Here is a 57,671-nt window from a genome sequence, read left to right on the forward strand (position 1 = left end):
ACGGGATCAGTTTGAGAAGATCATGAGCTACCTGGATATCGGCAAACAGGAAGGGGCCAAGGTGCTGACTGGTGGTCAGGCTTTTAAAAACGAACAATATCCGGATGGGTTTTATGTGCAGCCCACCGTTTTCGAAGGAAACAATAAAATGCGGATCTTCCAGGAAGAAATCTTCGGACCGGTGGTTTCGGTCACCACCTTTAAAGATGAGAAGGAGCTTTTGGAGATCGCCAACGACACCCTGTACGGGCTGGGTGCTGGGCTCTGGTCTCGGGATACGCACCAAGCCTACCAGATCGCTCGTCAAATCGAGGCCGGCCGGGTCTGGGTCAACTGCTACCACCAGTACCCCGCCCACGCCGCTTTCGGCGGATACAAGCAATCGGGTATCGGCCGGGAGACCCACAAGATGATGCTGGAACACTATCAGCAGACGAAAAACCTCCTCATCTCCTACGATCAAAACCCCACCGGGTTGTTCTGATCCGAAAAAGGAGGGGATGTTATGGCGCGGGTGCCCCGCGTGCTTGTCACCGAAGAGGCGAAACAGGTGATCGATCGACTCCGGGAGGAGCATGGGGAGTTGATGTTTCACCAGAGCGGCGGTTGCTGTGATGGCTCTTCCCCCATGTGTTACCGAAAGGGGCAGTTCCGTACCGGCACGAGTGACTTGTTGCTGGGTGAGATCCACGGGTGTGAGTTTTATATGTCCCGTTCCCAGTTTGAATATTGGCAGCACACCCAGTTGACAGTGGACATCACCGAGGGGAGAGGCGCCTCCTTTTCTTTGGAGATTCCCCTGGGCCTCCGGTTTCTGATCCGCTCCCGTCCCTTTACGAAGGAAGAAGCGGAAAATTTGGAGCCGGTGGAAGCGTAGATCCAGTCCTGGATTATCACCGATCCATGAAGCAGGCCGGCTGTCCGGCCTGCTTTTGTTATGCCTGCAAGGTTTTATGATGGAGTGGGAGCTGGGTGGCGCGTCTCCTCGAACCCGAGGATCCGTTTCAAATATGGGTTAAGAAAGCGTCCCTCGGGATCGAGCTGTTGACGGACCCGAAGGAAATCGTCCCAGCGGGGATACCGACGAGCTAGATCCTTACCTTCCAGACTGTGCATTTTTCCCCAGTGGGGGCGCCCTCCGTAGCGCAAAAAAATTTGTTCCATGGCAGAAAAATACGCCTGATACGGCATCCCTTTATACATGTGAACAGCGACAAAGGCGGAATCTTGCTGATAGGCGGGGCTGAGCCAGATGTCATCTCCTTTGACAAAACGGATCTCCACTGGAAAATGAACGGGAAACCGATGAGACTCAATGGTTGCTTTCATCTCCTCCAACACCGGAGGGAGGGCGTTGGCAGGGATCGCATACTCCATCTCCTGAAAGCGGACGAGACGGGGAGTGACGAAGAGGGATTGTGCGGCTCCTTTTTCCTCAAACCGGGGGATCCCCCGGGCCGACATTCGGCTCACTCGCGGTGAGAGGGAGGGAAAGAGTCGGGCCGCCTCCGACAACAGCCAAAAGACTCCGTTTTCCAGAACCAGCTTGTTGAAAATGGACTTCCATCTCTGTTTCGACGGGAGCAAATCAGTCGGATTGAGAAATTTGGCCTGTACCGTGTCCGTATAGGGGAACCAGTAACATTCGAAATGGCGGTGGTTTTCCTTATATGCATCCAGGTTGTTCAATACCTCCTTTAGCGGCAGCGGTTGGCTCACATAATGCAGCTGGTACAACGGTTTGACTCGAAGTTGTACCCGAGTCAAGATGCCCAGGCTGCCCAGTGAGAGACGTGCGGCTTGAAAAAGGTCCCCGTTTTGTTTTGCTGAACAATGGAGAGTCTCTCCATCCGCCGTGACCAAGGTCAGGGAAACCACCTGCTCCGACAGACTGCCCAGATGAATACCGGTTCCATGGGTACCGGTGCTGATGGCTCCAGCGATGGATTGGGCGTTGATATCCCCTAGATTTTCAAAGGACCACCCTTTTTCAAGAAAGGACTGGCTCAAGCTTTTGAGCGTCGAGCCGGCCCGAACCGTAGCCAGCTGTTTGGTGGCATCGACTGCTTCCACCCCTTGGAGCCGTTCCAAGGAAATCAAGGTGGCATCGGTTTCCACCAAGGGGGTGAAGGAATGGCCGGAGCCGATCAATCGAATCTTTCGCCTATGGGTCCGGGTACGGCGGAGGAGCTCGACGATTTCCGCTTCGGTTTCGGGTTGGGCGATATCTCCAGGGGTAAAGCGGACCGAACCGGACCAATTGCTCAGCGGTCGCTTCATAAAAAGCACCTTCCCTCTCCGCGATAGGTGGGGTAACGATCCACCATCTTTCCGTCTGCGATGACAATCAGCTCCGGGAAATGTTCGCATAGCTCCCCCGCTTTGGCGTGGCGAAAAAAGATAGGGTCACCCAACTCCAATTCCGGGGATCCATCCCACCGGATGGGTGTTTGCACCTCACCGGCCCCTTCCAGGGATGTGAGACGGGCCCCTTTGGGCAGGGTGGGTTGAGGCAGCCGCTCGGGTCCCGGTGTACCCGAGGCGATGTAGCCCCCGCCGGCGCAGGTGTAGAGACCGGGTTTTGGTTTGCGGGTCACCTCCAGGACGAAGCCAGCAGCGGGTCGATAGCGGAAGGAACGGTAATGATCAAACAGTGCTGGCGAGTAGAAGCCGGACCCTACCGTCACCTCGGTCACCGTTTCCTCTCGCGCCGTTTCGCGAAGGCTTCCGGTGCCTCCGCCGTTGACGAAGCGAAGGGAATGTCCCTGGCTGCGGAGAGCGGCGATCCATTCTTGGCGTCGTCGGGCTGCCCGTTGGATGGAGCGGCCTTTTAACAGGCGAATGAGTCCGTTTCTCATGGGTTGTCCCGGTGTTCGATCTCCTACACCAGCCACCTGTGCCTCATAACCCATCACCCCGTCCAGCTGAACGGAATGGGATTGCCGGATGTGCTCTGCCAGTGCCAAAAAAGCATCCAGGCTTGAGAGGGGAGAGCGGTAGACGCCAAAATGGAGTCCGGGCAAAGAGAGGGCGAGGTCGATGTCGAGACAGAGGGGAAGCACGGTCTGTTCCTCCCGGGCGATGGCGTCGATGCGATCCACATGCTCCTTGCAATCCACCATCAGCGTAAGAGAGACGCCCTTTTTTACCGCGACGGCGATGGCTCGGATCGTATCCGCATTCCAGACGGGGTAAGCGACCAACAGATCATCCAGCCCCTTCTCGGCCAAAAAGAGAGCTTCCTCTCCTGTGTAGCACATCACGCCATGAAAGGGATCGCCTGAATTCAGGATATGTCGGAGCACAGGAACACTGCGCAAGGATTTGCTGGCGAGACGGATTCGTTTACCGCCGGCTGCCTCGCGGATGCTTTGAATGTTTTCATGGAAGAGATTCAGATCGAGGAAGGCAAAGGGCTTGGACAGTGATGCCGCCCAACGTTTGTAAGCTGCATAATGGGGTAGGGACACGTTCACACCTCCATAAATACAGGGGATGGAAAATTAGGTACTTTCAAATAGTTATTAATAAACTTAGAATAATAGATGCAGGGCGAAACAATCAATAGCGAAGGGAGAGGGAAAGGTTGAGGGTTGGAAAGATGGTGGTGTGGGTGATGGTTCTGGTGTTGATCGTGATCGGGTTTACCACCCCGGCGGGAGCGGTCAACGAGGGGAAAGGGCCAAAAGTCAACGTGAACAAAATCTTAAAGGGAATGACCCTGGAGGAAAAAGTGGGTCAGATGATGATGGTAGGTTTTGAGGGATCAGAGCCGACGGAAGATATTCGGCGGTTGTTGACGGAAGCCCAGGCAGGCAACGTCATCCTTTTTTCCTACTCGGATAATGTGGTGACACCGGAGCAGACGGCCCGGCTGACCAACGGTCTGCAAAAAATCGCTTCCACCACCCGACTCGGACTGCCCTTGATCATCTCCACCGATCAGGAGGGGGGCGTGGTCGCCCGGATGACAACGGGAGCTACGGAATTGCCGGGGAATATGGCCCTCGGGGCGGGCCGAAAATCAGCCGATGCCCAAAGGGCGGCGCAGCTGACAGCGAAAGAATTGAAGGCTGTGGGGATCAATATGAACCTGGCTCCGGTACTCGATGTCAACGTCAATCCGGACAATCCAGTGATCGGCGTCCGGTCCTATGGGGAGAATCCCAAATTGGTGGCGGATCTAGGTGCCAAAGCGGTGAAAGGGTATCAGAAAAGCAGAGTGATCGCCACTGCCAAACACTTTCCAGGTCACGGTGACACGGATGTGGACTCCCATCTGGGACTGCCGGTTATCGACAAAAGCAAGGAAGAGATGCAAGAAGTGGAACTGCTTCCTTTCCAACGGGTGATTGATGAGGGGATCGATGCCATCATGACCGCTCATATTCACGTGCCCGCCCTGGATGACACGCCCGAATTGCCGGCGACGTTGTCCAAGCCGATCCTGACTGGGCTGTTGCGGGAAGAGATGGGTTACGAAGGCTTGATCATCACCGATTCCATGACCATGGCCGGTGTGGCTGACTATTTCGGCGGCGTTCCCCAGGCGGCAGTGAAAGCAGTGGATGCAGGTACGGATATCATCCTTTTGACCCCGTCTTTAACTGCGGACGAGCAGATCGAAGTGGCAGATACAGTCGTGGAAGCGGTTCGTTCCGGGGAATTGTCTGAAAAACGGATCGATCGTTCGGTACGACGCATTTTGAAGCTGAAGAAAAAATACGGTTTGTTTACCGACAGACAGGTGGATGTCGATCAGGTGAAAGAACGGGTGGGGACGCCGGAACACCAACAGATCGCCCAGAAATTAGCAGATTGCTCCATCACCCTGGTAAAAAATAAAAATAATCTGTTGCCCCTACAGCTGGAGAAAGAACAGAAGCTGGGGATCATCAGTCCATATTCCATCCAGGACCACGTCCAAAAATATCATGCCAACACATCGGAGATGCACATCCAACCGGCCAACCCTTCAGATGAACAAATTCAGGAAGCGGTGGAGATGGCCAAGCAACAGGATGTCCTATTGGTGGGCACCCAATCTGCCAGCCAGTATTCCGGACAGGTAAAACTGGTCCGAGCCTTGGAGAAACTGGGTAAACCCATAGTGGTGGTCGCCTTCCGCAACCCCTATGATATCCAGGACTTTCCCCAGGTGGACGCCTACCTCAACGCCTACGGATTCCGCTCCGTCTCCCTCAAGTCGGCGGTGGATACCCTGTTCGGCGGCAATCCTCCCCAGGGAAAGCTTCCGGTGACGATCCCTGGTCAGTACGAATACGGTCATGGACTCACCTATTAAAAGTGATGCTTTGACTGGCCCCCTTAAACGGGGTCTTTTTTTTTTCGTCTGTTTCCAAATGAGGATCGACAGGGAGGAATTCCTTCGATACGCTGAAATGAAGGGATGATCCATACAGGGAAGGTGGAAGCAGGATGCGTGTGTTGGTTACTGGAGGAACCGGCTTTGTGGGACGCCATCTGGTTTGTCAGCTGCTGGATCAGGGACATGAAGTGACGGTTTTGTATCGACGGGAAAGCAGACGGGAGCGTCTGTCCGAACAGATAAGAAAAGAGGTCCGTTTTGTCAAAGGGGATATCATGGAACCGGAAAGCTTGCAGGGCTGTACCCGGGGCATGGACTGGGTGTTTCACACCGCGGGGGAAGTGGCCTGGGCCCGCTCCCTTCGCCAGCGAATGACCCGGGGTCATGTGAAGGGGACGGAGCATATGGTGGCGGAGGCGAGCCGCTCCGACGTTTCTCGGTTTGTGTTGACAAGTTCCGCCGCCGCCATCGGTTTCTCCATGAGCACCCAACCAGCGATCGAAAGTTTTCCCTTTAACGGTTATCATCTCAACATCGGTTATGCGATCGCCAAATGGGAAGCGGAACAGCGGGTGCTTCAAGCCACCGATGACGGCCGGTTGCCGGGGATCGTGGTCAATCCCACCGTTATCGTGGGGGAATCCCACCCCGGCTTTGTCCGGCAAGTGGCCAAAGGTCAATTAAATATCGCCCCGGATGGCGGAGTCAACTTTGTAGATGTGATCGATGCGGCGGAAGGTCATCTGTTGGCTGCGGCCAAGGGGCGGATCAGAGAGCGATATATTCTCGGCGGAGCCAACCTCCCTCTGCGGGAGTTTTTCCAGATGGTGGCGGATCAGGCTGGAACCGGGCAACGGATCCGTTCGATTCCCCGTTGGGCCGCCTTAGGTGCAGCGGCAGTAGGCGAGGTCACGGCCCGATGGAAAGGGAAGGAAGCCCCCTTGGCCTGGGATCTCGCTCGGTTGTCAGGACGAGATATCTACTATGATTCAGGCAAGGCCGAACGGGAGTTGGGATACCGTTGGAGGCCGCTGAAAGAAACCATCCGTGACAGCATTCGCTGGATGCGGGAACGGGGCCGCCTCTAAACAATGGTTTGTCTAGTTGATTCCAACGGGGTAAAATGATTCTGTATTTGATTGAAGAGGGGCTGTTGAAGATGAAAGAAACCTGGCGGCTGCTACATACCGGTTGGCGAAGCAGCGCTGAAAATATGGCGATCGATGAAGCGATTCTGATCGCCCACAGTGAAGGAAAAACACCGCCTACGATCCGGTTTTACGGATGGGACCCGGCTACGTTATCCATCGGATACTTTCAAAAGGTGGATAAAGAATTGGACATGGATCGATTGCGAAAGCGGAAACTGGGATTTGTGCGACGCCCCACCGGCGGTCGGGCCGTTCTCCACGATCAGGAGGTGACTTACAGCGTGATCGTCGGGGAAGATTATCCCGGCATGCCTACCTCTGTCACCGATTCCTACCGGGTGATCAGTCAAGGATTGTTGGAAGGGTTTCGGAAGCTGGATCTTTCGGCAGAGATGGTTCCGCTGGAAACGGAAGAAGAGAAAGAGAAATACGCTTCCATGGGGTCTGCGGCCTGTTTTGATTCCCCGTCCAATTATGAATTGGTGGTAGAGGGACGAAAAGTGGCAGGCAGTGCCCAAACCCGTCAACGGGGCGTCATCCTGCAACACGGTTCCATTCTCTTGGATATGGATGTCGATCTCCTGTTCGATGTTCTCCGTTTTCCATCGGAGAGGGTGAAACAACGGTTGAAAGAGGGATTTTTTCAGAAAGCAGTGGCGATTAACGAAGTGAGCACTACTCCGATCAGTGTGGAGCAAGCGGTGCAGGCCTTTACCGAGGGATTTGCCATCGGTATGGATATCCACCTGGAACCCGGAGAGCTGACCCCCTATGAGGAAACCTTGGCCCAAGACCTGGTGCGTACCCGTTATGGGACGGAGGCCTGGAATCTGAAAAGGTAGTCTGAGAAAAAGATACCAGCGTGATTCGATGCGCTCCTATCACACCGCGGCAGCCGCCCACATAGAGTGAATGACGACATTCCATTGTCATTCCTCGGGAAAGGCGGTGCCCGTTATGGAGTTGTCAGCGGCTCATGGGTGGTATGCAGCAGGGACCTTGATCATTATCCTGACCATGTTGTTGCGGCGGGTGGTGGTGCTGCCCGCTCTAGCGGGTACATTTTTGGTCACCTCGATCTATAGTGGAAGTTTAGTGACCGGCTTCCAAGCGATATTTAATGCCAATTTGGTGGCGGCCGGGGAACTGTTCAACATCTTCCTGATCATCGCTTTTATGGTGGCCCTGCTCCGTTCCTTACGGGATCTGGGGGCGGACCGGAGCATGATGAGGCCTATGGGCCGAATGATGGTGAACGGCCATCTCTCTTTTTTCCTCTTGGCGGGGATGACCTATGTACTCTCTTTGTTTTTCTGGCCGACTCCGGCTGTCCCTCTGATTGGAGCATTGCTGCTGCCATCGGCGGTACGAGCTGGACTGCCTCCGATCGGTGGAGCGGTTGCGATCGCTATCGCCGGTCAGGGAATGGCCCTCTCCTCAGATTATGTGATGCGGGTGGCGCCCACACTGAGTGCTAAATCCGGCGGGCTGGATCCTGCTCAGGTGGCGGATCAAGCGCTGATTCTCTCCTTGGTGACCGGAGCGGTGGCCCTTCTCATCGCTTACGGGATGTTGCATAAACGGATCGGAAAGCGTGAAGGTTTGCCTGAATCGGTTTTTTCATGGGAGGAGCCCGACCGTAACCGGAAAGCGGATGGAAGTCCTTGGAGAAAACCCTTTGCTGTTTTGGTTCCATCGTCACTGTTGGCGGTGATGGCGTATATGGTTTACTCCAAAGTTTCCGGAACGGGAACCCTGGAAGGAGAGGGGGGTGCCGCCCTCATCGGTGGGGTGGCCGCCATGTTGCTTATGGCAGCTACCCTCGCCCACAATCGAAGGCAGGCAGTGAATCGAATCGCTGAACACCTGGTGGAAGGATTTTTGTTTGCCTTTCGGACGATGGGTCCCGTCATCCCTATCGCTGGTTACTTCTTTCTGGGGAGCGGCGATTTCTCCGGGGCGATTCTGAATATCGATCAAGGGCCACCCTTCCTATTTGATCTGGTTCGGGCGGGACAGACGCTGATTCCGGAAAGCGGGGTTTTAACCGTCTTCGGTGTGTTGGTGATCGGAATGATCACTGGCTTGGATGGCTCTGGCTTTTCCGGCCTTCCCCTCACTGGCGGACTGGCCGGTTCCTTGGTTGGTCCGGGGATCGATCCGACGACCCTGGCCGCGATCGGACAGATGGGCAGCATCTGGACCGGCGGCGGTACGATTGTCGCCTGGTCCTCCCTAGTGGCTGTCGCCGGCTTTGCAGGGGTATCGGTGACGGAGCTGGTCCGCAGAAACTTTTTTCCGGTAGTGGTCGGATTGCTCGTCTCTACCCTGGTTGCGCTGTTGATTTGGTGAATGGCTGATGCGTTACCCACCCTTACAGGGTGGTTTTTTTGCTTTGGACGGGAAGGTTGTCTTGATTCGCGAACGTCCTTTCGATATTCTTCGAATAGGGGAGGAGAAATGATGAACGTCCAACAATTGATTGATCATATGAAAAGTCGGGTCGATATCTGGAAACAGGTAACCCATTGGGAGACGATTCCGGCTAAACCGGCACGCTATGCCGATTTTCCCCGCCGGCTTCATCCCGATTTGAAGGGGTCGCTTCGCTCCCGGGGTATTGAAGCGCTTTATACTCATCAGGCAACGGCGGTAGAGAAGGTGTTGGCTGGCGAAAACGTCGTCACGGTTACTCCCACTGCTTCCGGGAAGACCCTTTGCTATAACCTACCGGTGGTGCAGCGGATATTGGAGGACTCGGCGGCACGCGCCCTTTACATATTTCCTACCAAAGCCCTAGCCCAAGATCAAATGACGGAGTTAAATGAACTGATGCGTGGATTGGGAAAGGATATCAAAGGGTATACATATGACGGAGACACGCCACCCGCTGCCCGACAAGCGACTCGACGGGCTGGACATATTGTGGTGACCAACCCCGACATGCTTCACCAAGCGATCCTTCCCCATCACACCAAGTGGGTGAAATTGTTTGAAAACCTGCGGTATATCGTGATCGATGAGCTTCATGCCTACCGCGGGGTGTTCGGCAGTCACTTCGCCAACGTGTTGCGTCGATTGCGGCGGATTTGCCGACACTACGGATCCGACCCGCAATTTATACTGTCCTCGGCGACGATTGCCAACCCGGGACCATTTGCGGAGAAATTGACGGGCGTCCCGGTCTCCGTCGTCGACAACAATGGAGCCCCCGCAGACGGCAAACACTTTGTCTTTTTCAATCCCCCGGTGGTCAACGAGTCTCTAGGAATCCGTCGGAGCAGTCTTTTGGAAGCGAGACGGCTGGCGGAAGAGCTGTTGCAAAACGATATACAGACGATCGTGTTTGCCCGCTCCCGGGTGCGGGTCGAGGTGTTGCTCACATACCTGCAACAGGCGTTGCCGGGGAAGGTGCGTGGGTATCGGGGTGGTTATTTACCCACCCAGCGACGAAAAATTGAAAAAGGGTTGCGCAGCGGAGAGATACGGGGGGTCGTCAGCACCAACGCGCTGGAACTGGGGATCGACATCGGGGAGCTGGAAGCCTGTGTGATCTGCGGATACCCCGGCAGCATCGCCAGTACGTGGCAACAGGCAGGCCGAGCTGGACGGAGACAGGGGGCTTCGGTCACCTTCCTGGTCGCTTCCAGCAACCCTTTGGATCAGTATGTGATTGAGCATCCGGAATATTTTCTGCAGCGGACCCCGGAGCACGCCCTGATCCAACCGGACAATCTGGTGATCTTGGTTAATCACATCAAATGTGCTGCCTATGAACTCCCCTTTGAACAAGGGGAGAAGTTTGGAGTGGCAACGACAGAGGAAGTGCTGGACTTTTTGGCCGAGGAGCGGATTTTGCATCGGGCCGGTGATCGCTGGTATTGGATGGATCAATCCTTTCCGGCGAAGGAGGTGAGTCTCCGCTCCGCCGCCGCGGAAAACTTTATCGTTATCGATATCTCCGAAACGGGAAACCATCGAGTGTTGGGGGAGGTCGATCGGTTTAGCGCGCCCACTTTGATTCACGAGGAGGCGATCTACCTTCACGAAGGGGTCCAATACCAGGTGGAGAAGCTGGACTACGAAGAAAAAAAGGCTTATGTTCGTCAGGTAAATGTCGATTATTACACGGACGCCAACCTTGCTGTCCAGTTGAAGGTGTTGGAAGTGGAACGGGAGGAGCTTGATACGGCCCATTGCAGCAAAAGCATGGGCGAGGTCACCGTCAATGCACTGGCTACCCTTTTTAAAAAAATCAAGTTCGGGACCCATGAGAATATTGGATCAGGTCCGATTCACCTGCCAGAAGAGGAGATGCATACCACCGCTTACTGGCTGACTTTGGAGGAGGCGATCGCCGACCGGTTGAGCCGCGATGAGCTCCAAGCGGGTTTGGTGGGACTGGCCAATGTCCTGGGTCATCTGGCTCCCCTTTACTTGATGTGTGATCCTCGGGATCTGGGGGTGGCGGCCCAAGTGAAAGCGGTCCATTCCGGAAAGCCGACGTTGTTTCTCTATGACAAATATCCGGGGGGAGTCGGTTTGAGTGAAAAGCTTTTTGAACTCTCCCGGGAGTTGCTCCAGACCGCTCGCGGCCACATTGAGAAATGTCCCTGTGAGGAGGGGTGTCCCTCTTGTGTTGGACCGGCGGTGGAAACCGGTAGTCGAGGAAAAGCATTAACCCTTGATCTGCTCCGACGAATACTGGACGAAGAGACCGTATTAAAATGAGGAGGGTGTTCATATGCAGTTAAAGGGAAAAACGGCATTGATTACAGGAGCCAGCAGTGGGATCGGGGAAGCGACCGCCCGGCATCTGGCTAAAGCGGGAGCTCATGTGGTGTTGGCCGCGCGGCGAAAAGAGCGGTTGGCTAGATTGGCGAAACGGATTCAGGATGAAACGGATGTGCAGGTGTTGACGGTCGCCACTGACGTGACCAAACGAGAACAGATGGAAGCTTTGGTCCGACAGGCAGAAGAAGAGCTGGGCTCCGTCGATATCCTGGTCAACAACGCAGGTGTGATGCTGCTTTCATTCTTGGAAAAAGACAAGGTGGATGAATGGGAGCAGATGGTGGACGTCAACATCAAAGGGGTCCTGTTTGGTCTTCATGCGGTGTTACCTGGGATGCTTAAGCGGCGTGACGGCCATATCATCAACATTTCTTCCGTCGCCGGACATGAGGTATTCCCGTCATCGTCGGTATATAGCGCCACCAAGTACGCGGTTCGAGCGTTGTCGATGGGGATGGAGAAGGAACTCGCCCGTTCTGGCGTCCGGGTGACCAACATTTCCCCTGGGGCGGTGGCCACCGAATTGACGCATCACATCACAGACACCGACGTGACGGATCGCTTTGCAAAACAGTCGCTGACACCGCTGGAGTCGGAAGATATCGCCCGTTCCATCGTTTATGCCGTAACCCAGCCGGAAAACGTCAATGTAAATGAAGTGATTGTACGCCCGACTAACCGGAGATCCTAACGGGAATATCCCTATTTCCTAAAAATCCGTCCGGCCGTCAGGTGGACGGATTCTTCTCCACTGGGAACAGAGGATCAGGAAAAATTTTTCTACAGGAGGCTTATCAGTTGGGAAGTATATCCGTAGAAACTTTCATCTTACTGCTGGCTCTCTTTCTTGTAGGAGGTGTAATGGCTACTAAGCTGACGGGGCGGTTAGGGGTGCCGGCATTGGTTCTGTTTCTTGTGTTCGGCATGTTGGCTGGGAGTGAAGGGTTGGATCTCATCTATTTCGACAATGCCATTGTTGCTCAATTGTTCGGGGTTCTCGCCTTGATCATCATCCTCTTTGAAGGGGGCTTACAGACGGAAGCTCCTCAGGTTTGGAAGGTGAAATGGGAAGCCATCACCCTGGCTACTCTCGGAGTTTTGTTAACCGCCGCGATCGTGGGGGCGTTCGCTTCCTACATCCTGGATGTTCCGCTTTTGGACGGGTTTCTTCTCGGTTCGATCGTCGGCTCCACCGATGCCGCTGCCGTGTTTATGGTGTTGGGAGCCAAAAATATCAAGAAAAAATTGTCCTCGATTTTGGAGGCAGAATCAGCTTCCAATGATCCGATGGCGATTTTCCTAACCCTATCTCTGCTCCAGATCCTCGTCAATGATGAGGCAAATATCTGGGTTTTCATCGGAAACTTCTTTTGGCAGATGGGGGCCGGGGTGTTCCTGGGTTATTTGATCGGAAAGATTTCCGTGAAGATGATCAATAAGATCGAATTTGATGCAGCGGCGCTCTATCCTGTTTTCTCGCTGGGCTTGGGGATTCTTACCTATAGTCTCGTCGATTGGGTGAACGGGAGCGGATTTCTCGCCGTCTATGTGGCTGCACTGGTGATCGGAAGCTCCGAGCTGGCGAACCGTTACTCGATCCTTCGCTTTAATGAAGGTGTCGCCTGGATGATGCAGATTCTGATGTTTGTCATGTTGGGACTCTTGGTCTTTCCCAGTCAAGTGATTCAAGTGGTGGTTCCCGGTACGATTTTATCTTTGCTATTGATGTTTGTGGCTCGTCCCATCGGGGTTTTACTCTGTATGCTCCCGTTCAAGATGAGCTGGCGGGGACGGCTCTTTCTCTCCTGGGCCGGACTTCGCGGGGCGGTGCCCATTGTGTTGGCGACGTTCCCTCTGATCGCCGAATATGAGTACAGTCAGCTGTTTTTCAATGCGGTGTTCTTTGTGGTGGTTACCTCTGCGCTGGTGCAAGGGTTAACCATCTCTCCTCTGGCGCGATGGCTCGGATTGGAGGAAGAAGAGAAGGAAAGCAGCTCTTACTCCTTGGAACTCGTCTCCCTCAAACGGACCCGTTCGGACATTATCGAATTATCCATCGCCGAAGATGCCCCGGTGGTGGGACATCAGCTGCAGGAGCTTGACCTCCCGACGGATACTTTGATCAATGCCATCGTACGGGATGACCGGATTATTATCCCCCACGGGGAAACCCGCATCGAAGCAGGGGATGTCTTGTTTGTCCTCGTCACCAAAAAGAACAGCCGGGCCGTGAAAAAATATCTCTTAGGCAGTTCCTGATCTAATTAAATGTTTCCTTACGTTTGAGGGTTCCTGTCGGCACAGGGTTGCCCATCTGGTACAATATTTAAAAGCAGGTTCTCTCGGACGGAGTGATCAGCCATGTCTTCTTCTCTGCGCGATCGGTTACAACGCCATTTTAAAAGATCCACCCCATCAGATACTCCAGTGGCAGAAAAACCGGAACCTCATCTAAAGCAATCGGCGGACCGTTTCGGTTTTACCTGGAGGGAAAACGAACGAGGAGGCTATCTACATCGCCGCCAGGTGTTTTCCGCAGAGATGCAGCATGGCCGATATGCTCTCGGAGAGATGTTGCAAGGTTCTTCCGAGTTCCTGATGAAGAACGGCACCGGTTTTGAGGAACTTCTCTTTTTCGATACGGAGACCACCGGTCTGGGTACAGGGGCTGGCAACCTCATCTTTTTGTACGGGATCGGCTATTTTCAGGAGGCATCCTTTGTTCTGGAACACTATTTTTTGCCCCAAGTGGGGGATGAAGCCGCCCTGTTGCAAGATTTTCTGGAGCAGGTGGCCTCCTTTTCCGTTGTGGTCACTTACAACGGAAAAGCCTTCGATTGGAATCAGCTGCGTACACGGACGACGCTTCACCGCTTGCCCTGGGCGGGGGAGAAGGAACAATGCGACCTTTTGTATCCCAGTCGCCGATTGTGGAGCCGATGGCTTCCTTCCTGCCGTTTGCAGGAGGTGGAGTCAGCTTGTCTCGGACTGATCCGGGAGGATGATACACCGGGAAATCTGGCCCCACTGCATTATTTCCAGTTTTTAAAGGACCGGGATCTATCCAGGATGAGTGGGGTGTTTGATCACAACGAACGGGATGTGCTCAGTTTAGCCACCCTTTTCACCCATCTCCAGCAATTGTTGGAAGGGCGCCAGCCTCCGGGAAACCCGGAGGAGGCCATCGCTTTGGGACAGTGGTGGGAACGATCGGGACGGGTCAGAGAGGCTTTTGCCCGGTACGAGGCGCTTCTTTCCGATCGAAAAACCCCCTTGCATATTCGCCGGCAGGCGTATCGGGCCGCTTCCCGAATTCGGAAAGGAGAAGGTCATTGGGCGGACGCGGTGCAGCTTTGGCAACGGTGGATGGACGAAGATTTGTGGAATCCGGAGCCGTGTGTGGAGTTGGCCAAGTTTTATGAGCACCGGACCCGGGAGGCGGAGCGGGCTCATCAGATGACCTTGGAGGCGATGCATCGCTTATCAAAGAGAGGCCGCCTCGGTTCACAGCCTCGAAAAAAGGAGATGGATGCGTTAAAATACCGTCTCCGCCGGTTGGAGCAAAAGCGGGAACAAACCTTATTCTAACGGTCACTTTGACAGTCTTTTTTGTTGTTGGTTTTTTACCATTTATGACATAATCAACCCTAGAAAAATATGCTGGACCCCTTATGTTCCGCATGTTGTATGGGAGGAAAGTACTATGAGGTCCACGGGTAAAGGAAGGGGCCGGTTTTACGAACACTACCAGGTGGAGGACGTCCTGACCTTTTTTTCCGGCCAACTCGTTTCCGCCAAATCGCCGGACGGGATGCAAGTGCTTCTCCAAGAAATCGCCCTGAAAGATTCATTACCCCCTGGCTCGAAGGAACTGCTTACCCATCTTGAAAATGAACATCTGGCTCCTGTACTGGATGTGATTGAAGAACAGGACCGGATTGTTTTGGTCCATCCCCCTTTGACCGGTGAACCGCTTTCCTTGATGATCCATCCCCGACAAGGAATGGAACCAGCCCAGGCTCTTTCGGTCTATCGACAGCTGTTAAGAACGGCGGTTCGATTGGCCAAACTCCCGATCCCGCTATTCACCACACTGGATCCTCGCAATATCATTATGGAGGGCAGCCGCCCCTTTGTCTTATTTGTCAGCTTTGAAAAGTTTTCTAAAACACCGGCAGACGAAAAATGGCGTTTTCTCCTTCATTTCCTGTTGACCGGTTTTCAATTGGAACGTCGTCCGGAAAACCCTGAGTCGGACCGGAGCATCCAAGAGCTTCCCCAGTCGATGAAAGAATTGGTGTTGCTCTCGATGGATCCGAACCAATCGATGGAACGCGTTCTGGAGGTTGCGGAGAAAACTGTGCCACCTCCCGCGAAAAATCGTCCGACCAAAAAAAAAGGGCGGACCATGAAAAGGATCCTTTACTCGACAGTGGTGGTTGTGGTGCTGATCGCCGGAGCGATTGCGGGAAATGAACTGTTCCTGAACAACCGAAATGCGGCCGCAGAAGTGGAGGATCAGGCGGAAAAACGATTAGATCAGGAGGGAATCCTCTCTTTTAGCGATGTATCCTTTGAAAGAGAAAAGATGAAAACACAATCCCTTCCTCCGTCAGTACAAGATTCGATCCATGTGACCGGAGAGCTGAGTCAGTCAGACAACCAACCTTTTGTTCTTTCCCTAGCTTCTGAAGAGGTGGAATCCGATTTTGGGATCCGGGTGGATCAAAAGGGACAGGTCCACGTCTTTCAGTATGTAAACGGCGAGACCTATGACGTGGTGCAAACGGAGAGCAATTTTACGGTACAGCCTGATCGCCGCTACAAGGTCGATATTTTTCATTTTCCCGGAAAGCCATTCCGCGTCGCTATTACGGAGAAAGAGTCTTCAAAAAAATGGGTGGCCGTTGGACAAGTCCCGATGAATTCTGTCTACAAGATTCAATTGAAAGGGAAGGAAGGGACCCAATTCGCCAATCCGAAGGTGTCGAAGCTGGAGCCCAATAGCGATACCCTGTCGAAGTGGATGGAGTGGCAGCCGTGGCTGTTGGTGAGCGGGGATGGAGTCCTGCATCGCAACCAATTCCACGTGGACTCCGAGGCCCGTATCCGGGTGAAAAAGGATAAGAGCTCTTTTGTGTTTAAGCGGAAGAAAGGATTTGATGAGGATCCCCTCCGGTTGGAGATGGAGAGTGTCGATGGAGATCGGTATTATTTCACATGGTCAAAAGAAGGCCGGCTGGAATTAAACCGTCTGGGATACGAGAACAAAAAGCTAGGGGATGCATACATAGGGACCAACTATACCCCCGAAGAGGAGTCCCGGATCACGATACAGAACACTTCCAAGGGCTTGTCGATTCAGGTGGAGCAGGGCTCGCAGCAGAGCGAGATACAAACCCGCCCGGCAAAACCGATCACGTTCCGCAATTATACAATCATTACCCAATCAGAACTTTCGCTGATCAATAAGTGATATCACGCGACCAAAAAAACGCCCTGCATGGACGGCAGGGCGTTTCCTATGGTTGAACGGTGACAGGTTATTTTTGTAGGCTGCCGACACCAATCCGTTCCGCGAAGGCTTTTTGCAGACGGCGGGTCATCGGTCCCGGCTTTCCGTCAGAGACGGTCCGGCCGTCGATTGAAATCACCGGCGTCACTTCCGTGGTGGTCGATGTGATAAACACTTCGTCGGCTCGAAAGAGTTCTTCGATGGAGGCCGCCCTTTCCTCAACGGGCCAGTTTAATTCAGCCGCCAGCTCCAATACCACCTGTCGAGTGATCCCGTGCAAGATGAGGTGATCGGCGGGATGGGTGATCAAGGTTCCGTCTTTCACTAGAAAGACATTGGTGGAGCTTCCCTCAGTCACCCGTCCGTCCCGATGAAGGATGGCTTCTTCACAGCCACGGTCGGCTGCTTTTTGTTTGGACATGACCGCCCCGAGCAGGTTAAGGGATTTGATATCGCAGCGGAGCCAACGGATGTCCGGATCCGTGATGGTGTGAATGCCTTCATCCAACATTTTTACTGGACGGGGTGCTTCCATGGTGTAAGCGACCACCATCGGGCGGGTGTTTTCGGGAAATTTGTGGTTACGGGGAGCTGTTCCCCGACTCACCTGCAGATACACATTACCATCTGTGAGATGGTTGTTTTGCACCAGCTCCTGTAGAAGCTGCTTCAGCCGCTCCAGTGAATAGGGAAGCTGCAGGCGAATTTCCGAGGTGCTTCGCTGTAATCGTTGCAGATGAGGCTCCAGGCAAAACATCTTCCCCCCGTACACCCGGATCACTTCGTAGATCCCGTCACCGAATTGGTAACCCCGATCTTCAATATCCACTTTGGCTTGATCTCTTGGAGTGAATGTTTCGTCAAATAAGATTTCCATCATGCTGGCCTCCCGATTAAAAGGATAGATTCAGTGTGCCTGATTCCCGTTTTATTGACAAGCCGTTTTTTAAGGAAACGGGAAAAAGCAAATCCTAAAAAAGACGGTTTGGACAACTCAGATCCTCAGGAACAATTTATATCGATCCACCTCGCCTCATATCGATGAAATTCAGATTTTGTTCCATATATAGTAGTGTTATAATGTATTAGAACCTACATATTGCGATTTGCACATCGTCAGATACAAACATAAGGACATCGCAAATGTACTGGAAAGTCATGAAAGAGGGGGAATACGGGTTTGAAAATCCAACGTTACTTTACCCGAAAAGGCCAAGATCCCTACGCGTCCGTTGAGTATACCCAACGGGACTGCCGGATCACCAATCCGGACGGATCCGTCGTCTTTGAGATGAAGGGAGCGGAGGTCCCGAAGTCCTGGTCCCAGGTGGCCTCGGATATCATGATCTCCAAGTACTTCCGCAAAGCGGGGGTCCCGCAGGTGGATGAAAAGGGAAATCCCATTCTGGATGAACAGGGGAACCCGGTCACCGGTCCCGAACGGAGTGTCCGTCAGGTGGTTCACCGTTTGGTCGGTTGCTGGCGCCAATGGGGAGAAGAAAACGGTTATTTCGATACAGCCGAAGATGCACAAGCCTTTTACGATGAACTGGTTTATATGATCCTGCATCAGATGGCTGCACCCAACTCGCCCCAATGGTTTAATACGGGGCTCGCCTATGCCTACGGCATCAAAGGAAAGCCTCAAGGTCATTATTACGTCGACCCTAAAACCGAAGAACTTCGCAAGGGGGAAGATGCCTACAGCCGCCCCCAACCCCACGCTTGCTTCATTCAATCGGTGGAAGATGACCTGGTGAATGAAGGAGGCATTATGGACCTTTGGGTTCGGGAAGCGCGCCTGTTCAAATACGGAAGCGGGACAGGCTCCAACTTTTCCAACATCCGTGGAAAAGGTGAACCCCTGTCTGGAGGCGGTACCTCCTCAGGACTGCTCTCCTTCCTCAAGATTGGGGATCGGGCAGCGGGAGCGATCAAATCCGGGGGTACCACCCGCCGAGCGGCCAAAATGGTCACCCTGGATCTAGACCATCCGGATGTGGAAGAGTTTATCAACTGGAAATCCAACGAGGAGAAGAAAGTGCGGGCTTTGATCGAAGCCGGTTACGATCCCTCCTTTAACGGGGAGGCTTACGAGACGGTCTCCGGTCAAAACTCCAACAACTCCGTCCGAGCTCCCCACCGGTTTTTCGAAGCCCTCGCAGAGGATGGAGAATGGGACTTAATCCGCCGCACCGACGGAAAAGTGAGCAAAACGGTTCCGGCTAAGGAACTGTGGCGTCAAATCGCGGAGGCGGCTTGGGAGTGCGCCGATCCCGGCCTGCAATACGATGGAACGATCAACGAATGGCATACGACACCTGCAGGCATGGATGGACAGCTGGGAGCTCGTCACAACCGGATCAATGCTTCCAACCCTTGCTCCGAATATATGTTTCTGGATAATACGGCTTGCAACCTGGCTTCGCTGAACCTGCTCAAGTTTTTCGATGTGGAAAACAACCAGTTTAACATTTCGGCGTTGAAACACGCCTCCCGCCTCTGGACCATCGTCCTGGAAATTTCGGTCTTGATGGCGCAATACCCGTCCCGGGAAATTGCCAAGCTTTCTTATGAATACCGGACCCTGGGGCTGGGATATGCCAATATCGGAACCGTCCTGATGGTGTCGGGGATCCCCTACGATTCCGACGAAGCCTTGGCCATCACCGGTGCTGTCACTGCCATCATGACCGGAACCGCCTATGCCACCTCCGCAGAAATGGCAAGAGAGCTGGGACCTTTCAAGGCTTACCCGATCAACCGGGAGTACATGCTCCGAGTGATCCGAAATCACCGACGGGCGGCTTATCATGTACCGGAAGCAGAATATGAAGGGCTGACGGTGAAGCCGATGGGGATCCATCCCACCCATTGCCCGCCGGAACTGTTGGAGGCGGCGCGCCAAAGCTGGGATGAGGCGTTGGAGTTGGGTGAGAAGTACGGATACCGCAACGCACAAACGACACTGTTAGCTCCGACAGGGACGATCGGTCTCTTGATGGACTGTGATACCACCGGTGTAGAGCCCGACTTTGCCTTGGTCAAATTTAAAAAGCTGGCCGGTGGCGGCTATTTCAAGATTGCCAATCAGTCGATCGAACCGGCGTTGAAAAATCTGGGTTATTCCGAAGAAGAGATCCGCGATATCCTGGCCTACGTCACCGGGACCCTGTCCTTGACCGGCGCTCCTCATATCAATCGGGAATCTTTAAAAGAAAAAGGGTTGACCGATGAAGAAGTGGACCGGGTAGAAGCCAGCCTGCCGATGGTTTTCGAGTTGTCCTTCGCCTTCAACAGTCAGACGCTGGGTGAAGACTGCCTGAAACGTCTTGGCTTTGAACCGGAAGTGTATCAGGCGCCGGACTTTAACTTCCTGCGTGCTCTCGGTTTCACTCCATCTCAGATCGATGAAGCTAATGATGTGATCTGTGGACGGATGACCACGGAAGGGGCGCCTCATCTGAAAGAGGAGCATTACCCTGTCTTTGATACGGCCAATCCCTGCGGTAAATACGGGAAACGGTTTATCCACTACATGGGGCACCTTCGCATGATGGCTGCGGCCCAACCCTTCCTGTCCGGAGCCATCTCCAAGACGATCAACATGCCGGAGAGCTCCGAGTTGGAAGATATCCAACACGCCTATTACGAAGGATGGTCTTTGGGTCTGAAGGCGGTAGCGCTCTACCGTGATGGTTCTAAGAGTTCGCAACCGCTCAATTCCAGGGGAGACGACAAAGAGGACGAGGAGGATACGTCGGAAATCAAGCCCGAAACCCCTGTGGAAACGGCGGAAGTTCTGACGGCGGCTGCTTCCCAGATCAAAGAGATTTACGCTAAAGGCCATGTGCCCAGTGTCCGTCGACGGCTGCCGCGGAAGCGGGGAGGAATTACCCAGGAAGCCCGGGTAGCGGGACAAAAAATCTTTGTCCGCACCGGCGAGTATGAAGACGGGACTCTGGGAGAGATCTTTATCGACATGCATAAGGCGGGAAGCACGATGCGGGGGATGTTGGACGCCTTCGCTGTCGCTGTCTCCCTCGGCCTGCAACACGGCGTGCCCCTGGAGAAATATATCAATTCCATGACCTTTACCCGCTTTGAACCAGCGGGAACGGTTAACCATCCCAACATCAAGATGGCCACCTCTGTCATCGATTATGTCTTCCGGCTTCTGGGTATGGAATATCTGGGACGGACGGATTTCGTTCAGGTTCCTCCGAAAAAAGAGGAGCTTCGGAGTTACCAAAATCAGTGGAGACAAGAAATGGCAAAAGCGGAACAACGACAAGAGGAGGTCGACACCTCCGCTCATGCCAATTCGGAAGTGCAACAAGCATACCAGGAAGTGACCGGCAGCCGAGAGCCTGCCCAGGATAACATCGAGGCAATTCGTGCCACCAGCGGTGCACCGCTGTGTATCGAATGCGGCGGAATGACCAAACGAAACGGTTCATGTTACGTCTGTCTCGACTGCGGTTCCACCACCGGTTGCTCCTGAGCGGTAGAAACACCAATCCCGCATCACTACAAGTGATGCGGGATTGTTTCATCATGCAGGACTTTCAGCAGGCGACGGGTGATCACCTGGTGTCCGCGCAGGTTGGGGTGGATCGGGTTGCCGCCGAACAGCCGGATGTCGGTCAGCCGTCCCGTCCGATAACCGTGAATCAATTCTGCTTCCCGGCCGCGAAAGGCGGAATAGATATCGACGATGGGGAGGTTTCGCCGGGCGCAGATCCTCATCAGAGAATGATTGATCGCCGAAACCCATCTAAGGGATAGCTGGGAGCGGGGAAATGGATTATACAAGTTACACACCACCAGCGGTGCCCTACTGAAGGATTGAATCCGAGAAAGGATACCATTCAGATGGGTCCGGTATCGGTATACCACCTGTTCATAGGAATCGGGAGTGTTTAAGAGATTTTTTCGGATGTAGGCGTATAGGAGGTCATTTCCTCCGATCCAGAGTGTGACTAGATGCGCCTGTCGAAGCGCCTGCTGCAAGGTGACTGAAAAACTGAGCCAAAAGAGGAGTCCTTCCGTGGTCAACCCCTTCTGGCCGGCATTCATGGTACGGACATCGGGATGGGTGGCAGCCAGCTTAGAACTCAACATCTTCACATAACCCCGCTTACCGGGAGCAGAGTATCCGCGTGTGATCGAATCTCCTAAGGCGGTGTACAGAAACACAGGGGTAGGTTTCATCAGTTGGGCTCCTGTCATGTATTCTCTTTTTTTATCGTATTCAGTCCATAGAAAAAACGGAAGGGCACCTCTCCTTTGCTGATCCGACTCTCTTTCCGTGGTATAATAAGTGCGTTCAATGAAGGTCCGGTATACGCAGAAAAAAGGAAGTGGACATGTTTTGTCTATTTACGCCATCAGCGATTTACATCTATCCTTTAACAAACCGGTGGGTCTCTACGATATCGATTTCGAATCGGATGTGGACAAACCGATGGATATATTCGGCTGGGAGCGGCATTATGATCAGGTTCGAGATCGGTGGCTGGATGTGGTGGGACCCGAAGATACGGTTTTGATTCCAGGGGATATCAGTTGGGCACTCAAGCTGAACCAGGCCCGCTACGATTTTGACTGGATCAATGCCTTGCCGGGCAAAAAAGTCCTCTCCCCCGGCAATCACTGTTATTATGCACAGAGTAAGAAAAAGGTGCGAGAAACGCTGCCACAGGGCATGGAATGGGTAGATGCCGATTACACTCTGGTGGAGGGAGTTGTCGTAGCTGGAACCCGGGGATGGAATCTGCCGGGAGACCGATTGTGGGATGAAGAGACTGATCGGAAAATTTACGAACGACAGGTGGGGCGGCTGCGGATCGCCTTGGAAACAGCGGCCAAAGAGCATCCCGACAAGGAACGGATCGCGATGCTTCATTTTCCGCCGGTCACCTCCCGTGTATCTTCGTCAGGGTTCATGGATCTGTTGAAGGAGTTTCAGGTGACCACCTGTGTCTATGGACACCTCCACGGCCGTGCCCATCAGGATGCGGTGGAAGGATTGGTCGACGGTGTCAGGCTGCAGCTGGTCTCATGCGACTACCTCCATTTCAAACCGGTTCCTGTCCAGTTGTAAGGATGACTCCGGTTGGTGGTGCCGGTTATAAGTGGGCTCGCCTGGATGATGTTCCAGGCGAGCCTGTTCATTTTGATTTTCTTTCTTTGAGCCAATAGTAGGATGTACTGAGACAAAAGATGGTGATCAAGAGCAAGGTCAAAAAGGGGGTCATATGCCACTGGTCTCCTTTCTCAAGTGAGGTTCTTCGGGTGTCGTGTTCGGTCTCCTGTTGAGAAGGAGCATCAACTTGCCGCGGTCCAACCAGAGCAAGATGACGCACATGATGGTCATGACCGTGCTCAGATTTTGTACTCCGATGTCATAGAAGTAGTTGACCATCGTGACGTTGATCACGATGGGAAAATAGCAGATCGCCCCTAACGTAGCCGTCCTGGGAAACATAATCAGCAGGGCGGACAAGGTTTCGCCTAGTCCGATCATGATTTCATAGGCGCGGGAATAGCCGAAAAAAGTCCATGCAACTACAAACCCTTCGCCGTTAATGGAGGCGACTTTCGGACTGGGTACTCCAAACTGACCCGGATATAACTTGGCCAGACCGTAGATGAGGAAGATCACCCCTAAGTACAAGCGCATCGTTGTGGGAACAGACTGTTTCAAGACACGAACCCATCGATCGCTATTCATCGACATCGTCCTCCTTTTCAATTTTCATCTCCTCTGACTCCGAGGAAGGGATCACGGTACAGAAAAACCTTAATATCACATTTAAAATATTGAAATCATATGGGGTCGGATCCTTCCCTTGTTGCCCATTCTTTGCTGACTTCATCCGTCAGCCAACCGCTTCGAATCAGTTCAGCTGCCTGTTCCACCTCGACGTAACCCGGCCGGTCCTCCGTCAAAGGGGGGACCGTTTGGCGCAGGAGATGGTGGGCGGCAGCGGTAGCGGGAGCGGTTCGGTACTCGGAATATTCCAAGGCCTGGGCCGCACATACATATTCCACCGCCAGGACACGGGTCACATTATCGATCACTTGTCTCAGTTTACGGGTGGAGATAGCCCCCATACTGACGTGATCCTCCTGGTTGGCGGATGATGGGATCGAATCGACGGAAGCCGGGTGGCATAAGGTTTTATTTTCCGATACCAGGGAAGCCGCCACATATTGCAGGATCATGTAGCCGGAATGAAGGCCTCCCTTTTTCGTCAGGAAAGGGGGAAGGCCGCTCAATTGAGGATTGACCAGACGTTCCGTCCGCCGTTCGGAGATGTTGGCCAGCTCGCTCAGAGCGATGGCAAGAAAGTCGGTGGCCAAAGCGAGAGGTTGCCCATGGAAGTTGCCTCCGGAGATCACTTCTCCCTCCTCGGGAAAGAGGAGGGGGTTGTCAGTGGCGGCGTTTAGTTCCCTTTCCACGACACGGCGGACATACCGGCAGGCATCCAGGGATGCGCCGTGTACCTGGGGAATACAGCGAAGGCTGTAAGCATCCTGGACCCGTTTTTCCCCGGGTCGGGTCAGCCCTTGGCTTCCCTTAAGGAGGGTTCGCATTCGGGATGCGGTCTCTGTTTGCCCGATTTGACCCCGTGCCTCGTGGAGGAGGGGGTGAAAGGCGTGAGCAATCCCTCCCAAGGCTTCCATGGTCATGGCGGCGATGATGTCCGCGGCCAATATGAGCCGATCTGCATCCAAGACCGAACGGGCCCCTAAGCTGGCCATCATCTGGGTGCCATTGATGAGGGCCAGCCCCTCCTTGGCCTGCAGGGAAAGGGGAGCCAGGCCGGCTTGTTGAAGGGCCTGCTTTCCTGAGAGGAGCTTCCCCTGCCAGCGGACTTCCCCTTCACCGAGAAGAGGAAGAATCATATGAGCCAGCGGTGCCAGATCTCCGCTGGCTCCCAGGGAGCCTTGGGAAGGGATGACCGGGTGAATGCCGAGGTTTAAAAAGTGAAGCAACATGGTGACGACAGAGGTGCGAACGCCGGAGTATCCCTTGGCCAATGCGTTGGCCCGAAGCAGCATCATCCCCCGCACCGTTTCATCCTCCAGGGGTTTGCCGATGCCGCAGGCATGACTGCGGATCAAATTTTTCTGCAACACGGATGTTTGGGAGGGATCGATGATCGTGTCACTAAATTTTCCGAAACCAGTGGTTACCCCGTAGACTGTTTTTTGATCTTGCAGCAAGGATTCCACCATGGCGCGGGATCGGTTCATCTTTTCCCGTGCCGTTGGAGCCAAATAGACAGAGGCCTGGCCGTGGACAATATTTTCAAAATCGCGGAGGGTCAAATGTTCTCCGTCAATGGCGATTTCTCGGTGATTCATAAGGACTTTCCTCCTTTATTTAAACAAAGATCAAATGAAAAAGACCGGGTCTCGATGGACCCGGCCCTTATGATAAAAGGCCTGTATTCGCGTTTTGGACGGTACCCGATCTGGGACCGGTAGTTGCAAAACATCGATCCCATACATATGATTCCCTCCCGTTGATAGCGGTTTGAAGGAAAAATAAAACGGGCGTTTACATGGTGAGAGCCGTCCGATCCAACCTGCACCTTTCCACGTAAGCTGTAACAGACTGGAAAGAGAGTGGGGATTTTATGAGTTGTTCCAGAAAAAATATTCTGTCCAACGGCAGTTTTCAAAAAGTTTTATCGCCGTGGCGGGGTCGCAAGATCCGGTTGATCGCTAATCCAGTCCGTCGTGGTGATACTTCCGTGGCTATGAAGGCTGGTAGTCTGCTCTACCAAAACGTCCAAAAACCTCTAAACACCGATTGTTCCTACTATCTCTTTTTCCGAATCTTTAACAACCGGCGCAAGTCGAATCCACCGCAGTTGTTTGCGACGGTTGCTTATCTGGATGGGAGGAATAGGTTGTTGCGGATAACACCGCTGTTGGTGGAACCTCCATATCCACGCACACCTCATTTTACTTCATATTTTGCCATTGTGTCACCCCCGCCCACTTATGCCCGAACTCTTTCAGTGATCTTTTCCCTCCGGCGCGGTTCGGTGTTGGTTGATTATATCTCCGTATCGGCTAGGGATTTGTCTCGTCGGGCCAGTCACATGTCCTGAGCGATCTTTCTCACCCCCCGTACATTGGAATATTCCAACGCCTTCTCGTATAATAAAAAAAGATGAACCGAGAAGGACCGATGATACGGGAAAAAAGCTGGATCGGGATCGGTCCCATGGATCCATCTTTTTGTGGTATACTTTCTGGTACAGAAAGGTGTGGAGCGATGTGACGGTTCCGATCCCGGGGAAATTAGATAGGGGGAGTGCCATGCCGACGCCCAGTATGGAGGATTATCTAGAAAATATATATAAGTTGATTGAACAAAAGGGTTATGCCCGGGTCTCAGATATCGCTGAGGCATTGGAAGTGCACCCCTCATCTGTCACCAAGATGGTGCAAAAGCTGGATCAGAGTAAGTACTTGGTCTACGAAAAATACCGGGGCTTGGTGCTCACTCCGAAGGGAAGGAAGATCGGCAAACGACTCCTGGATCGGCATACGTTACTGGAGGAGTTTTTGCGGATAATCGGGGTGGACGAAGAACGGATTTATGATGATGTGGAAGGAATTGAACACCACCTCAGCTGGGATTCGATCACCAACATCGAATATCTGGTGGAGTACTTTCAAAAAAACCCGGATCGGCTCGAGGAGTTCCTGGCTCTAAAAGAAGCTGAAGAAGTGGAGGATGTCAATTCCTGATCCCGGTCAGTCAGCGTTGGTATGGAAGTCCCCTGAGCAATTGCTTCAGGGGTTCCTCCTTTTTAAGGTTTTTTTATTCAATAACCGCATACAGATGTGGTAAACGAAGGGGAGGTTCCCTTCCTAGGGGGTGAGTCGGATCTTTGCCGATGCGGTGTTGGAAGGAGGGGGAGTGAAGGCTTTTGGTTTGGTAGGGGCTTTGAGTGTGGCGGAAGCCAAGGGATACGAATGGAGACGTTTGGCAGGAACCTCCGCCGGATCCCTCGTCGCCTCCCTGTTAGCCGCCGGCTACCGAAGCGAAGAGCTGTACCGTCTCCTCGAAACCTTTGACTTTACCCGATTTACACCGAGTTCATGGTATCACCGGATACCTGGTATCGGTCCCGGGGTCCGGTTGTTGATCAAAAAAGGGCTTTATTCAGGAAAACCCTTGGAACAATGGGTTGGAGAGCTTCTGGCAAAGAAAGGAGTTTATACTTTTTCCGACCTGAAAACGCGGAAACTTTCGATTATTGCCTCAGATATCAGCCGAGGAAACCTGATGGTATTGCCCGAGGATCTGAAGCATTATGGAATCCCGGCGGAAGATTTCAGTGTGGCCAGAGCGGTCCGCATGAGTTGCTCGATTCCGTTATTTTTCGATCCCGTCAAGGTGTCCCACCGTGCTTCCAAAAAGCCCAGCTACGTGGTGGATGGGGGCGTTCTCAGTAATTTTCCGATCTGGTTGTTTGACCAGAAACGTCCGCGCTGGCCCACTTTCGGTTTTCGGTTTGTCTCCGACGATCCCCAGCCCCGTTCGATTGAAGGCCCCGTCTCGCTTTTATGGGCCATGTTTACGACCATGATGGACGCTCATGACAACCGGCATATCAAAGAACAGGACCGGGTGCGAACGATCCAGGTGCCTACGTTAGATGTGAAAATGACCGATTTTGATCTCAGTCTGGAAAAGAGGGAGGCTCTCTATGAGTCGGGTGTGAACGCTGCGCAAAATTTCTTTAGAGACTGGACATTTAACCGTTATCTGACCTTGAGGGGTGTGGGAAAAGACGTCTCCCTTCGCTTCGGCAGTACACGGTCCGGTTAAGGGAGTGAAGATGTTCATGGGAGGGGAGCAGCAGAAAAAAGGGTTTTCATACCGGGTGTTATCTGTCAAAGAACAAAAAAAAATGCCGGGTTCGGTTCGGAAATGGATCAACAAAGTGAGAACAGAAAAGGGGGTGTACACCCGCCGTCATCGGGGGGGTTGCTATCTGGTGATTGCGGCGGGGATGAAGCCCAACCCCGGGTATCGCCTGGAAGTGTCCAAGTTGAGCAAAGAGGAGGATGGAAGACCCGCCATGTGGGTCAGAGAAACGATCCCTGAGTCCGGGCAAATGCAACCACAGGTGATCTCTTATCCCTGTTTGGTGATCCGGGTAAAAGGGGGGCTGCCCCATGTGTTTCGTGCCGAATCTGGCAATCCGATCCAGTATCGGGATTCTGACATCTAAAAGACCCGGTTCATCAAAACCGGGTCTTTTTGTTCCCATTTCCTTCGATGACGCGAAAGCGCCTTTTTTTGCGGGCTGAGCGTCTTTTCTCTGCTTTGCTGTTCTTTTGCGGCGGGGGAGTATAACGGGGACCGGTCATTTGAATCAGCCATCGAGGAGGACGACGGTACAGGTAATAGATGATACCGCCGATGGCTGCGATAAAGAGCAGGGTTTCCATCTGATAAATAAACAGACGGAGTAGACCGATCACCAACAAAATCAGCACGACGCTTCGCCAGATATTGTACCTGCGATTAGGCATGGCGATCACTCCCTGATTTGATCAACCGGAGTGGACCAGTGATGACGGATTTTTGGTGTCGGAGGCGACCGTGTCCAGCTCCTGCATGCGTTGAAAGGCGGTGATAGCAACCTCTACTTGATCATCATCCGGTTGGCGGGTGGTCAGTTTTTGCAACCATAGTCCCGGGTAACCCAGATAGTTGAGCACGGGTATATCCCGCAGGGCATTGGTGATGCGGAGCAGTTCATATGAGAGACCGACAACTACTGGAATCAAAAGCAACCGGGTGAGGATCCGGTCCCAGACATTGTCATAGCTGAAAAAGGAGTATAGGATCACACCTACGATCACCGTCAGAATGATAAAGCTGCTTCCACACCGGTAGTGGAAAGTGGACTGTTTTTGAACATTGTCTATGGTCAAGTCTACCCCGGATTCATAGGCGTTAATCACCTTGTGTTCCGCGCCGTGGTATTGGAAGACTCTCTTCACCAAAGGCGTCTGCGAGAGTGCGAACAAGTATCCCAAGAGCAGGATGGTTTTGATCCCGCCCTCGATCAAGTTTTGCAAAACCAGATTGGTAACCAGTCCATCGAAAAGGATGCTGGCCAAAAAGGCGGGAAGGGCGGTGAAAATCACTTTCCCCAAGGTCAGCGACAAAACACCGACCGCAGCGACTCCCAGCACCATTTGGAGGCGGGAGATGTTTTCTTCTGGCTCTTCATCCGGTTCCAGGTCATAGCGGTCGGTCGCGAATTGAAGATGCCGGGCGCCGGAAGCGCTGGAGGTGACCAATGCCACCATTCCTCGGAGGAGGGGAATTTTTTTCACCACTGCCAGACCCGGCCGTTCCTGTCGCTTATATTCAAAGGTTTCAATTTCGCCATTTTTGCGTCGGATCGCAGTCACCTGGCTTTGGCGACCGCCAAACATGACACCTTCGACTACGGCCTGCCCGCCATATTCCACAGCTTTTGTTGACACGAATCGATCCACCACCTGCAAAAGAATACCATGATCTTTATTGTATCATAAACCCCTTCTCCTATGAGTTGGCGGAATGGCCCTTTTCCTTCGGCGTTTGAACCATTATACTGGAAAAGACCCGGGTTCCGCCCGGGTCGGGGCATGAAACCCCTCCGTTTGTGATACAATGACGGAGGGATGAAACGGGGGAATTCCGGTGAGGAAGGTTCTGGTAATAAACGGTCCCAACCTGAACCGATTGGGCCAGAGAGAGCCGGAGATATACGGCAGGGAGACGCTGGATCAAATCAACCAGCACTGCTTGGCAAAAGGAAGAGAGTTGGGATTGGAAGTGGATTTTTTCCAGTCCAATCACGAGGGAGAGTTGATCGACCGGATTCACGAGGCTGCTGAAAAATACAACGTGCTCGTGATCAATGCGGGGGCGTTTACCCATTACAGTTACGCGATCCGGGATGCGCTCGCGTCGGTTCCGGTTCCGGCGATTGAAGTACATATGTCTAACATTCACAGCCGTGAGCCGTTTCGAGGGACTTCTGTGATCGCTCCTGTCACCCAGGGACAGATCGTCGGTTTTGGCTCGACCGGGTACGAACTCGCCTTGTCTGCTGCTGCGTCTCTGATCGGGGGTGGCAAATAAGGAGGAGGAAGGAGAGAAGCGAGTGGAAAAACGAGTGCAACGATTGCGCCGATTGATGGGAGAACGACAGGTGGAAGCCCTGTTCCTTTCCCATCCTGTCAGTCGGAGATATTTGACAGGGTTTACCGGATCCGCGGGTTGGGTGGTGGTCACGGAAAGTGATCAGGTGTTGATCTCCGATTTTCGCTATCGGTCACAGGTCCGGGAGCAAGCACCCGACTTTCGTTTTATTGAACATAAAGGGAAGCCCTTCCACGATGTTAAAGAAGTATTGAACGCGGCGGGTGTGGGCTCCGTCGCCTTTGAGGAGACACATCTTACCTTTGCCGAATATCGGAAACTAAAGACAGCCTTACACCCTATCGAGTTGGAACCCATGGCTGGCATGGTGGAAAAGCTGCGGGAGGTCAAAGAAAAAGAGGAACTGGAGGTAATCCGGGATGCGGCCCAGATCGCCGACAAGGCCTTTGCAGAGATTGTAAAGGAGCTGCGTCCCGGCGTAAAGGAACGGGATATCGCCCTCCGCTTGGAAGTGTTGATGAGGGAGCAAGGAGCTGTCTCCTCCTCCTTTGACACCATTGTCGCTTCGGGTCCTCGCTCCGCTATGCCCCATGGTGTCGCTAGTGATCGGGTCATGGAGAAGGGCGACCTGGTTACGCTGGATTTCGGCGCCCTCTACCAGGGCTACTGTTCTGACATCACTCGAACTGTGATGTTGGGTCAACCATCGGATCGTCAGCGGGAGATTTACGAGATTGTCCTGGAAGCCCAAAAACGGACGGTGGCGGCGATCAAGAGGGGGATCACAGGTAAGGAAGCAGATCGGGTGGCCCGGGATTATATCAGTCAACACGGTTATGGAGACGCCTTTGGACATAGTACCGGTCACGGATTAGGAATGGAAGTGCATGAACGTCCCAACCTATCCCTTCGGGGTGAAACCCCGCTGGAGCCGGGGATGGTGGTGACGGTGGAGCCGGGCATATACCTTCCCGAAGTGGGCGGTGTCCGCATTGAAGACGATGTCGTGGTTACGGATCAGGGGCATGAAGTGTTGACGAAAAGTCCCAAAGAACTGATGATCATCGACTAAATCGAAGGAGGTTTCCCATTGATTTCTACAAACGATTTTCGTACCGGCCTGACCATTGAGTTGGACGGTGATGTATGGCAGGTCATGGATTTTCAGCATGTGAAACCCGGCAAAGGATCGGCTTTTGTTCGCTCCAAATTGCGTAACCTCCGTAACGGTAACATTTCTGAAAAGACTTTTCGAGCGGGGGAAAAGGTGAACCGAGCCCATGTGGAAAACCGTCAGATGCAATTTCTTTATGAAAGCGGCGGGGACTACACTTTTATGGATAATGAAACCTACGACCAGGTGACGATCAGCGGCGGGGATATGGAGCGAGAGATCCAGTTTCTGAAGGAGAACATGAATGTGAATCTCATCACCTATCAAGGGGAGACGCTGGGGGTGGAGCTTCCTAATACGGTGGAACTGGAAGTGGTGGAAACCGATCCCGGCATTCGCGGTGATACGGCCACCGGCGGCACCAAACCCGCTAAGCTGGAGACGGGACTGGTCGTGCAAGTGCCCCTCTTTATCAACGAAGGGGATAAATTGGTCATCGATACCCGAAAAGGGGAGTATGTGTCCCGGGCTTAAAGAAGACATAAAACAAGCTGTCGGCATCGCCGGCAGCTTTTTCTCATCAGGGCCAAATCCACTGAAAGATTTTTAACAGAAAGGCTGTGATTCCAGCTGCCATCAAGGGACCAACAGGTATTCCCCGAAAAAAAACGATCCCGAAAATGGATCCGATCACCAGGCCGATGATCATTTGTGGATCCATTCGTAAGAGGTCCAGCCCTTTTCCGTTCATATAGGTGGCGATCGCACCACCGGCGAGGGCCAGGATACCGGGGATCGATGTAAAAACGCCCAGCACTTCCTTCAGGGAGATTCGACCGGTGGCGAAAGGCACTAGGACGGCGATGGTGAGAAAGAGCAGTCCAATCTCCAATCCCCTCCGTTCCACAGCCGGAAAAAAGCGTTCCATCTGGGTCAATTTCAGAATGAGGAGGAGACTGGCGGCGGTAGCGATGATAGGTGACCGGCCGACCAACCCGATCACGATCAGAATCACCAACAGAATATCCGGATTCATAGGCATCCCCTGTCCATATGGCTTTGTACAAGTTATGAAAGAACCGGAACAGGTATGAAAAAAAGCTGCGATCCGTGGAGTGTGGTTTTGACAGGATGGAAAGGCGATATGGTCAATAAATATTGGCTGGCCTAACTAGAAAGACAAACCCGACTTTTTGTGCCGGTTTGTCTTTAGTCTATCTCATCCAGGATAATCCGCCCCGCCTCAAAACGGGGAACGATGGGATTCTGGTCGATTTGAAGGCAGTTGGCGATGTCGGCCTTACGACCGCGTACAGCCAAACGTCTTCCTGCCTGACTCCCGGATAGGGTCTCCATCAGGGTGTCTCTACAGGCACGATAACTTAACAACAACACATGGGCCAGGTCGGTGCAGGAGATAGATGGATCAATCTGCAGCAGACGATCTAGGATACATCCGGCGGCCACTCCGTCTTCCAAGGAAAAATCACCGCGGGTGCCCGCACACAGAAAAACCACGTCCCGATGCAACGCCGCGATCGCTTTGGCACAGGCGGTAGCATTGAGGAAGCAGCCGACCAGGACGTGGGGAGCTCGTTCCGCTTTCAAGAGGGTGCGGGTTCCGTTGGTGGTTGTTAAAATGATACCTTTATCGCCGATTTTTTCCGAAGAGTATTCAGCAGGTGAATTGCCGAGATCAAATCCGTCCAAGTTTTTTCCATATCGTTCTCCGCCTGTCAGCACGTCCTTGTTGAGGGATAAATTCCGGGCCCGGGAAACCGTATCCACGGGAAGGATGTACCGGGCTCCGTTGGCCAGGGCGGTGACAATACAGCTGGAGGAGCGGAAAACATCGATGACAACCACGGTCCGGTGGGTTAAATAATCGGTATGCAGATCATCCACGTGGGCAAAAGCCGAAGCCATCATAGGAGGGATCCCTCACGTATTCCATTGCCGAAGGTAAAAAAGGTGTCGGAACGAAGCCCCCGCCGCAAGGACTCCACCGAAAGCACCTCCTGTGCCGGAATATTCCCCAGGTTGGCGTCGGCACCCAACAATTTCAATATGGTGATCTGTTGGGCGCTTTGTGGACATTCCCACCAGATTCGGGAAGGATCCACCTGTCGATGGACTTCCTGAACATATCGGGTATCCACGTCCCCTTTGGAATTAAATATGCCCACATTTTCACCGGATTCCCTTCCTTCTAGGATGATGTATTCCGCGCCTTGTTCACGATCCTGATGGAAAATTTCCACTATCTGAGAACTGGGGGTGACTGAGCCCTTCTCCTTTTTGCCAATTTCCGTAATCACTCGGAAGGAGTGGGTGCGGGCTTGTGCGATCGCATCCCTTCGTTCCCTTTCGTTCAAAGTGATTGTTCCGTCGGAAATCTCCACCCAGTCAAACCCAATCTCCGATAAGGTTCGCAGGTAGTGATGGATCGCTTTTTGGTGGTAGGCGGCTTCGAAAAAGGTTCCCCCCGGATAAAGGTGGACATCGTATTGATGAGCTGTCTCCAGCTTTTTCTGTAAGACAGGTAACGGGGTGAGTACCGCCGTGCCGAACCCCAGTTTTATAAAATCGATATAATCGGAAGCCAGTTCCAGCAGGTCTTTAAACTGGGTCCATCCCAATCCTTTATCAATGATCATCGTTAATCCGCTTTGACGTGGTTTCCCCTTTCTACCCAGGGAAGGATCGGTCAGTTGTTTATCCCAGATTGTTTCCGCTATCGGCTCCATAGCGCTCCTCCTCGCTTCTGCTGGAGTCATCTGCTCCCTATGCTATGCGTGAGGAGGGGTACAGGTGCCTGTAAAAAGACATTACGAGGGTTTAAGACGATTTTTGCCCATGTAAAGCCGGCTGCGTCCGTTTCGGTTTTTGAGACGTTCCGGTTTTTTGATCGCCCAGATCGCCAAGATTCCGGTTAGAGCGGATAACCCTGCATTTCCCAGATACAAAACATATTTGGAATCCATCAAGGCGCCAAAGATCGGCGGCCCCAAAGCGACGCCAAGGAACCGGACACCGTTGTACAGGGAAGTGATGATGCCCCGCTCTTTACTCCCTACCGACGATGTGATCAACGTGTTGAGACAAGGGAGAATTAAACCGCTACCGATCCCGATTCCCACTAAATCCGCCATCAAGACATATGTGTTGGAAACAAAGGGGACGATGCCCATACCGATGGCAACAATGAACAGACCGACCACAATGAATCGTTTCATGGTACGGGTTTTCTGTTTCACGTGCCGTCCGGCCCAAAGGGAGGTGGAACTCATAGCCAACAGAGGAATTGCCAGAATCAGTCCCTTGAGCACGCCATCTATTTTATAACGCTTCTCCAGCAAATCCGAGAGAAAAAACAGAACGCCAAACATAATAAACAAGGTTAAGGCGCCGGCTAAAAAGGCGACCAAAAGCCATCCGCCTTGACGTTTCCATGTCTTTGTCAGATTTTCTTTGTATTGGGACAGAGGTTGCGGATTCCGGTTTTGTTCCGGTTCTTTTACAAAGAACCACAGAGCGAGAGCGATGGGAACCGTCAAGACAGGAAAGGTGAAAAAGAGGGCGTACCAGGTAATCAAGGCGATCAGAGAGCCGAGAATCGGGCTGACCACCTTCCCTAGACCGTTGGCAGCTTCGATCGTGCCCAAAGCACTGCTGCGCTCGTCCTTTTTATACAGATCGCTGACCAAGGCCATGGTGATGGGGGCCGTTCCCGCCGCGCCAAGTCCCTGTAAAATCCGACCCGTCAGCATCAGCCAGTAGATCCCTCCGCCCCAGATAGAAGCAAACCCTGTCAATAAGCCGCCGGCTCCGTATAGGAGCAACGCCGGTGCGATCACTGGTTTGCGGCCATAGCGGTCCGATAGAATCCCGGCTACTGGAATGATCACCCCAGCCGGGATGGAAAACAAGGTAATAAGGAGGCTGACTTGAAAAGAGGAGATGCCCAGACTCGATTCAATGGTTGGGAGCACAGGGATCAACATCGAGTTTCCGAGCACCATGATCAGTGGCACGGAGCTTAGGATGGCAAGGACCAGTGCATTGCTCGTATTTCCTTTTTGGGATTTCTCGGACTGATTACCCACAAGGGTTCACCTCTTCTTTACAGTATCAGATCAGATCACCGTCCTTAGATTGCCCAAAAGCCTGGGAACTATTTGGGTGCTCAAAGGTGTAAGACTGAAAAAAATGGTGACACTAACATGAACCATATTTAGAAGGGATGATTGCCGTGGATTACCAATCCCGCATGCCCTCCGATCGCCTGAGTAAAGATCTGGCTTACATCAAAGGCCTGATGGAGGGCCATGGAACGATGGATACAACTCCTGAGGGGAAAGTGCTCCACCAAATGGTCCGCTTGATGGATCAAATGGCGGAGGAACACGAGCGGATGAACGTTCGTTTGGCCGAACTGGAAGAGTATGTAGAAGCGGTGGATGAAGATCTGAACGAGATGGAACTGTTGGTTTATGATGAAGTGGATGAGAACGAAGAGGAAGATATCGGGTTTTGGCAGGTGAAATGTCCTGAGTGTGGAGACTCGATGCTGGTCGATGAGGAAATTTTTGATTCTGGAAGCGCGGAGGATGTGGAATGCCCGCAATGTCAGACGGTGATGACGATCAGTGATGAAGGGGGTGTGAGCAAAAGAGACCTTCCCCACCATCAACGCGCCTTTCTCGATCAGAATGAGCCGATGGTGGAACAATAACCGCTTTGTTTTCTCTGGCCCCATCGCCTGTACAGGCGTGAAGGGGCTTTTTTGTGTGGGAGTTTTGGATAATAGTTTTGGATGGTAGAAATCAGCCCGTCCGGATTTTCCAGGTGAAGGGGAATAATGATTGTCCTTGCGCCATAAAGATTAGGTAAATCCAGTGTGGACAGGAGGTCACGCAATGTTATCTCCCATATTGGAAGTGCTCCCTCTGTCCATTCGCGGGATGGTAGAGTCATTGCCGGGCAAGAAAAAAGAACACCTGGAAGAAATCCGGGTGCGGCAAGGCCGACCCCTCGAAGTGGTTAGCCCATGGCAATACGGCTTTGTCAGCGACCGCGGTCGCCTGGTGAACCGGGAAGAAGAGGCTTACCGTCCCGGAAGGGAAGACTGCGAGAAGATGCTCAATCTGATCAGCAATCATTCACTGTACGCGCTGGAGGAAGAATTGAGGAGGGGATATGTCACCATCAAAGGGGGGCACCGAATCGGCCTGGCCGGTCGAGTGGTCGTAGAGGGGGGGCAGGTGAAACATATCCGGGAGGTTGCGGGGTTTAACGTACGCATCGCCAGACAGGTGAAGGGTTCAGCCCGTTCTCTTTTGCCCCGGATCCTGCGGGGGTCCCGATTGGAAAACCTGATGATCGTTTCACCTCCTCAATGTGGAAAAACCACCCTCCTGCGGGATTTGGTTCGCATCGTCAGCCAAGGAGAAGGCATCGCCTCCCGCAAGGTGGGGGTTGTGGATGAACGTTCGGAGATTGCGGGATGTATCGACGGAGTCCCACAACACGAAATCGGTCCCCGCACTGATGTCCTGGATGGCTGTCCCAAGGCGGAAGGAATGATGATGATGATCCGTTCGATGTCACCGGAATTACTGGTGGTCGATGAAATCGGACGAAGAGAAGATAGTGAAGCCGTCTTTGAAGCCATTCACGCCGGGGTCCAACTGTTTACCACGGCCCACGCCAAGTCTATGGAGGAGCTTTGCCGTAGACCGGGGATCTCGGAGCTGGTGCGGGAAGGTGTTTTTTCCCGGTACGTTCTGTTAAGCCGACGGAAAGGTCCGGGAACAGTGGAAGGGATTTATGACAGGAACCTGTGCCGCATCACCGGAAGGGAGGCGACGGTGACGGGATGATCAAATTGCTCGGTGCCTGTTTTATCCTGCTATCCACCAGCGCGATCGGGTTTCATATCGCTAAAAACTTTGCTGACCGACCCCGTCAGATCCGTCAGATCCGGGGGGCGCTGTCCTTGTTGCAGACCGATATCGTTTATGGGTCCAGACGGCTGGATCGGATTTGTGAACAGATTGCCGCCAGAGAGAAAGACCCGGTCCAATTCCTCTTTGCCCGTTGCGCCGAATACTTGCAACATTTAGACGGTGTTTCCACCTTTGAGTGCTGGAAGCGGTCAGTGGATGAAACATGGCCTCGTACCGCCATGAGAGAACCTGAACGAGAAGTGCTGACCGATTTCGGAAAAACTTTGGGGATTTCCGACCGAGAGGATCAACTGGCCCATCTCGCCCGCGTCCAGACCAGTCTGGAGGTGGAAGAGAGTGAGGCGCGGGAGGAACAGGCACGGTATGAAAAAATGTGCCGAAGTTTGGGAGTCCTGGCCGGGGCTCTGATTGTGATCCTGATTTACTGAATGGGGGGCACCGAGATGCCTTATAACGTCGACGCGATCTTTCAAATTGCGGGCATTGGCATCATTGTGGCCATGATGCACACCGTCCTCAAGCAGATGGGAAAGGAGGATTACGCCCATTGGGTGACACTGATCGGTTTTATCGTCGTGTTGTTCATGGTCGTGGTCCTGGTGGAAGACCTGTTCCAGACGATCAAAAACGTATTTTTATTCCATTCGTGACGGCAGGAGGCGGTCCACTTGGAAATTATCCAGGTGGTGGGTCTGGGCCTGGTTGCCACCTTCTTAATTTTGGTCATCAAGGAGCAGAAACCGGTTTTTGCTTTTCTGTTGGCTACCTTTACAGGTGTGGTCATCTTTTTAAGCCTGGTGGGAAAGATTGCCGACGTCATCGGCCTCCTGACCAAACTGGCGCAAGAGGCCCGGGTCAACTCCACCTTTCTTGAAACTGTACTGAAGATCATCGGAATCGCCTATATCGCCGAGTTTGGTGCTCAGGTGACCCGGGACGCGGGTCAGGGATCCATCGCTTCCAAAATCGAGTTGGCCGGTAAAGTGCTGATCATGGTGATGGCGATTCCGATTATTACCATGATGATCGAAACGGTGGTCGAAATTCTTCCTTCGTGAGGATGGTACCCATGGGTGTAGCGATCCGGGTGTTGGGACTCACCCTTCTGATTCTGTTCAATCTGCCACCCCCGATGACGGCAGCGGAGGGGGAGGGACTGGACGAGAAAGTGGTTCGGACGCAACTGGACCAACTCCAGACGGAAAAAATGGAAAGCTTTTGGGAAGAGATGAAAGAGGAATACGGTCGGTTTTTTCCGGAACAGAATCCGGGAGACCTCTTTGATCTGGTGCTTTCCGGAGAGGGATTGAGTTGGAGAAACTTTTTCTCCGCTTTCACCAAATATCTTTTTCACGAAGTGCTGTATAATGCAAAACTGCTGTCGACCATTATCGTCTTGACGGTATTTAGTATGATTCTGCGCACCCTGCAGACGGCTTTTGAACAGAACCAGGTGAGTCGAATCGCCTACGCCATTTCCTTTATGGTGATTATCATCCTTGCTGTGGATAGCTTTTCTGTTGCGGTGGATTCGGCTCAGGAAGCCATCTCTCGCATGATTCACTTCATGCTGGCGCTGGTGCCTCTGGTGCTCACCCTGTTGGCGTCCATGGGAAACCTGGGATCCGTGGGAATGTTTCATCCCATGATCGTCCTTATGATCCACGTGATCGGGACGATGATACACACCGTGGTCTTTCCCCTCCTCTTTTTTTCCGCGATCCTGGGGATCGTCAGTTGTCTTTCCGACAAGTACAAGGTAAATCGCCTGGCCCGGCTTCTGCAGAAGATCAGTGTCGGGATGCTGGGGACACTCTTAACCATCTTTCTGGGGATCATCTCCGTCCAAGGGGCGACGGCGGCAGTAACAGATGGTGTGACCATCCGGACCGCCAAATACGTGACAGGAAACTTTGTTCCCGTTGTCGGGCGCCTGTTTTCCGATGCTGCAGACACCGTCGTGGGCGCCTCGCTTTTGGTCAAAAATGCAGTCGGTATGGCCGGAGTGGTGATCCTGTTGGTCATCATCGCCTTCCCCGCACTGAAGATTTTGTCCCTGGCCCTGATCTACAGTTTTTCGGCGGCAGTGATGCAACCACTGGGAAACAGTCCGATCATTGAATGTTTGAGCATCATATCCAAAACGCTCCTTTATATCTTTGCCGCTCTGGCGACTGTCGGTTTGATGTTTTTTCTGGCGATCACCATTATTGTAGCCTCGGGCAATATCTCGGTGATGATCCGGTAGGTGATGACATGATCGAACTGTTGAGCGGTTGGTTGAAACAGATTGTCATTTTAGTGATGATCGCCGCCTTTATCGATTTGCTTCTCCCCAATAACGCCATGGAGCGGTACGTCAAACTGGTGATGGGGCTTTTGATCATCCTGGCGATCTTATCACCGATCTTTCAGCTTTTGCGGGAAGATTTGGACTTGAGTCGACTCGCTTTCAACGAACAAGGCACGGATGGAGAAAAGATGACTTCCCTTTCCACCATCCGCCAGCAGAGCAAAGGTATTCAACAAACCCAGGATCGGTTGATCCAAAAAGAGGCGGAAGAACGGCTGGCCGAAACAGTGAAAAAAGAGGTGGAGAAAGAGTTCGCTGTAAAGGTGGACTGGGCTCAGGTAAAGACCCGATCTGATAATGAGAAAGGAACAGCGGAGGTGGCCGGGATCAACCTGACCGTTCAACCGGAAACCAAGGAGGAGCAACAAGGATCCACCAGTACAGTCGAAGAAGTGGCGCCGGTTATTATTGACGGCTCCCAATCGACCGGAGAAGAATCTCGATCAGAGAGGCGATCATCAAGACAAGCGGACTGGGCGAAGAGAATCACCCGTTTCCTTCAGGATTCCTTTGCGCTGAGCGCCAATCAAATCGAGGTAAAGGTCCTGGAAGGGGACCAGGGGAGGTGACCACCGATGCTAAAGCGATTTTTAGATCGTCTGGAGCAGTCCTTGGGAGGGGGAGGTAATTCCCCCGGAAAGGGGAATACCTTTCGCTGGCTGATTGTCATCGGGTGTTTCGGGGTGGCGCTCATGATCCTGTCCTCTTTCTTCTCCGTGCGCCAGGAAGCGGTGCCGCCGCAAGAGGAAGCATCGGATGAGAAGAGTCAGGATTCCTCCGTGCCTGCCTGGAAAAAGGATCGTGGCGACAAAATGAGCATAGAAGAGTACGAAGATATGTATGAAAGCCAATTGTCTGAGGTGCTGGCAAGTATCGTCGGGGTCGAAGATGTATCCGTTATGGTCAACTTGGAGTCCTCGGCGGAAAGCGTCTATGTCAAGGATCAAAAACAATCGGAACAAGCTACAGATGAACAGGATAAACAAGGGGGGACCCGTAAAATTGAGGAGGAGACGACAGATGAAAAGGTGGTGTTGCGGCGAAAGGGAGACGGTGAGGAGCCGATCGTGGTTAAAAAGGTGAAGCCCCAGATCCGAGGGGTGTTGGTGGTGGCAAAAGGTGCGGAGGATCTGCAGGTGAAGGCGGCGATGATCGAATCGATTCAACGGTTGCTGGATGTTCCAGTGCACCGGATATCCGTGATGCCGAGGGGATAAGGAGGGTTTTTGATGAATATGAACAAACAGACAGTTTGGCTGGTGACCATGTTAAGCCTAATGGTGGTACTCTCCGCCTATTATATTGTAACCGGTCCAGTGGAGCCGGCAGACCAAGTGGCGATGGAGGACCAAGACGGGGATCCGGAAGGGGTACAAGTGGATACCGAGGAGAAAGATAAAGGAGATGAGGAGAATAAGGGGAAAGATGAAAAAGCTTCCGCCGGTGCAGAAAGTGATTACTTCGTCGGTTATCAGTTGCAACGGAGTTCACTTCGTTCCAAAATGACCGAAGATTATATGGAAGTACTGACCGATCCGGAATCTTCCAAGAAGGAACTGAAAGAAGCGCAGGCTAAGATTGATGAGTTGATGAAAGTGGATAAATCGGAGTCGGTGATGGAGGATTTGATTCGGGAAGAAGGATATCGGGATGCCGTGGTGATCACGGGAGATAATCAAATGGTCGATGTGATCGTCCAAAGTAAAAAACTGAGCAAAAAACAGGTGGTTCAGTTGATCTCCATGGTGAAAAAACAGATGGATATCCCTTCTCATAAGGTATCTGTTGCCTATCGCAATTGATCGACGTAGCGAGTAAAATTCCGACAAAACCCTCCGGCGGAGGGGTTTTCTTTTTTGACAAAAACCGCGAGCCTTCAATAAGGATCGATTGATTCCCGATGTTGGACAACGTAAAATAGATTTAGAGTGTGAACAAATCCTAAATGGGCTACACCGATTGGCAAGCTTGAGATTGATGGATCTTTTCTTTACAATCAAACGGTGGTGTGACGCCAGAATACCTGCATGTCCTTTTTAGAGGTCGTAGGATGATCATTTCATACACCCCAGGGAGGAGTGGACGTAGCCATGAAGATGCATGAGATCCGAGAAGTGATCCGGCTGGTGGACGAATCCACGATTCAAGAATTTGAGCTGGAGAATGACGGAACAAAAGTAACGATTAAGAAAGCGCTGTCCAACGCAGGCATTCAAGTAACTGAAACCCCGACGGTTCGGCCGGAGCAAACAACCCATGTAGAGCGGCAAGCAGAAGGACAAGCCCCTATTGTACAACAGGAGGAACCTCAATCGGTGCCGACACCGACGGCTAGCGAAGAGAAGGAAGATGATACCGATCTTCACCGGATTGTGTCACCGATGGTAGGAACCTTCTACCAGGCGCCTTCTCCCGATTCCGAGCCCTATGTAAAAGTAGGGGACCGGGTGGATGAAAAAAGCGTGGTCTGCATCGTGGAAGCGATGAAATTGATGAATGAAATTGAAGCGGAGGTAAAAGGTGAAATCGTGGAAGTGTTGGTGGAAAACGGGCAGCTGGTTGAATACGGTCAACCGCTGTTTCTAGTGAAGACGGATTAAGCAGCGAAAGGGGGGAGCAGCGATGTTTAAGAAAGTGTTGGTTGCCAACCGGGGGGAGATTGCCGTCCGGGTGATTCGTGCCTGCCGCGAGCTAGGGATTCAATCTGTGGCGGTGTATTCCGAAGCGGACCGCGATGCTCTCCATGTCAAGCTGGCAGACGAAGCTTATTGCATTGGCCCAGCGTCATCTAAAGAGAGTTATCTCAACATGACCAATATCATGAGTGTGGCCACCCTGGTCGAGGCCGATGCCATCCATCCCGGATACGGCTTTCTCGCGGAAAACGCCGACTTCGCCGAATTATGCGCCGCCTGTCACATGACCTTCATCGGGCCGAGCCCGGAATCCATCCTCAAGATGGGGGATAAAACCACGGCACGGGATACGATGAAGGAAGCCGGTGTTCCGGTGGTTCCCGGAACAGAAGGGGTTATCGAGGATGTGGAGACAGCGGTGGAAACCGCGCGGGATATCGGCTATCCGGTCATCGTCAAAGCGACGGCAGGCGGCGGCGGTAAAGGGATGCGCGTGGTACATACAGAGGAGGAACTGAAGCGGGCGATCCGGATGGCTCAGCAAGAGGCGGAAGCCAACTTCGGAAATCCCGGTGTGTATTTGGAGAAGTTTTTGGTCCAACCCCGTCACATCGAGATTCAGGTGTTGGCCGATGGACATGGTAATACGATCCATCTGGGTGAGCGGGACTGCTCGATTCAACGTCGATATCAAAAACTGGTAGAAGAAGCTCCCTCCCCAGCATTGGATCCTGAGTTGCGAGAAGCGATGGGCCGCTCGGCGGTTGATGCGGCTCAGGCCGTCGGTTATACCGGGGCGGGAACAGTGGAGTTTTTGCTGGATCAGGAGAAAAATTTCTATTTCATGGAGATGAACACTCGGATTCAGGTGGAACACCCAGTCACTGAATGGATTACCGGTGTCGACCTGATCAAGGAGCAAATCCGAGTGGCCGCAGGTGAGCCTCTTCTCCTGCAACAGGAGGATGTGGCATTGAACGGGTGGGCCATCGAATGCCGGATCAATGCAGAGGACCCGGACCAGAATTTCATGCCAACTCCTGGAACGATCACTTTTTATCTTCCTCCGGGAGGAGCAGGAGTTCGTGTGGACAGCGGGGCGTACCCCGGCTATCGCATCCCTCCCTTCTACGACTCGATGATTGCCAAACTGATCACCTGGGGAAAAGATCGTGAGGAAGCGATTTGGCGCATGAAACGGGCTTTGGGTGAATTTGCTGTTGACGGTGTGAAAACGACGGTACCTTTTCATTTGAAGTTGTTGAACAACCGCAAGTTTAACGAAGGGGATTTTCACATTCAATTTCTAGAAACTACTGATTTGGAGGCGGAAGACGATGGAGAGGGAACAGAACCAGTACAGTGATGCAGGAAGCACCCAGCTTGGCAAAGTGGAGATCGCCCCGGAAGTGCTTCAGATCATCAGCGGTCTCGCGGCGCTTCAGGTGGATGGGGTTGCCGGTACAAGCGGAGGAGTCGTATCCGATTTGACTCAATTTCTGGGACGGAAAACCCCAAAACAGGGGATTAAAGTCGATTTAGATGAAGAGGTTCGCATCCACGTCTCCCTGATCGTCCATTACGGTTATCACATTCCGGATGTGGGCCGAAAAGTGCAGGAAGAGATCAAAAACGCGGTCGGATCGATGACTGGCCTCGATGTAGCCGATGTAACCGTTCGTATCTCTGAAGTCCGTCTGGCGGGCGACGACCAAGATACCACGTAAACAAACAGAGAAACCGATAAAAAAATAGGGATCCGGGAGGAGGAACAGGGGATTGGGTGTACTAAATCGTCTCCTCTTGATGGTGTACAGTTTGCTGTTCCTGATGTTGTCCGCCATGGGGGTAGGTCTTTTCGTCAGTGCCGAGTGGGGTCAACAGGGGCTGCTGGCAGGGTGGTTGGATCGGATCTATCGGGATACTGGCGTACGCTGGTTCGTGTTGGCGGTAAGTATCATGGTCCTGGTCTACAGCCTTCGGATGCTGCGGCTCTCCCTTGAGAACAAGAAAGAAGAGCCAGGGGTGGATCGTTTGACTGAGATCGGCCACATCCGAATCTCGTTAAAGACGTTGGAAAGTCTCACGGTTAAACGCGCCCGTGGAATCAAAGGAATTCGAACGATCACAGCCCGGGTCCGACAGGATTCCGATCACACCTCGGTCGGTGTTGGTTTAAAACTGGTCGTGGACGGGGACACTCCTATTCAAACCCTATCCGAAGAACTCCAGCAATCCATCAAAACCCACCTGGAAGAGATCGCCGGAGTGGATGTCAGCCAAATATCGGTCTACATTGCGGATACGGTCCAATCGGACCGATCCCCAATCCGCGTGGAGTAGGTGGTGAAGGGCTTGGAGCGGATATGGAAACAATATGGGGGACGGCTTGCGGGAATCGCGGGAGGTCTTTTGTTCGGATTTATTTATCTGTTTATGGGATTATGGAAAACCCTGATTTTTGGGCTGTTCGTATTGGCCGGTTATGTGGTCGGTCATTGGATGGACACCCGTGAAAACCTTGGAGACGTTTTGGAAAGCATCGTACCGGACAAATGGTTTCAAAAATAATCATGGCCCCGGCCACCGGCTGGGTGTTTTTTTTGAAAGGAGGCGATTGGATGTCCAGGCGACAGGTGCGAGAAAAGGCACTGCAAACCCTTTATCAGTTAGAATTAAATCCCGATGCGGGCAGGAGTACTATCGACCACACGGCCCATGGGCTGAAAAAAGAGGTGCGGGAGGAAGATGTCGCTTTCTTCCTTCGCTTGACTCAGAGAGGATTGGAAAAGCCGTATCAGGTGGACCCGATCATCCAACGTTATCTGAAGGAGGATTGGACTGTCCCCAGGTTATCCACCATCGATCGGTCCATCTTGCGGCTGGCTGCCTTCGAATTGCTGTTTGAGCCGGATATCCCAGAAGGGGTGACGTTAAATGAAGCGGTGGAACTGGCCAAAAGATTCAGCACCGGAGAATCAGCCCGTTATATAAACGGGGTTTTGGGCACGCTGGTGAAGGATTTAGACTCGATCCAAAAGGAGATCGCTGGCGAGTAATACGAACAATTACTGATGGGCGAAGCATGAAAGTTCGTGATTCCTTTACACAAGCTTTCCCAAGGAGTAAACTGGGGACAAATGGTTTGGGAACAGGAAGGAAGAGGTTATAGTGGAACAAGGAAAATGGATCGATGGTAAGGTGCTTGCCAAAGAGATCAAAGGGGAACTGGCCAAAGAGGTGGCCGTACTGGCTGAAGAGACTGGAGAGCGTCCAGGTCTGGCAGTGATTCTGGTGGGGAACGATCCGGCCTCGGAGACCTATGTACGGGGCAAAGTGCGGGATTGTGAAGAAGTGGGGATCCGCTCTCAATTAATCCGCAAACCGGATACGATTGAGGAAGACGAACTTCTGTCCGAGGTTCAACGGCTTAATGAAGACCCGGCGATCCACGGGATTTTGGTTCAGCTGCCGCTGCCGGATCAGATCAACCCGGACCGGGTGATCTCCGAGATCCGGCCCGACAAGGATGTGGACGGGTTTCATCCTCTCAACGCAGGTCGTTTGGCTACGGGGCTGGACTCATTACTTCCGTGTACTCCTCATGGCATCCTGCAGATGCTGAAACGCTCAGGGGTGTCCATCGCCGGTAAACATGCGGTGGTTGTGGGTCGCAGCAATATCGTGGGTAAGCCGGTCTCCCTCCTGTTGCAACGGGAAAACGCCACCGTCACCATGTGTCACTCCCGAACGGAAGATCTGGCCCATCACACCCGGCAGGCGGATATCCTGGTGGCGGCGGTAGGAAGGCTCCACATGATCACTCGCCAGCATGTCCGGGAAGGGGCCGTCGTGATCGATGTGGGAATGAACCGGACCCCGGAAGGAAAGTTGGCCGGTGATGTGGACTTTGATGCGGTAGAGCCGATCGCTTCACGTATCACACCGGTTCCGGGGGGAGTGGGGCCGATGACGCGGGCGATGCTTCTCTACAATACCGTGAAAGCGGCCCGGACGTTTTTCACCAAGGGCTGATGGAGGATGATCGGGTTGCGGAAACAGGTGCAAGATGATGTTTTCTCTGTTACGGATCTGGTTCGTCGACTCACCCAGGTGATCGAAGAAGAAAAGGATTTTGCCCGGGTGTGGGTTCAGGGTGAGATCTCCAATTTTAAGCACCATGCCCGCGGCCATATGTATTTTACATTGAAAGATGACCGGACACGGATTCGCGCGGTGATGTTTGCCGGTCACAACCGACGGCTCCGCTTTTCCCCCAGGGATGGAGACGATGTTTTGATTCGGGGACGGATGGGGGTCTACGAACGGGACGGGCAGGTGCAGTTGTATGTGACCCATATGCAGCCAAATGGCGTCGGCGAACTGTTTGTCGCCTACGAACGTTTAAAAGAAGAGCTGGAGCAGGAAGGGTTGTTTGCGCCGGAACATAAAAAAGCCCTCCCGTTTCTGCCGGGGCGAGTGGGATTGATTACCTCTGCCCATGGTGCGGCAGTGCGGGATATGATCACCACATTGCGCCGGCGGAGCCGGATGGTGGATATTCTTGTCTGTCCGGTGGCTGTCCAGGGAGTGGATGCGCCTCGCCAGATCGTCGATGCACTGAACCGTCTCAATCGCACTCGAGATGTGGATGTGATTATCGTCGGTCGCGGTGGCGGCTCTCTGGAGGAGCTGTGGGCATTTAACGAGGAAGCGGTGGCCCGGGGAATCTATGAATCGCAGATTCCGGTCGTGTCCGCTGTCGGTCATGAAACCGACACGACGATATCCGATTTCGTAGCTGACGTACGTGCCGCCACTCCCACAGCCGCTGCAGAGATCGTCGCTCCCCGTTTTGAAGAGCTCCAATCCCAACTGAGCGGGATGAAGAAGCGGCTGACAACAGCGGTGGAACAACGTGTGCAATCAGAGAGAGAACGCTTGTCCCGGGTGATGGATCGTCCCGTCTTCCGCCGCGCAGAAGCCCGTTTAGAACCTTTTGAACAGCGGTTGGATGATCTAACCCGGGATTTGCTTGCCGCTGTCCGCCAACGTTTCTCCCCTTTGCGTTCCAGGCTGGAGGCGCAAAAACATCGGCTGCGTGGACAACACCCTTCCGCTCGGTTGCATCTCCTGTCTCAGCAGTTGACACGGATCTCTCGCCAGTGCAGACTGGGAATGGATCGCCAGCTGCAGGACAAACGAGCGGAGTGGTTACGACGGATGGAGTATCTGGATGCGCTCAGTCCTCTGAAAGTGATGCATCGCGGATACTCTCTCGTCTACCGCTATGGTGATCGTAGGTTGCTTAAGTCTGTGAAAGATGTCCAGGCCGGTGATCTGATCCGGGTGCGGATGTCCGATGGGAGACTGAAATGTCAGGTTTGGGGATGGGAGGATGATCCCGATGGAAGCGGATAAACAACCATTGCAGGAACTTAGTTTTGAAGAGGCTATGGAACGGTTGGAGGATGTGGTGAACCGTCTTGAAAACGGGGAGGTTCCTCTGGAGGAGTCGATCCGTCTGTTTGAAGAAGGGATGAAGTTGTCCCGGTATTGCGGGGCCAAATTGGAAAAGATGGAGCAGCAGGTGGAAATTCTGGCCCGGGAAAACGGTGATTGGGTCCGGAAACCTTTTCACCCCGATGAGGAGGCTGGAGATTAAGGTGCGGGAGATCGAAGGGTATCTGGAAGAAAAGGCGAAAACCGTGGAGCATCATCTGGCGGCCTACCTGAAGGACATACCGGGGACATTGGGTGAATCGATGAATTACTCCTTGCTCGCCGGAGGAAAGCGCCTGCGTCCGATTCTGGTGCTGGCCGCCGCCGATGCCTTGGGCGGATCCGAAGAAGCAGCGCTCCCCTTCGCGTGTGCAATCGAAATGATCCATACATACTCCCTGATTCATGATGATCTCCCGGCCATGGACGACGACGATTTTCGTCGGGGATCTTTGACCAACCACAAAGTTTATGGTGAAGCGATGGCGATACTAGCGGGAGATGCGCTGTTGACGAAAGCTTTTGGTGTGATGGCGGAAGGGGCGCTCAACACCGGCCTCGATGGCAAAGCCGCACTCCGCTTGATACAAGAATGCGCCGCTCGCGTCGGAGCGGAAGGGATGGTTGGTGGACAGGTGAAGGATATAGAGGCGGAAGGACGTGCAGTCTCCCTCAAGGAACTGCACGATATCCACCGATCCAAAACCGGGGATTTGATCACCTTTTCCGTCCGGGCCGGTGCGATTGTGGCCGGTGCCTGTGCCAAAGAGTTGGAAGCCTTGACCGGCTATGCCGAACGATTGGGACTTGCTTTCCAGATCGGAGACGACGTGCTCAATGTGATCGGAGACCGGGATAAAATGGGGAAACCGGTAGGCAGTGATGTGGAGAAGAAAAAATCCACCTACGCTGCGCTGCAGGGGTTGGACGTTTCCAAGAAGCAGGTGCGAACCCTGGTGGAGGAGGCCAAGAACCTGGTTTCCTCGGTTGAAGGCATTCGCCCTGATTACCTGCTCGGTATCGCCGACTATCTGTTGGATCGTGAGCGGTAATCAGGAGTGCGTTGCCGTATTTAAAATGGTTATGATATAATATCTATCAACAAGGAAGTGGTGCAGTATTCTAGTCGATCCACCCTCTCTGAAGGCGGGGCTAAAAATCCGCTAAAGGGCACATCGATGAAGTTCTTGGTGTTGGCTTCCGACGCCCAGTCGGGGGTCGATGCTGAGAGTTAAGGGGGACGGGCGATCCACAAAGGCATGTGGGCGTTGACCCGACCCCCGCGGAGGCCCAAGTGCGTCGCCGGAGCGTCACCGTGCGTAGGCGGCGGCTTGGGGTATGAACCTGTTACTAGGTAGGGGGACCTGGTGCAGCGTAGCCTGCCTTGAGTGGTGTTGTGGGGATACGATTTTTCGTTGAAAGCAACACTGCAAAAGAGGCTAGGAGAGGTGCTCGGATTGTTGAGGAAAACTCCTAGACTGTTTGCTGTGACAGGCAAGGCGGGCCGGGGATTGAAGTGCGGACTGAGTGGCAATCCAGTCCGGCGGCTGGTGACACCGCCGAAAAGGTAGTAAAGGGAAACCGCCGCATTGGCAACGGTGCGGATACCTTTTGGGAAAACCTACTGGACCTAAGCCGCAGGATTTATCCGGTCCGTTTCCACTTCCACTCGCCATGATTTCGGGTCAGTTTTGGCCGTTGGCAGACCGGCGGTGACTTACCGCCCGGTCAAGCCGGAACGGAATGCCGGCCGCCCATGCGGCCGGCATTCCGTTTTTTGGGCCGTAGAGGAGTCCTGATTGGGAGATGCGAAAAATATTACGACAGTCCTTTCGCTGGGCGGTTATCATCAGTATGGTGACAGCCATCCTGTCCATGATTTTCAATAGTGTATCCGCCTCTTTTTTAGGCGGTTTATCATGGCAGGGCGGCTTGCTGGTGGTTTTGATGATCATCCTGGTCGGTGTCTTCTTTGATATGTTGGGGATCGCCGCCACCGCCGCACGAGAGCCGCCCTTTCATGCGATGGCTTCCCGGAAGGTTCCCGGCGCGCAACATGCGATCGGGATCCTGCGGAAGGCGGACCAATTTGCCAACTTCTGTAACGACGTGATCGGTGATATCAGCGGGATTATCAGCGGTGCTGCCGGGTTTGCGGTGGTGGGAACGTTGGTGCTCACCTTGGATCTCTCCGGGAGTCGCTGGTGGCTGGAAACCTTGGCAGTAGGTGCGATTTCCGCCTTAACTGTCGGTGGTAAAGCACTAGGGAAGACCTTTTCCATACAATATTCAAATGAAATTATCTTTAGACTGGGCCAAGTCTTTTATATACTGGAAGAAAGGTTTCATATCCGCTTGTTTTCTGTAAAAACTAGGAAAAAACGAAAGCGAAAGCGAGGCGTTTTCCGTGCACCTCGAACAGATTAATTCGCCTGAACAATTAAAAAGAGTCCCCGTCAGCCAATTACCCCGTCTGGCGGAGGAGATCCGTCAGTTTTTGATTGACAGTCTGTCCATAACAGGGGGGCACTTGGGGTCCAACCTGGGTGTAGTGGAATTAACCCTTGCTTTGCACTATCTCTTTGACAGTCCTAAGGATCGGTTCATCTGGGATGTAGGGCACCAAGCCTACGTGCATAAAATTCTGACGGGTCGCCTCAAACAATTTGACACCCTGCGGCAGTACAAAGGAATGTGCGGTTTTCCCAAGATGCGTGAAAGCGAACACGATGTCTGGGAAACCGGGCATAGCAGTACGTCCCTGTCAGCGGCGATGGGAATGGCGGTAGCCCGTGACATCAAAGGGGAAAGCCATCGCATCGTTCCGATCATTGGAGATGGAGCCCTCACCGGGGGTATGGCTCTGGAAGCGCTCAACCATATCGGGAATGAGCAGCGGAATATTTTGTGTATCCTGAATGACAACGAGATGTCCATCTCTCCCAATGTGGGCGCGATCCACAATTATCTGGGCAAACTTCGAACCCACAAACACTATCACAAGATCAAGGAGGAGATGGAATATTTTCTGAAAAAGATCCCGACAGTGGGCGGCGCCTTCGCTTCTGCAGCGGAACGAGTCAAAGATAGCATGAAATACTTAGTGGTTTCCGGTGTGTTGTTTGAAAAGCTGGGGTTAACCTATCTGGGTCCGGTGAACGGACATTCCATGGACGAGCTGTTGGAATGTCTGCGCCAAGCGGATCAGACGGAAGGGCCGGTCCTTGTTCACGTGGTCACTCAGAAAGGGAAAGGCTATCTGCCGGCAGAAACCCACAAAGAAAAACTGCACGGGGTAACCAAAGGGTATAAACTGGAGTCCAACAAAGGGGTGAAAAAATCTAATACCCCGGTGAAATACCCCAAGGTGTTCGGAGACACCTTGATCCGGCTCGCAGAACAGGATCAGCGAGTGATAGGTGTTACCCCGGCCATGTTAGGGGGATCGGGTATGAATGAGTTTGCTGCTCGATTCCCTGATCGATGCTTCGATGTGGGCATCGCCGAGCAACATGCCACCACCTTTGCAGCAGGGGTCGCTACCCAAGGGATGAAACCGGTGCTCGCTATCTATTCCACCTTTCTGCAACGGGGCTATGACCAACTGATTCATGATATCGCCCGTCAGAAGTTGGATGTGGTGTTGGCGGTGGATCGAGCCGGATTCGTCGGCGCTGACGGAGAAACCCACCAAGGGGTATACGATATCGCCTACATGCGGTGTATACCCAATATGGTCGTTATGATGCCCAAAGACGAAAACGAATTTCAACACATGCTTTACACAGCGTATCGCTATGAGGGGCCGATTGCCGTCCGCTTTCCCCGGGGAACCGGCTTAGGAGTAGAGATGGATGAAGAGCTGAAGGAGCTGCCCATCGGCAAGTCGGAAGTGCTTCGCGAGGGTGGGGATGTGGCGCTGCTCGCATTTGGCACGATGGTGCCCTTCGCTTTGGAGGCGGCTGATCGCCTGGCCCGCGAAGGGATACGGTGTAAGGTGGTCAACGCCCGTTTTGCCAAACCGCTGGATTCGGAGCTGCTGGACGAATTGGCCCGGGAGCAGCTTCCGATCATCACCATCGAAGAAGCATCCGCCATCGGCGGCTTTGGCAGCGGCGTCCTGGAATACTTTTCCGAACAAGAAATTTACGACATGCAGGTAAAGACCATCGGCGTTCCGGATTATTTTGTTGAACACGGGGATGTCAAAGATCAGCGCGGCGAAGTGGGGTTGACGGTAGAACGCATCGCCCATACCGCTCATAACATGGTTCCCCGTCGCCGTCAACGGGCATAAGGTGATCTCTGGTGAAACAACGTTTGGATACCCTCCTTGTGGATAAAGGATTTTATAACAGTCGGCAACAGGCGCAACGAGCGATCATGGCCGGCCTGGTGAAGGTGAATGGCGACCGAGCGGACAAGCCGGGAACGCAAGTGCGTCAGGATGCCGATGTGGAAGTGATGGGAAAAGAACATCCCTATGTCAGCCGGGGAGGGCTGAAGCTGGAAAAGGCACTGAAGGTATTCGGGATTGAGATGGAAAACCGCGTGATGCTGGATATAGGGGCGTCAACAGGAGGCTTTACCGATTGCGCACTGCAAAATGGGGCGTCAAAGGTTTATGCCGTAGATGTGGGGTATGGTCAGCTGGATTGGAAGCTGCGCTCCGATGACCGGGTTGTGGTAATGGAACGGACCAATTTCCGTTACATGAAGCCAGAGGAGCTTCCGGGGGAATCACCGGACGTGGCCACAGTGGACGTCTCCTTCATCTCCCTCTCCCGGATCTTGCCTACTCTAAAAGAGATGCTTGAAGATCCGGCGGAAGTGGTGGCTCTAGTCAAGCCGCAGTTTGAAGCTGGACGGGATCAGGTGGGACGGAAAGGGATTGTACGCGATCCCCGCATCCACCGAGAGGTGTTGTTCCGTTTTTGTGAGATGGCCATCAATGAAGGATTTTCCATCAAGGGGCTTTCCCCATCGCCGATTACGGGAAGCGGCGGTAATATCGAATTTCTGAGCTGGCTGGGTTGGACCGCTACGGGGCCGACATATTTGGAAAATGTAGAACACATGGTCGATGGCGCCGTGAACCAGGCTCATCGACCGGAGACGGAAGGTTCGGGGTAACAGGAATTCTTGTGGCCGGATCCGAAGTAGTAGAAAAAGGAGGGATAACCCTTGTTGCGCGACGGGGATGTGATCGTCCTTTTTCTGCTGATTGTTGTGATCCTGTCACTGATGGCTCGAAAATGGAAAAAAAGTGAACCTCGTCCGATGGTGCGCCAGTCCGACCGGCCCATTCGCGGTGACATCCCGGATCTGCTGGAAAGAGACGGGTATGAGGTGGTTGCGGCTAAACAGCGTCTTCCCTTGCGCATCCAGGTGGGAGATAAGGGATATGACAGTCGGCTATATGCGGACTTTATCGCCCGAAAAAATGGGAAATACTATGTGGTGATTTTGGCGAAAGCAAAAAAGTCACTCCGTCTATCGGGTGCCGCTGTCCGTGATCGGTTTTTGGGTCATGTATTCGCTTTTCAGGCTGCCGGTGTTTTGTACATCGATCCGGATCAGGAAACGGTGAAAACGATACAGTTTGAAGTGTCGGGCATTCGATATCCGAGACGCCGCCATCTGTTATCACATCTCGTCATGTTGATTGTAGGCATGCTGATCGCTATCGCTGCAGGATGACCCAACCCGGGGGTAGATGGAGGTGGAGTCGATTGTCAAGCTTTGGGATACTGGTTAACAAGGGAAAACCGAAGGCTCGCGTCGTGATGAAAGAGTTGGTCCATCTGCTGGAGGAGCGACGCTCCGAAGTCAGGCTGGAGCCGGAAATCGCACGGGAAGTGGACCGGGATGACCTCGCCCTGCCGGTGGATCGTTTTCCTGAAGCGGTGGATATTGTATTCGTATTGGGCGGAGACGGTACCTTACTCGGAGTGGCGCGCCGCTTTGCTGCTTACCATATTCCGATTTTGGGTTTTAACCTGGGACACCTCGGTTTTCTTTCCGAGGCCGAACCGGACAGTTTGGCCACGGCGGTGGACCGGATTTTACAAGGGGATTACTACATAGAAAAACGGATGATGCTGAACGCGGAAGTGGTGCGGGGCGGCGAAGTGTTGGAGAAGAGTGTCGCCCTCAACGATGTGGGCATTGCCAAAGGGTCGTTCAGCCGCATGATCACAGGAACCGTCTATATGGACGGCATATATCTGGGCACCTATTCCGGTGATGGACTGATTGTCTCCTCACCCACCGGATCGACAGCCTACTCCCTCTCCTGTGGAGGACCGATCGTTTGGCCTGGTGTACAAAGTATCCTGCTGACACCGATCTGTCCCCATACCTTGACTGCACGGCCGATGGTGTTGCCATCTGAGTGCACCCTGGAAATCCGCGTCAGTGCCACCCACCAGGATATCGGGCTCACCATAGACGGACAGTTGGGTTACCGGCTGGAGGTGGATGATGTGATCCGCGTGGCAGCATCCAAACACATTACCTCTCTGATCAAATGGGAAGAGCGGGATTTCTTCGAGGTGGTGCGCAAAAAGCTGCAAGGTGAACAGGATGAAGGAAGCGGGTTGGAGGGCAAAAAATGAAAGCGCAACGGCACATCAAAATACGGGAGATCATTACCAATCAGGATGTGGAAACCCAGGAGGATCTTGTCAACGAGCTGAGGAATGCTGGATACAATGTGACCCAGGCGACCGTCTCCAGGGATATCAAGGAATTGCATTTAGTCAAAGTTCCCACCAACAAAGGGACATATAAATATTCGTTGCCAGCGGACAACCGTTTCAATCCCCATCAGAAATTAAAACGGTTGTTAACCGATGCCTTTGTGGGTATTGAGCTAAGTGAAAATCTGATCGTGATTAAGACCATGCCCGGGAATGCTCATGCAATCGGTGTATTGATCGATAACCTGGGATGGTCCGACGTGATCGGTTCCATCGCAGGGGATGATACGATTCTGTTGATCTGTCGGGACCGGGAAAGTGGGCCCCAGGTGAAAAACCGCTTGATCGACATGCTGTAGGAGTGGATGACCGATGCTGCGGGAGATGTCCATCCGTAACTTTGCGATCATCGAACAGGTGCAATTAACTTTTGACGAAGGATTTCACGTGCTGACCGGTGAAACGGGGGCAGGGAAGTCGATCCTTTTCGATGCCCTCAGTTTGATTGTCGGCGGGCGCGGCTCTGCCGATTTTGTACGGCAAAACGCCAAAAAAGCGACCGTGGAAGCATTGTTTGAGCTTCCTTCTCACCATCCTGCCGTAAAGGTTTTGGATGAATGGGGACTGGCGTCGGAGGAAGAACACTTGATCATCCGCCGAGAAATCACTGCCAGCGGAAAGAGCTCCTGCCGGATCAATGGTCAGATGGTGACGCTGGCGATGTTAAAACAAGTAGGTCATCATCTGTTGGATATCCATGGACAGCACGAACACCAGCGGTTGTTGCACGTGGAGGAACACCTCGGTTGGTTGGATGCCATCGGCGGCGATGAGCTCCAACGTTCTTTGGAACATTATCAACAAGCCTTTCGGAAATATCGGAATGTCCAACGAAAATTGGAACAGATCGAAACCGATGAACGGGCAGCGGCTCAGCGATTGGACTTATTATTGTTTCAGCGGGATGAAATCGCCGCGGCCCGGCTGATCCCCGGAGAAGATGAGCAGCTGCAACAGGAGCATACCCGACTGGCCCACGCGGAGAACCTGTTGCAAAACGCTTCCCGCGCTTTTGATGTCCTTTATGGCGAAGAGCGTGGGGCGGAAATGTTAAATCAGGCCATTCGCGATCTGGAGGATATTGTTGATTTTGATCCTTCGATGAAGCCGACGTTGGAATTGGTTCAATCCGCTTATTATCAGGTTGAGGAAGCGGCCCGGCAGCTGGGCCGGTACCGGGACGATCTCGAGTTTGATCCGACCCGCCTGTCAGTGGTGGAGGAACGGCTTCAGACCATTGACGAACTGAAGCGTAAATACGGGGAAACCTTGACCGAGGTCCTGGAGCATCAGGAACAGGTGGAAAAGGAACTGGAACAGCTGGAGAACCGGGATGAGCAAAAGGCAGAATTGGAACAGGAACGGGATCGCCTTTATGAGACCGTCAGGGAACGGGCAGAGGAGTTGAGTCGACTCCGTCAGGCTGCCGCTGCCACCTTGGAAGAGCGGGTGGAAACGGAGTTGATGGACCTTAACATGAAAGGGACTCGCTTTTCCGTTGCGATCCAAGAACGGAACGAACCCCGGTTTACCCTCGACGGATCCGATCAAGTGGAGTTTTTGATCTCGCCGAACCCGGGTCAACCGCTTCGTCCCTTGGCCAAAATCGCCTCAGGAGGGGAGCTTTCCCGGATCATGTTGGCTATTCAGAGCATTTTTGCCGATATGGATGGGGCGGCGGATACACTGATTTTTGATGAAGTAGATACGGGCGTCAGCGGACGGGCGGCCCAAGCGATCGCGGAAAAGATTGCGCGGCTCGCCCGCCGCTGTCAGGTTTTGTGTGTCACACACCTTCCCCAGGTGGCTTGTATGGCGGATCACCATTTCCATATCTTTAAGGAGACGATGGATGAGGAATCCACCCGCACTCGGGTCAAACTGTTAACCGATGAAGGGCGGACCCTGGAATTAGCGCGGATGTTGGGCGGCGTCGAAGTGACCGACACCACCCGCAATCACGCCACAGAAATGCTGCGCCTGGCACAGGAAACCAAACGAGCGATGTAACCAATGAACCACCCCCGACGTTTTCGTCGGGGATTTTTGCTGGCTGCCGGTAAACAAGGAATCATTTGCGTAACATAATTGGATTCCGGCGCGGAATACTTAACAATACGATGGCAACATCGAGGTGGAGGTGTAGGCAGGAAGCAGGAGAGTGAATCGTGTGGGGCACAACAAAAGAGCGAAGAAATGGACAGGCTTGTTGTTGGTCTTCGTACTGATTTTAGGCGGGTTGAGCACCCCATTCAGCCAGTATATGGCCCTTCCTTCGGAGATGCGCCTTTTTTCCGGAACCCTGAAAGAGCTAAACTTGTCACTTCCAACCACAGCGACGGTGACTGTAGCCAATCCCAGTGTGTTAGCGGTTAACGGGGTAAACCACAGCCCGGTACACGTGGATTTAAGTCGTCCATTTACCTTGTTATCAAGGCAAATGGGACATACCCAGCTAACCTTAAACCTTTTCGGCAAACTACCCTTGAAAAAAATGAAGGTAAACGTTTTGCCGGATCTTAAGGTGGTTCCCGGAGGGCAATCCATCGGTGTTCAGTTGAAAGCAAAAGGTGTTCTGGTCGTCGGACATCACCGAGTGGGCCAAGACCGGCTCTCTCCCGGAGCACGGGCCGATATCCGGGTGGGGGACTACATCCTGTCCATGGATGGAGAAAGCGTTCGAGGGGTGCAGGATGTGGCTCGTATCGTCAAAAAGGCCGGCGATGAAAATCGGCCGGTAAAAACGGTGATTCAACGAGATGAGCAAAAAAAACAGGTGATGTTAAATCCGGTCAAGGACAGCGGGAGCGACGTGTACCGAATCGGTTTATATGTTCGGGATTCCGCTGCCGGTGTGGGGACGCTCACCTTTTATGACCCGAACAAGAAGCGATACGGGGCCCTCGGTCATGTGATTACAGATATTGATACCGGTCAGCCGATTCGCCCCGGTGGAGGAAACGTGGTTCAATCCAACGTCACCTCCATTCAAAAAGGTCAGTCGGGAGACCCCGGAGAAAAACGTGCCATCTTTTTCCGGGAAAATCAGGTGGTCGGTTCCATTCTTCACAACACCCAATTTGGCATTTTCGGCAAGATGAAACAATCTCCTGATTCCAGTCATGATCAGCAAGCGATCCCAGTTGGACTGTCGGAAGAAGTAAAAGAGGGACCGGCGCAGATCCTCACTGTGGTAGAAGGTCAAAAGGTGGAACGGTACGATATTGAAATCGTCCATCTCATTCATCAAAAGTTTCCTGCGACAAAGGGAATGATCATCAAGGTAACGGATCCCCGCTTGCTCAATAAAACAGGTGGAATCGTACAGGGGATGAGCGGAAGC

General features: G+C 53.1%; 58 protein-coding genes (1 of these 58 running past the window's edge). 46 read left to right on the top strand and 12 right to left on the bottom strand.

The genetic code is table 11. The features are described 5' to 3' along the window. Both BLP91_RS13580 and BLP91_RS13585 read left to right on the top strand, forming a co-directional pair. Positions 1-484, top strand: a 484-nt coding sequence (locus BLP91_RS13580) for an aldehyde dehydrogenase family protein (protein WP_143003558.1), incomplete at its 5' end; no start/stop codon positions are given. Between the two features lie 21 nt (positions 485-505). Next, positions 506-877 carry a DUF779 domain-containing protein gene (locus BLP91_RS13585; protein WP_091572187.1) on the top strand — a complete coding sequence of 124 codons (372 nt, stop codon included), beginning with the start codon at positions 506-508 and terminating at the stop codon, positions 875-877. Positions 878-951: 74 nt separating this feature from the next. Here BLP91_RS13585 and BLP91_RS13590 read toward each other — a convergent pair whose 3' ends face one another. Further along, entirely contained in the window at positions 952-2,280 is a 1,329-nt protein-coding gene (locus tag BLP91_RS13590; RefSeq protein ID WP_091572189.1) for a D-arabinono-1,4-lactone oxidase, read from the bottom strand. Then, a complete protein-coding gene (locus tag BLP91_RS13595) occupies positions 2,277-3,470 on the bottom strand; it encodes an amino acid deaminase/aldolase (RefSeq protein WP_091572191.1) in 1,194 nt (397 codons plus the stop codon). The genes BLP91_RS13590 and BLP91_RS13595 overlap by 4 nt, the downstream gene beginning before the upstream one ends. A gap of 116 nt (positions 3,471-3,586) precedes the next feature. Between BLP91_RS13595 and nagZ the strand changes: the two genes are divergently transcribed. The 9 genes from nagZ to BLP91_RS13640 all read left to right on the top strand — a co-directional run bounded on the left by nagZ (position 3,587) and on the right by BLP91_RS13640 (position 16,750). Next, a complete protein-coding gene (gene nagZ / locus BLP91_RS13600) occupies positions 3,587-5,305 on the top strand; it encodes a beta-N-acetylhexosaminidase (RefSeq protein WP_245662275.1) in 1,719 nt (572 codons plus the stop codon). A 134-nt stretch (positions 5,306-5,439) separates the two neighbouring features. Beyond that, a complete protein-coding gene (locus BLP91_RS13605) occupies positions 5,440-6,417 on the top strand; it encodes an NAD-dependent epimerase/dehydratase family protein (protein ID WP_091572193.1) in 978 nt (325 codons plus the stop codon). A gap of 71 nt (positions 6,418-6,488) precedes the next feature. Further along, positions 6,489-7,322, top strand: a complete 834-nt coding sequence (locus BLP91_RS13610) for a lipoate--protein ligase family protein (protein ID WP_091572342.1) — start codon at positions 6,489-6,491, stop codon at positions 7,320-7,322. 115 nt (positions 7,323-7,437) lie between these two features. Then, complete coding sequence (locus BLP91_RS13615) at positions 7,438-8,832, top strand: hypothetical protein (RefSeq protein ID WP_091572195.1); 1,395 nt, start codon at positions 7,438-7,440, stop codon at positions 8,830-8,832. Positions 8,833-8,943: 111 nt separating this feature from the next. Then, positions 8,944-11,211, top strand: coding sequence for a DEAD/DEAH box helicase (locus BLP91_RS13620; protein ID WP_245662276.1), 2,268 nt, complete (start codon positions 8,944-8,946; stop codon positions 11,209-11,211). Positions 11,212-11,224: 13 nt separating this feature from the next. Then, positions 11,225-11,965, top strand: coding sequence for an SDR family oxidoreductase (locus tag BLP91_RS13625; RefSeq protein ID WP_091572200.1), 741 nt, complete (start codon positions 11,225-11,227; stop codon positions 11,963-11,965). A 107-nt stretch (positions 11,966-12,072) separates the two neighbouring features. After that, a complete protein-coding gene (locus BLP91_RS13630) occupies positions 12,073-13,533 on the top strand; it encodes a potassium/proton antiporter (RefSeq protein ID WP_091572202.1) in 1,461 nt (486 codons plus the stop codon). Positions 13,534-13,635: 102 nt separating this feature from the next. After that, complete coding sequence (locus BLP91_RS13635; protein WP_091572204.1) at positions 13,636-14,862, top strand: ribonuclease H-like domain-containing protein; 1,227 nt, start codon at positions 13,636-13,638, stop codon at positions 14,860-14,862. A gap of 115 nt (positions 14,863-14,977) precedes the next feature. Beyond that, entirely contained in the window at positions 14,978-16,750 is a 1,773-nt protein-coding gene (locus BLP91_RS13640; RefSeq protein ID WP_091572207.1) for a hypothetical protein, read from the top strand. Positions 16,751-16,817: 67 nt separating this feature from the next. Here BLP91_RS13640 and dat read toward each other — a convergent pair whose 3' ends face one another. After that, complete coding sequence (gene dat / locus BLP91_RS13645; RefSeq protein ID WP_091572209.1) at positions 16,818-17,669, bottom strand: D-amino-acid transaminase; 852 nt, start codon at positions 17,667-17,669, stop codon at positions 16,818-16,820. Between the two features lie 300 nt (positions 17,670-17,969). Here dat and BLP91_RS13650 point away from each other — a divergent pair, with 300 nt between their 5' ends. Then, positions 17,970-21,293 (top strand): vitamin B12-dependent ribonucleotide reductase, encoded by a 3,324-nt coding sequence (locus BLP91_RS13650; RefSeq protein WP_091572212.1) that lies wholly within the window; start codon positions 17,970-17,972, stop codon positions 21,291-21,293. Between the two features lie 26 nt (positions 21,294-21,319). Here BLP91_RS13650 and BLP91_RS13655 read toward each other — a convergent pair whose 3' ends face one another. Beyond that, positions 21,320-22,003, bottom strand: coding sequence for an SGNH/GDSL hydrolase family protein (locus BLP91_RS13655; RefSeq protein ID WP_176757988.1), 684 nt, complete (start codon positions 22,001-22,003; stop codon positions 21,320-21,322). Between the two features lie 160 nt (positions 22,004-22,163). Here BLP91_RS13655 and BLP91_RS13660 point away from each other — a divergent pair, with 160 nt between their 5' ends. Further along, complete coding sequence (locus BLP91_RS13660) at positions 22,164-22,895, top strand: metallophosphoesterase (protein WP_176757989.1); 732 nt, start codon at positions 22,164-22,166, stop codon at positions 22,893-22,895. A gap of 150 nt (positions 22,896-23,045) precedes the next feature. On the opposite strand, the gene BLP91_RS13665 is transcribed toward BLP91_RS13660, so the two are convergent. Together BLP91_RS13665 and hutH are read right to left on the bottom strand one after the other, a co-directional pair. Continuing rightward, positions 23,046-23,525: a hypothetical protein gene (locus BLP91_RS13665; RefSeq protein WP_245662278.1), complete on the bottom strand. Its 480-nt coding sequence runs from the start codon at positions 23,523-23,525 to the stop codon at positions 23,046-23,048. A 95-nt stretch (positions 23,526-23,620) separates the two neighbouring features. Next, positions 23,621-25,165: a histidine ammonia-lyase gene (gene hutH / locus BLP91_RS13670; RefSeq protein ID WP_091572223.1), complete on the bottom strand. Its 1,545-nt coding sequence runs from the start codon at positions 25,163-25,165 to the stop codon at positions 23,621-23,623. Positions 25,166-26,131: 966 nt separating this feature from the next. Between hutH and mntR the strand changes: the two genes are divergently transcribed. From mntR to BLP91_RS13685, 3 genes are all read left to right on the top strand, one after another. Then, the gene (gene mntR, locus BLP91_RS13675) at positions 26,132-26,566 is read left to right on the top strand and encodes a transcriptional regulator MntR (RefSeq protein ID WP_091572225.1); all 435 of its coding nucleotides are present in this window, start codon (positions 26,132-26,134) and stop codon (positions 26,564-26,566) included. Between the two features lie 130 nt (positions 26,567-26,696). Further along, positions 26,697-27,653, top strand: a complete 957-nt coding sequence (locus BLP91_RS13680; RefSeq protein ID WP_342670310.1) for a patatin-like phospholipase family protein — start codon at positions 26,697-26,699, stop codon at positions 27,651-27,653. Positions 27,654-27,669: 16 nt separating this feature from the next. Further along, positions 27,670-28,059, top strand: coding sequence for a protease complex subunit PrcB family protein (locus BLP91_RS13685; protein WP_176757990.1), 390 nt, complete (start codon positions 27,670-27,672; stop codon positions 28,057-28,059). A gap of 13 nt (positions 28,060-28,072) precedes the next feature. On the opposite strand, the gene BLP91_RS13690 is transcribed toward BLP91_RS13685, so the two are convergent. Continuing rightward, positions 28,073-28,363 (bottom strand): hypothetical protein, encoded by a 291-nt coding sequence (locus tag BLP91_RS13690; RefSeq protein ID WP_091572231.1) that lies wholly within the window; start codon positions 28,361-28,363, stop codon positions 28,073-28,075. Between the two features lie 21 nt (positions 28,364-28,384). Beyond that, complete coding sequence (locus BLP91_RS13695; protein WP_091572347.1) at positions 28,385-29,278, bottom strand: DUF1385 domain-containing protein; 894 nt, start codon at positions 29,276-29,278, stop codon at positions 28,385-28,387. Positions 29,279-29,528: 250 nt separating this feature from the next. Here BLP91_RS13695 and aroQ point away from each other — a divergent pair, with 250 nt between their 5' ends. From aroQ to efp, 3 genes are read left to right on the top strand one after another with little or no spacing between them, the layout of a single operon-like run. Then, a complete protein-coding gene (gene aroQ, locus BLP91_RS13700; RefSeq protein WP_091572235.1) occupies positions 29,529-29,972 on the top strand; it encodes a type II 3-dehydroquinate dehydratase in 444 nt (147 codons plus the stop codon). A 22-nt stretch (positions 29,973-29,994) separates the two neighbouring features. Next, positions 29,995-31,065, top strand: a complete 1,071-nt coding sequence (locus BLP91_RS13705) for a M24 family metallopeptidase (RefSeq protein WP_091572237.1) — start codon at positions 29,995-29,997, stop codon at positions 31,063-31,065. 18 nt (positions 31,066-31,083) lie between these two features. Continuing rightward, entirely contained in the window at positions 31,084-31,641 is a 558-nt protein-coding gene (efp, locus tag BLP91_RS13710; RefSeq protein WP_091572239.1) for an elongation factor P, read from the top strand. Positions 31,642-31,687: 46 nt separating this feature from the next. Here efp and BLP91_RS13715 read toward each other — a convergent pair whose 3' ends face one another. From BLP91_RS13715 to BLP91_RS13730, 4 genes are all read right to left on the bottom strand, one after another. Beyond that, the gene (locus BLP91_RS13715) at positions 31,688-32,143 is read right to left on the bottom strand and encodes a DUF441 domain-containing protein (RefSeq protein WP_091572242.1); all 456 of its coding nucleotides are present in this window, start codon (positions 32,141-32,143) and stop codon (positions 31,688-31,690) included. 173 nt (positions 32,144-32,316) lie between these two features. Further along, positions 32,317-33,036, bottom strand: a complete 720-nt coding sequence (locus tag BLP91_RS13720) for a 2-phosphosulfolactate phosphatase (RefSeq protein WP_091572245.1) — start codon at positions 33,034-33,036, stop codon at positions 32,317-32,319. After that, the gene (gene comA, locus BLP91_RS13725; RefSeq protein WP_091572247.1) at positions 33,033-33,854 is read right to left on the bottom strand and encodes a phosphosulfolactate synthase; all 822 of its coding nucleotides are present in this window, start codon (positions 33,852-33,854) and stop codon (positions 33,033-33,035) included. The genes BLP91_RS13720 and comA overlap by 4 nt, the downstream gene beginning before the upstream one ends. A gap of 81 nt (positions 33,855-33,935) precedes the next feature. Continuing rightward, positions 33,936-35,213: an MFS transporter gene (locus tag BLP91_RS13730; RefSeq protein WP_245662279.1), complete on the bottom strand. Its 1,278-nt coding sequence runs from the start codon at positions 35,211-35,213 to the stop codon at positions 33,936-33,938. A gap of 146 nt (positions 35,214-35,359) precedes the next feature. Here BLP91_RS13730 and BLP91_RS13735 point away from each other — a divergent pair, with 146 nt between their 5' ends. The 27 genes from BLP91_RS13735 to spoIVB all read left to right on the top strand — a co-directional run. Beyond that, a complete protein-coding gene (locus BLP91_RS13735) occupies positions 35,360-35,842 on the top strand; it encodes a CD1247 N-terminal domain-containing protein (RefSeq protein WP_143003560.1) in 483 nt (160 codons plus the stop codon). A gap of 184 nt (positions 35,843-36,026) precedes the next feature. Continuing rightward, positions 36,027-36,989, top strand: coding sequence for a stage III sporulation protein AA (spoIIIAA, locus tag BLP91_RS13740; RefSeq protein WP_091572252.1), 963 nt, complete (start codon positions 36,027-36,029; stop codon positions 36,987-36,989). Next, complete coding sequence (gene spoIIIAB, locus BLP91_RS13745) at positions 36,986-37,504, top strand: stage III sporulation protein SpoIIIAB (RefSeq protein ID WP_091572255.1); 519 nt, start codon at positions 36,986-36,988, stop codon at positions 37,502-37,504. The genes spoIIIAA and spoIIIAB overlap by 4 nt, the downstream gene beginning before the upstream one ends. Positions 37,505-37,519: 15 nt before the next feature. After that, positions 37,520-37,726, top strand: coding sequence for a stage III sporulation protein AC (spoIIIAC, locus tag BLP91_RS13750; RefSeq protein ID WP_091572257.1), 207 nt, complete (start codon positions 37,520-37,522; stop codon positions 37,724-37,726). An 18-nt stretch (positions 37,727-37,744) separates the two neighbouring features. Next, positions 37,745-38,134 carry a stage III sporulation protein AD gene (gene spoIIIAD / locus BLP91_RS13755; RefSeq protein ID WP_091572260.1) on the top strand — a complete coding sequence of 130 codons (390 nt, stop codon included), beginning with the start codon at positions 37,745-37,747 and terminating at the stop codon, positions 38,132-38,134. Between the two features lie 11 nt (positions 38,135-38,145). After that, the gene (gene spoIIIAE, locus BLP91_RS13760) at positions 38,146-39,324 is read left to right on the top strand and encodes a stage III sporulation protein AE (RefSeq protein WP_091572262.1); all 1,179 of its coding nucleotides are present in this window, start codon (positions 38,146-38,148) and stop codon (positions 39,322-39,324) included. 8 nt (positions 39,325-39,332) lie between these two features. Beyond that, complete coding sequence (spoIIIAF, locus tag BLP91_RS13765) at positions 39,333-39,998, top strand: stage III sporulation protein AF (RefSeq protein ID WP_091572265.1); 666 nt, start codon at positions 39,333-39,335, stop codon at positions 39,996-39,998. 6 nt (positions 39,999-40,004) lie between these two features. Continuing rightward, entirely contained in the window at positions 40,005-40,646 is a 642-nt protein-coding gene (spoIIIAG, locus tag BLP91_RS13770) for a stage III sporulation protein AG (RefSeq protein WP_091572267.1), read from the top strand. A 12-nt stretch (positions 40,647-40,658) separates the two neighbouring features. Then, on the top strand, positions 40,659-41,231 hold the full coding sequence (locus BLP91_RS13775) for a SpoIIIAH-like family protein (RefSeq protein WP_091572270.1): 573 nt from the start codon (positions 40,659-40,661) through the stop codon (positions 41,229-41,231). 288 nt (positions 41,232-41,519) lie between these two features. Next, on the top strand, positions 41,520-42,029 hold the full coding sequence (gene accB, locus BLP91_RS13780) for an acetyl-CoA carboxylase biotin carboxyl carrier protein (protein ID WP_091572273.1): 510 nt from the start codon (positions 41,520-41,522) through the stop codon (positions 42,027-42,029). Positions 42,030-42,051: 22 nt separating this feature from the next. Continuing rightward, on the top strand, positions 42,052-43,431 hold the full coding sequence (gene accC / locus BLP91_RS13785; protein ID WP_091572275.1) for an acetyl-CoA carboxylase biotin carboxylase subunit: 1,380 nt from the start codon (positions 42,052-42,054) through the stop codon (positions 43,429-43,431). Then, positions 43,403-43,792, top strand: coding sequence for an Asp23/Gls24 family envelope stress response protein (locus BLP91_RS13790; protein WP_091572278.1), 390 nt, complete (start codon positions 43,403-43,405; stop codon positions 43,790-43,792). Before accC ends, BLP91_RS13790 begins: the two co-directional genes overlap by 29 nt. Positions 43,793-43,844: 52 nt before the next feature. Next, complete coding sequence (gene amaP, locus BLP91_RS13795; protein WP_091572280.1) at positions 43,845-44,408, top strand: alkaline shock response membrane anchor protein AmaP; 564 nt, start codon at positions 43,845-43,847, stop codon at positions 44,406-44,408. A gap of 3 nt (positions 44,409-44,411) precedes the next feature. Next, positions 44,412-44,636, top strand: a complete 225-nt coding sequence (locus tag BLP91_RS13800; protein WP_245662280.1) for a DUF2273 domain-containing protein — start codon at positions 44,412-44,414, stop codon at positions 44,634-44,636. A 50-nt stretch (positions 44,637-44,686) separates the two neighbouring features. Continuing rightward, the gene (gene nusB / locus BLP91_RS13805) at positions 44,687-45,124 is read left to right on the top strand and encodes a transcription antitermination factor NusB (RefSeq protein ID WP_176757992.1); all 438 of its coding nucleotides are present in this window, start codon (positions 44,687-44,689) and stop codon (positions 45,122-45,124) included. A gap of 112 nt (positions 45,125-45,236) precedes the next feature. Beyond that, complete coding sequence (folD, locus tag BLP91_RS13810) at positions 45,237-46,100, top strand: bifunctional methylenetetrahydrofolate dehydrogenase/methenyltetrahydrofolate cyclohydrolase FolD (protein ID WP_091572288.1); 864 nt, start codon at positions 45,237-45,239, stop codon at positions 46,098-46,100. A 15-nt stretch (positions 46,101-46,115) separates the two neighbouring features. After that, the gene (gene xseA / locus BLP91_RS13815; protein ID WP_245662281.1) at positions 46,116-47,486 is read left to right on the top strand and encodes an exodeoxyribonuclease VII large subunit; all 1,371 of its coding nucleotides are present in this window, start codon (positions 46,116-46,118) and stop codon (positions 47,484-47,486) included. After that, the gene (gene xseB, locus BLP91_RS13820; RefSeq protein WP_091572294.1) at positions 47,473-47,730 is read left to right on the top strand and encodes an exodeoxyribonuclease VII small subunit; all 258 of its coding nucleotides are present in this window, start codon (positions 47,473-47,475) and stop codon (positions 47,728-47,730) included. Before xseA ends, xseB begins: the two co-directional genes overlap by 14 nt. A 1-nt stretch (position 47,731) precedes the next feature. Continuing rightward, a complete protein-coding gene (locus BLP91_RS13825; RefSeq protein ID WP_091572296.1) occupies positions 47,732-48,619 on the top strand; it encodes a polyprenyl synthetase family protein in 888 nt (295 codons plus the stop codon). Between the two features lie 754 nt (positions 48,620-49,373). Then, positions 49,374-49,994, top strand: a complete 621-nt coding sequence (locus BLP91_RS13830) for a hypothetical protein (RefSeq protein ID WP_091572299.1) — start codon at positions 49,374-49,376, stop codon at positions 49,992-49,994. Then, positions 49,975-51,864, top strand: a complete 1,890-nt coding sequence (dxs, locus tag BLP91_RS13835; RefSeq protein ID WP_091572301.1) for a 1-deoxy-D-xylulose-5-phosphate synthase — start codon at positions 49,975-49,977, stop codon at positions 51,862-51,864. The genes BLP91_RS13830 and dxs overlap by 20 nt, the downstream gene beginning before the upstream one ends. 8 nt (positions 51,865-51,872) lie before the next feature. Next, complete coding sequence (locus BLP91_RS13840; RefSeq protein WP_091572303.1) at positions 51,873-52,700, top strand: TlyA family RNA methyltransferase; 828 nt, start codon at positions 51,873-51,875, stop codon at positions 52,698-52,700. Positions 52,701-52,751: 51 nt separating this feature from the next. Beyond that, positions 52,752-53,267, top strand: coding sequence for a hypothetical protein (locus BLP91_RS13845; RefSeq protein ID WP_091572307.1), 516 nt, complete (start codon positions 52,752-52,754; stop codon positions 53,265-53,267). A gap of 32 nt (positions 53,268-53,299) precedes the next feature. Next, entirely contained in the window at positions 53,300-54,184 is an 885-nt protein-coding gene (locus BLP91_RS13850; RefSeq protein ID WP_091572310.1) for an NAD(+)/NADH kinase, read from the top strand. Continuing rightward, on the top strand, positions 54,181-54,627 hold the full coding sequence (gene ahrC / locus BLP91_RS13855) for a transcriptional regulator AhrC/ArgR (protein ID WP_091572312.1): 447 nt from the start codon (positions 54,181-54,183) through the stop codon (positions 54,625-54,627). Before BLP91_RS13850 ends, ahrC begins: the two co-directional genes overlap by 4 nt. A 13-nt stretch (positions 54,628-54,640) precedes the next feature. After that, positions 54,641-56,338: a DNA repair protein RecN gene (recN, locus tag BLP91_RS13860; protein WP_091572315.1), complete on the top strand. Its 1,698-nt coding sequence runs from the start codon at positions 54,641-54,643 to the stop codon at positions 56,336-56,338. A gap of 151 nt (positions 56,339-56,489) precedes the next feature. Continuing rightward, positions 56,490-57,671: the 5' portion of a SpoIVB peptidase gene (spoIVB, locus tag BLP91_RS13865; protein WP_091572318.1), read on the top strand. The gene runs 186 nt beyond the window's last position; only the first 1,182 of its 1,368 coding nucleotides appear in the window; it begins with the start codon at positions 56,490-56,492; its stop codon lies beyond the right edge, outside the window.

Source organism: Melghirimyces thermohalophilus, assembly GCF_900102685.1.
Taxonomy (GTDB): Bacteria; Bacillota; Bacilli; order Thermoactinomycetales; family DSM-45169; genus Melghirimyces; species Melghirimyces thermohalophilus.

Excerpts from the sequence above, each read along its gene's own strand:
- comA (WP_091572247.1), bottom strand. The coding sequence starts at position 33,854 with ATGGAGCCGATAGCGGAAACAATCTGGGATAAACAACTGACCGATCCT.
- spoIIIAE (WP_091572262.1), top strand. The coding sequence starts at position 38,146 with ATGGGTGTAGCGATCCGGGTGTTGGGACTCACCCTTCTGATTCTGTTC.
- spoIIIAF (WP_091572265.1), top strand. The coding sequence starts at position 39,333 with ATGATCGAACTGTTGAGCGGTTGGTTGAAACAGATTGTCATTTTAGTG.
- BLP91_RS13655 (WP_176757988.1), bottom strand. The coding sequence starts at position 22,003 with ATGAAACCTACCCCTGTGTTTCTGTACACCGCCTTAGGAGATTCGATC.
- BLP91_RS13585 (WP_091572187.1), top strand. The coding sequence starts at position 506 with ATGGCGCGGGTGCCCCGCGTGCTTGTCACCGAAGAGGCGAAACAGGTG.
- BLP91_RS13610 (WP_091572342.1), top strand. The coding sequence starts at position 6,489 with ATGAAAGAAACCTGGCGGCTGCTACATACCGGTTGGCGAAGCAGCGCT.
- hutH (WP_091572223.1), bottom strand. The coding sequence starts at position 25,165 with ATGAATCACCGAGAAATCGCCATTGACGGAGAACATTTGACCCTCCGC.
- BLP91_RS13790 (WP_091572278.1), top strand. The coding sequence starts at position 43,403 with ATGGAGAGGGAACAGAACCAGTACAGTGATGCAGGAAGCACCCAGCTT.
- spoIIIAA (WP_091572252.1), top strand. The coding sequence starts at position 36,027 with ATGTTATCTCCCATATTGGAAGTGCTCCCTCTGTCCATTCGCGGGATG.
- ahrC (WP_091572312.1), top strand. The coding sequence starts at position 54,181 with ATGAAAGCGCAACGGCACATCAAAATACGGGAGATCATTACCAATCAG.
- BLP91_RS13830 (WP_091572299.1), top strand. The coding sequence starts at position 49,374 with ATGCGAAAAATATTACGACAGTCCTTTCGCTGGGCGGTTATCATCAGT.
- BLP91_RS13635 (WP_091572204.1), top strand. The coding sequence starts at position 13,636 with ATGTCTTCTTCTCTGCGCGATCGGTTACAACGCCATTTTAAAAGATCC.
- nusB (WP_176757992.1), top strand. The coding sequence starts at position 44,687 with ATGTCCAGGCGACAGGTGCGAGAAAAGGCACTGCAAACCCTTTATCAG.
- accB (WP_091572273.1), top strand. The coding sequence starts at position 41,520 with ATGAAGATGCATGAGATCCGAGAAGTGATCCGGCTGGTGGACGAATCC.
- spoIIIAG (WP_091572267.1), top strand. The coding sequence starts at position 40,005 with ATGCTAAAGCGATTTTTAGATCGTCTGGAGCAGTCCTTGGGAGGGGGA.
- BLP91_RS13615 (WP_091572195.1), top strand. The coding sequence starts at position 7,438 with ATGGAGTTGTCAGCGGCTCATGGGTGGTATGCAGCAGGGACCTTGATC.
- BLP91_RS13665 (WP_245662278.1), bottom strand. The coding sequence starts at position 23,525 with ATGAATAGCGATCGATGGGTTCGTGTCTTGAAACAGTCTGTTCCCACA.
- recN (WP_091572315.1), top strand. The coding sequence starts at position 54,641 with ATGCTGCGGGAGATGTCCATCCGTAACTTTGCGATCATCGAACAGGTG.
- BLP91_RS13590 (WP_091572189.1), bottom strand. The coding sequence starts at position 2,280 with ATGAAGCGACCGCTGAGCAATTGGTCCGGTTCGGTCCGCTTTACCCCT.
- accC (WP_091572275.1), top strand. The coding sequence starts at position 42,052 with ATGTTTAAGAAAGTGTTGGTTGCCAACCGGGGGGAGATTGCCGTCCGG.
- BLP91_RS13775 (WP_091572270.1), top strand. The coding sequence starts at position 40,659 with ATGAATATGAACAAACAGACAGTTTGGCTGGTGACCATGTTAAGCCTA.
- spoIIIAB (WP_091572255.1), top strand. The coding sequence starts at position 36,986 with ATGATCAAATTGCTCGGTGCCTGTTTTATCCTGCTATCCACCAGCGCG.
- BLP91_RS13695 (WP_091572347.1), bottom strand. The coding sequence starts at position 29,278 with ATGTTTGGCGGTCGCCAAAGCCAGGTGACTGCGATCCGACGCAAAAAT.
- BLP91_RS13715 (WP_091572242.1), bottom strand. The coding sequence starts at position 32,143 with ATGAATCCGGATATTCTGTTGGTGATTCTGATCGTGATCGGGTTGGTC.
- BLP91_RS13605 (WP_091572193.1), top strand. The coding sequence starts at position 5,440 with ATGCGTGTGTTGGTTACTGGAGGAACCGGCTTTGTGGGACGCCATCTG.
- BLP91_RS13640 (WP_091572207.1), top strand. The coding sequence starts at position 14,978 with ATGAGGTCCACGGGTAAAGGAAGGGGCCGGTTTTACGAACACTACCAG.
- spoIIIAC (WP_091572257.1), top strand. The coding sequence starts at position 37,520 with ATGCCTTATAACGTCGACGCGATCTTTCAAATTGCGGGCATTGGCATC.
- BLP91_RS13690 (WP_091572231.1), bottom strand. The coding sequence starts at position 28,363 with ATGCCTAATCGCAGGTACAATATCTGGCGAAGCGTCGTGCTGATTTTG.
- mntR (WP_091572225.1), top strand. The coding sequence starts at position 26,132 with ATGCCGACGCCCAGTATGGAGGATTATCTAGAAAATATATATAAGTTG.
- BLP91_RS13720 (WP_091572245.1), bottom strand. The coding sequence starts at position 33,036 with ATGATGGCTTCGGCTTTTGCCCACGTGGATGATCTGCATACCGATTAT.
- BLP91_RS13620 (WP_245662276.1), top strand. The coding sequence starts at position 8,944 with ATGAACGTCCAACAATTGATTGATCATATGAAAAGTCGGGTCGATATC.
- xseB (WP_091572294.1), top strand. The coding sequence starts at position 47,473 with ATGGAAGCGGATAAACAACCATTGCAGGAACTTAGTTTTGAAGAGGCT.
- dat (WP_091572209.1), bottom strand. The coding sequence starts at position 17,669 with ATGATGGAAATCTTATTTGACGAAACATTCACTCCAAGAGATCAAGCC.
- BLP91_RS13685 (WP_176757990.1), top strand. The coding sequence starts at position 27,670 with ATGGGAGGGGAGCAGCAGAAAAAAGGGTTTTCATACCGGGTGTTATCT.
- BLP91_RS13625 (WP_091572200.1), top strand. The coding sequence starts at position 11,225 with ATGCAGTTAAAGGGAAAAACGGCATTGATTACAGGAGCCAGCAGTGGG.